Annotated in this window: 53 protein-coding genes and 1 tRNA gene (2 of these 54 only partly in view); 20 read left to right on the top strand and 34 right to left on the bottom strand. The window is 49.9% G+C overall.

Features of this window, described 5'->3' with window-relative positions; genetic code table 11:
• The 7 genes from ACTS9Y_RS06645 to ACTS9Y_RS06615 form a co-directional block, all read left to right on the top strand.
• Positions 1–141: the end of a DNA alkylation repair protein gene (locus tag ACTS9Y_RS06645; RefSeq protein ID WP_442585180.1), read on the top strand. The gene continues 708 nt to the left of window position 1, outside the view; 141 of the gene's 849 nt are visible here — the last part of the coding sequence; the start codon falls outside the window, past its left edge; it ends in the stop codon at positions 139–141.
• 2 nt (positions 142–143) lie between these two features.
• Entirely contained in the window at positions 144–986 is an 843-nt protein-coding gene (gene prmC / locus ACTS9Y_RS06640; RefSeq protein ID WP_442585179.1) for a peptide chain release factor N(5)-glutamine methyltransferase, read from the top strand.
• Positions 987–1031: 45 nt separating this feature from the next.
• Positions 1032–2165 (top strand): sterol desaturase family protein, encoded by a 1134-nt coding sequence (locus tag ACTS9Y_RS06635; RefSeq protein WP_442585178.1) that lies wholly within the window; start codon positions 1032–1034, stop codon positions 2163–2165.
• A 63-nt stretch (positions 2166–2228) separates the two neighbouring features.
• Positions 2229–3026 carry a TIGR01458 family HAD-type hydrolase gene (locus ACTS9Y_RS06630; protein ID WP_442585177.1) on the top strand — a complete coding sequence of 266 codons (798 nt, stop codon included), beginning with the start codon at positions 2229–2231 and terminating at the stop codon, positions 3024–3026.
• A 54-nt stretch (positions 3027–3080) separates the two neighbouring features.
• A complete protein-coding gene (gene metX / locus ACTS9Y_RS06625; RefSeq protein WP_442585176.1) occupies positions 3081–4208 on the top strand; it encodes a homoserine O-succinyltransferase MetX in 1128 nt (375 codons plus the stop codon).
• Positions 4205–4813 carry a methionine biosynthesis protein MetW gene (gene metW, locus ACTS9Y_RS06620; RefSeq protein WP_442585175.1) on the top strand — a complete coding sequence of 203 codons (609 nt, stop codon included), beginning with the start codon at positions 4205–4207 and terminating at the stop codon, positions 4811–4813. Before metX ends, metW begins: the two co-directional genes overlap by 4 nt.
• 310 nt (positions 4814–5123) lie before the next feature.
• Entirely contained in the window at positions 5124–5816 is a 693-nt protein-coding gene (locus ACTS9Y_RS06615; RefSeq protein WP_442585174.1) for a PEP-CTERM sorting domain-containing protein, read from the top strand.
• A 63-nt stretch (positions 5817–5879) separates the two neighbouring features.
• Here the strand turns inward: ACTS9Y_RS06615 and ACTS9Y_RS06610 are convergent, their stop codons facing one another.
• Positions 5880–7763, bottom strand: a complete 1884-nt coding sequence (locus ACTS9Y_RS06610) for a sigma-54-dependent Fis family transcriptional regulator (protein WP_442585173.1) — start codon at positions 7761–7763, stop codon at positions 5880–5882.
• Between the two features lie 269 nt (positions 7764–8032).
• Here ACTS9Y_RS06610 and ACTS9Y_RS06605 point away from each other — a divergent pair, with 269 nt between their 5' ends.
• The 4 genes from ACTS9Y_RS06605 to ACTS9Y_RS06590 all read left to right on the top strand — a co-directional run bounded on the left by ACTS9Y_RS06605 (position 8033) and on the right by ACTS9Y_RS06590 (position 12240).
• Positions 8033–9901, top strand: coding sequence for a methanol/ethanol family PQQ-dependent dehydrogenase (locus ACTS9Y_RS06605; RefSeq protein WP_442585172.1), 1869 nt, complete (start codon positions 8033–8035; stop codon positions 9899–9901).
• Positions 9902–9979: 78 nt separating this feature from the next.
• Positions 9980–10240: a c-type cytochrome gene (locus tag ACTS9Y_RS06600; RefSeq protein WP_442586913.1), complete on the top strand. Its 261-nt coding sequence runs from the start codon at positions 9980–9982 to the stop codon at positions 10238–10240.
• Positions 10241–10382: 142 nt separating this feature from the next.
• Positions 10383–11627 carry an AmpG family muropeptide MFS transporter gene (locus tag ACTS9Y_RS06595; RefSeq protein ID WP_442585171.1) on the top strand — a complete coding sequence of 415 codons (1245 nt, stop codon included), beginning with the start codon at positions 10383–10385 and terminating at the stop codon, positions 11625–11627.
• A 217-nt stretch (positions 11628–11844) separates the two neighbouring features.
• Entirely contained in the window at positions 11845–12240 is a 396-nt protein-coding gene (locus ACTS9Y_RS06590; RefSeq protein ID WP_442585170.1) for a YidB family protein, read from the top strand.
• A gap of 32 nt (positions 12241–12272) precedes the next feature.
• Here the strand turns inward: ACTS9Y_RS06590 and pyrE are convergent, their stop codons facing one another.
• Positions 12273–12920 carry an orotate phosphoribosyltransferase gene (gene pyrE / locus ACTS9Y_RS06585; RefSeq protein ID WP_442585169.1) on the bottom strand — a complete coding sequence of 216 codons (648 nt, stop codon included), beginning with the start codon at positions 12918–12920 and terminating at the stop codon, positions 12273–12275.
• A gap of 27 nt (positions 12921–12947) precedes the next feature.
• Between pyrE and ACTS9Y_RS06580 the strand changes: the two genes are divergently transcribed.
• Both ACTS9Y_RS06580 and ACTS9Y_RS06575 read left to right on the top strand, forming a co-directional pair.
• Entirely contained in the window at positions 12948–13721 is a 774-nt protein-coding gene (locus ACTS9Y_RS06580; RefSeq protein ID WP_442585168.1) for an exodeoxyribonuclease III, read from the top strand.
• Positions 13722–13749: 28 nt separating this feature from the next.
• Positions 13750–14952 carry an MFS transporter gene (locus ACTS9Y_RS06575; protein ID WP_442585167.1) on the top strand — a complete coding sequence of 401 codons (1203 nt, stop codon included), beginning with the start codon at positions 13750–13752 and terminating at the stop codon, positions 14950–14952.
• Positions 14953–15057: 105 nt separating this feature from the next.
• Here ACTS9Y_RS06575 and ACTS9Y_RS06570 read toward each other — a convergent pair whose 3' ends face one another.
• The 8 genes from ACTS9Y_RS06570 to ACTS9Y_RS06535 form a co-directional block, all read right to left on the bottom strand.
• Positions 15058–16173 (bottom strand): pseudouridine synthase, encoded by a 1116-nt coding sequence (locus ACTS9Y_RS06570; RefSeq protein WP_442585166.1) that lies wholly within the window; start codon positions 16171–16173, stop codon positions 15058–15060.
• 44 nt (positions 16174–16217) lie between these two features.
• Entirely contained in the window at positions 16218–17474 is a 1257-nt protein-coding gene (locus ACTS9Y_RS06565; protein ID WP_442585165.1) for a biosynthetic peptidoglycan transglycosylase, read from the bottom strand.
• An 11-nt stretch (positions 17475–17485) separates the two neighbouring features.
• Entirely contained in the window at positions 17486–17800 is a 315-nt protein-coding gene (locus tag ACTS9Y_RS06560) for a (2Fe-2S) ferredoxin domain-containing protein (RefSeq protein ID WP_442585164.1), read from the bottom strand.
• A gap of 86 nt (positions 17801–17886) precedes the next feature.
• Entirely contained in the window at positions 17887–18831 is a 945-nt protein-coding gene (locus ACTS9Y_RS06555) for an energy transducer TonB (protein ID WP_442585163.1), read from the bottom strand.
• Between the two features lie 18 nt (positions 18832–18849).
• Positions 18850–20220, bottom strand: coding sequence for a UDP-N-acetylmuramate:L-alanyl-gamma-D-glutamyl-meso-diaminopimelate ligase (gene mpl, locus ACTS9Y_RS06550; protein WP_442585162.1), 1371 nt, complete (start codon positions 20218–20220; stop codon positions 18850–18852).
• A 70-nt stretch (positions 20221–20290) separates the two neighbouring features.
• A complete protein-coding gene (gene thiE, locus ACTS9Y_RS06545) occupies positions 20291–20917 on the bottom strand; it encodes a thiamine phosphate synthase (RefSeq protein WP_442585161.1) in 627 nt (208 codons plus the stop codon).
• Positions 20901–21761, bottom strand: a complete 861-nt coding sequence (gene thiD / locus ACTS9Y_RS06540; RefSeq protein WP_442585160.1) for a bifunctional hydroxymethylpyrimidine kinase/phosphomethylpyrimidine kinase — start codon at positions 21759–21761, stop codon at positions 20901–20903. Before thiD ends, thiE begins: the two co-directional genes overlap by 17 nt.
• Positions 21762–21772: 11 nt before the next feature.
• Positions 21773–21846 (bottom strand) — tRNA-Gly (locus ACTS9Y_RS06535).
• Positions 21847–21941: 95 nt separating this feature from the next.
• Between ACTS9Y_RS06535 and ACTS9Y_RS06530 the strand changes: the two genes are divergently transcribed.
• The 3 genes from ACTS9Y_RS06530 to ACTS9Y_RS06520 all read left to right on the top strand — a co-directional run bounded on the left by ACTS9Y_RS06530 (position 21942) and on the right by ACTS9Y_RS06520 (position 25559).
• Positions 21942–23297, top strand: coding sequence for a site-specific integrase (locus ACTS9Y_RS06530; protein WP_442585159.1), 1356 nt, complete (start codon positions 21942–21944; stop codon positions 23295–23297).
• Positions 23298–23325: 28 nt separating this feature from the next.
• Positions 23326–24225: an OB-fold protein gene (locus ACTS9Y_RS06525; protein WP_442585158.1), complete on the top strand. Its 900-nt coding sequence runs from the start codon at positions 23326–23328 to the stop codon at positions 24223–24225.
• A gap of 311 nt (positions 24226–24536) precedes the next feature.
• On the top strand, positions 24537–25559 hold the full coding sequence (locus ACTS9Y_RS06520; RefSeq protein WP_442585157.1) for a plasmid recombination protein: 1023 nt from the start codon (positions 24537–24539) through the stop codon (positions 25557–25559).
• Between the two features lie 512 nt (positions 25560–26071).
• Here ACTS9Y_RS06520 and ACTS9Y_RS06515 read toward each other — a convergent pair.
• From ACTS9Y_RS06515 to ACTS9Y_RS06505, 3 genes are all read right to left on the bottom strand, one after another.
• Positions 26072–29410 (bottom strand): two-partner secretion domain-containing protein, encoded by a 3339-nt coding sequence (locus tag ACTS9Y_RS06515; RefSeq protein ID WP_442585156.1) that lies wholly within the window; start codon positions 29408–29410, stop codon positions 26072–26074.
• Between the two features lie 182 nt (positions 29411–29592).
• Positions 29593–31299: a ShlB/FhaC/HecB family hemolysin secretion/activation protein gene (locus ACTS9Y_RS06510; RefSeq protein WP_442585155.1), complete on the bottom strand. Its 1707-nt coding sequence runs from the start codon at positions 31297–31299 to the stop codon at positions 29593–29595.
• A gap of 143 nt (positions 31300–31442) precedes the next feature.
• A complete protein-coding gene (locus tag ACTS9Y_RS06505) occupies positions 31443–33707 on the bottom strand; it encodes a primosomal protein N' (RefSeq protein ID WP_442585154.1) in 2265 nt (754 codons plus the stop codon).
• A 59-nt stretch (positions 33708–33766) separates the two neighbouring features.
• Between ACTS9Y_RS06505 and argS the strand changes: the two genes are divergently transcribed.
• The 3 genes from argS (at position 33767) to ACTS9Y_RS06490 (ending at position 36939) form a co-directional block, all read left to right on the top strand.
• On the top strand, positions 33767–35425 hold the full coding sequence (argS, locus tag ACTS9Y_RS06500) for an arginine--tRNA ligase (RefSeq protein WP_442585153.1): 1659 nt from the start codon (positions 33767–33769) through the stop codon (positions 35423–35425).
• Positions 35426–35541: 116 nt separating this feature from the next.
• Positions 35542–36132 carry an SPOR domain-containing protein gene (locus ACTS9Y_RS06495; RefSeq protein ID WP_442585152.1) on the top strand — a complete coding sequence of 197 codons (591 nt, stop codon included), beginning with the start codon at positions 35542–35544 and terminating at the stop codon, positions 36130–36132.
• 168 nt (positions 36133–36300) lie between these two features.
• Entirely contained in the window at positions 36301–36939 is a 639-nt protein-coding gene (locus ACTS9Y_RS06490) for a thiol:disulfide interchange protein DsbA/DsbL (RefSeq protein WP_442585151.1), read from the top strand.
• A gap of 128 nt (positions 36940–37067) precedes the next feature.
• On the opposite strand, the gene ACTS9Y_RS06485 is transcribed toward ACTS9Y_RS06490, so the two are convergent.
• The 4 genes from ACTS9Y_RS06485 to ACTS9Y_RS06470 all read right to left on the bottom strand — a co-directional run bounded on the left by ACTS9Y_RS06485 (position 37068) and on the right by ACTS9Y_RS06470 (position 40262).
• Positions 37068–37427, bottom strand: coding sequence for a hypothetical protein (locus tag ACTS9Y_RS06485; RefSeq protein WP_442585150.1), 360 nt, complete (start codon positions 37425–37427; stop codon positions 37068–37070).
• Between the two features lie 24 nt (positions 37428–37451).
• Positions 37452–38027, bottom strand: a complete 576-nt coding sequence (locus ACTS9Y_RS06480; RefSeq protein ID WP_442585149.1) for a hypothetical protein — start codon at positions 38025–38027, stop codon at positions 37452–37454.
• A 158-nt stretch (positions 38028–38185) separates the two neighbouring features.
• Positions 38186–39874 (bottom strand): potassium channel family protein, encoded by a 1689-nt coding sequence (locus tag ACTS9Y_RS06475; RefSeq protein WP_442585148.1) that lies wholly within the window; start codon positions 39872–39874, stop codon positions 38186–38188.
• 13 nt (positions 39875–39887) lie between these two features.
• On the bottom strand, positions 39888–40262 hold the full coding sequence (locus ACTS9Y_RS06470; protein ID WP_442585147.1) for a DUF6394 family protein: 375 nt from the start codon (positions 40260–40262) through the stop codon (positions 39888–39890).
• Between the two features lie 60 nt (positions 40263–40322).
• On the opposite strand from ACTS9Y_RS06470, the gene ACTS9Y_RS06465 reads away from it, so the two are divergent.
• Positions 40323–41132 (top strand): SDR family oxidoreductase, encoded by an 810-nt coding sequence (locus ACTS9Y_RS06465; RefSeq protein ID WP_442585146.1) that lies wholly within the window; start codon positions 40323–40325, stop codon positions 41130–41132.
• Between the two features lie 17 nt (positions 41133–41149).
• Here ACTS9Y_RS06465 and ACTS9Y_RS06460 read toward each other — a convergent pair whose 3' ends face one another.
• The 17 genes from ACTS9Y_RS06460 to ACTS9Y_RS06380 form a co-directional block, all read right to left on the bottom strand.
• On the bottom strand, positions 41150–41485 hold the full coding sequence (locus ACTS9Y_RS06460; protein WP_442585145.1) for a YegP family protein: 336 nt from the start codon (positions 41483–41485) through the stop codon (positions 41150–41152).
• A 196-nt stretch (positions 41486–41681) separates the two neighbouring features.
• The gene (ettA, locus tag ACTS9Y_RS06455; protein ID WP_442585144.1) at positions 41682–43346 is read right to left on the bottom strand and encodes an energy-dependent translational throttle protein EttA; all 1665 of its coding nucleotides are present in this window, start codon (positions 43344–43346) and stop codon (positions 41682–41684) included.
• 145 nt (positions 43347–43491) lie between these two features.
• A complete protein-coding gene (locus ACTS9Y_RS06450; protein WP_442585143.1) occupies positions 43492–43956 on the bottom strand; it encodes an Hsp20 family protein in 465 nt (154 codons plus the stop codon).
• Positions 43957–44076: 120 nt separating this feature from the next.
• Positions 44077–45297: an EAL and HDOD domain-containing protein gene (locus tag ACTS9Y_RS06445; protein ID WP_442585142.1), complete on the bottom strand. Its 1221-nt coding sequence runs from the start codon at positions 45295–45297 to the stop codon at positions 44077–44079.
• A 115-nt stretch (positions 45298–45412) separates the two neighbouring features.
• Positions 45413–47248 (bottom strand): glutamine--fructose-6-phosphate transaminase (isomerizing), encoded by a 1836-nt coding sequence (glmS, locus tag ACTS9Y_RS06440; protein WP_442585141.1) that lies wholly within the window; start codon positions 47246–47248, stop codon positions 45413–45415.
• A gap of 4 nt (positions 47249–47252) precedes the next feature.
• Positions 47253–48623 carry a bifunctional UDP-N-acetylglucosamine diphosphorylase/glucosamine-1-phosphate N-acetyltransferase GlmU gene (gene glmU / locus ACTS9Y_RS06435; RefSeq protein ID WP_442585140.1) on the bottom strand — a complete coding sequence of 457 codons (1371 nt, stop codon included), beginning with the start codon at positions 48621–48623 and terminating at the stop codon, positions 47253–47255.
• Between the two features lie 95 nt (positions 48624–48718).
• A complete protein-coding gene (locus ACTS9Y_RS06430) occupies positions 48719–49144 on the bottom strand; it encodes a F0F1 ATP synthase subunit epsilon (protein WP_442585139.1) in 426 nt (141 codons plus the stop codon).
• 70 nt (positions 49145–49214) lie between these two features.
• The gene (atpD, locus tag ACTS9Y_RS06425; RefSeq protein ID WP_442585138.1) at positions 49215–50651 is read right to left on the bottom strand and encodes a F0F1 ATP synthase subunit beta; all 1437 of its coding nucleotides are present in this window, start codon (positions 50649–50651) and stop codon (positions 49215–49217) included.
• 66 nt (positions 50652–50717) lie between these two features.
• Complete coding sequence (gene atpG / locus ACTS9Y_RS06420; RefSeq protein ID WP_442585137.1) at positions 50718–51587, bottom strand: F0F1 ATP synthase subunit gamma; 870 nt, start codon at positions 51585–51587, stop codon at positions 50718–50720.
• Positions 51588–51616: 29 nt separating this feature from the next.
• Positions 51617–53158, bottom strand: coding sequence for a F0F1 ATP synthase subunit alpha (gene atpA, locus ACTS9Y_RS06415; protein WP_055830703.1), 1542 nt, complete (start codon positions 53156–53158; stop codon positions 51617–51619).
• A 16-nt stretch (positions 53159–53174) separates the two neighbouring features.
• Positions 53175–53711: a F0F1 ATP synthase subunit delta gene (locus ACTS9Y_RS06410; RefSeq protein WP_442585136.1), complete on the bottom strand. Its 537-nt coding sequence runs from the start codon at positions 53709–53711 to the stop codon at positions 53175–53177.
• Between the two features lie 9 nt (positions 53712–53720).
• The gene (locus ACTS9Y_RS06405) at positions 53721–54191 is read right to left on the bottom strand and encodes a F0F1 ATP synthase subunit B (RefSeq protein WP_442585135.1); all 471 of its coding nucleotides are present in this window, start codon (positions 54189–54191) and stop codon (positions 53721–53723) included.
• Between the two features lie 65 nt (positions 54192–54256).
• Entirely contained in the window at positions 54257–54523 is a 267-nt protein-coding gene (atpE, locus tag ACTS9Y_RS06400) for a F0F1 ATP synthase subunit C (RefSeq protein WP_055830697.1), read from the bottom strand.
• Positions 54524–54591: 68 nt separating this feature from the next.
• Positions 54592–55467: a F0F1 ATP synthase subunit A gene (gene atpB / locus ACTS9Y_RS06395; RefSeq protein ID WP_442585134.1), complete on the bottom strand. Its 876-nt coding sequence runs from the start codon at positions 55465–55467 to the stop codon at positions 54592–54594.
• A 30-nt stretch (positions 55468–55497) separates the two neighbouring features.
• The gene (locus tag ACTS9Y_RS06390; RefSeq protein ID WP_442585133.1) at positions 55498–55890 is read right to left on the bottom strand and encodes an ATP synthase subunit I; all 393 of its coding nucleotides are present in this window, start codon (positions 55888–55890) and stop codon (positions 55498–55500) included.
• A 159-nt stretch (positions 55891–56049) separates the two neighbouring features.
• On the bottom strand, positions 56050–56898 hold the full coding sequence (locus ACTS9Y_RS06385) for a ParB/RepB/Spo0J family partition protein (RefSeq protein ID WP_442585132.1): 849 nt from the start codon (positions 56896–56898) through the stop codon (positions 56050–56052).
• A gap of 48 nt (positions 56899–56946) precedes the next feature.
• Positions 56947–57671, bottom strand: the 3' portion of a protein-coding gene (locus tag ACTS9Y_RS06380; protein WP_442585131.1) for a ParA family protein. It continues 34 nt past the right edge of the window; the window shows 725 of its 759 coding nt (coding positions 35–759); the start codon falls outside the window, past its right edge; its stop codon occupies positions 56947–56949.

The following is a 57671-nucleotide window of genomic DNA, read 5'->3' as shown; positions in this document are numbered from 1 at the left end:
ATTGCCTTTGAACTGTGTGACCGCTGGTTAACTAGTGCCGATAAAGAGCTGAAATGGGTGATCCGCCATGCGGTGCGCCATCCGGCCAGGCAGGGTAGTGCCACGGCAATCGCTTTGCGTAAAGCCGCCGGGGGCAGGTAGCCATGTCACAAACAGTGCAACAATTGTTGCAAGCGGCGCGGCAACAGCTGGCACAACTGGTGCCTAGCAGCGAAGCCTCGATTGAAGCGCAGATACTGCTGATGCAGATACTGGATGTGAATCGTGCCTGGCTGCTGGCACATGCCACCGATGTGGTGCCTGACCAACCCGTACAGGACTACACCCACTTAGTACAACGCCGCCTGCTAGGCGAACCCATCGCCTATATTCTTGGCTATCGTGAATTTTTTGGCCTTAAACTCAAAGTCACTGCCGACACGCTGATTCCGCGCCCGGATACCGAAACCCTGGTTGAAGCCGCCCTGCAAAAAATCACGCAACCGTGGCAGATACTGGATTTAGGTACCGGCACCGGCGCCATCGCCCTGGCGCTTGCCCGGCATGCACCGCTCTCGCATGTCACTGCCGTGGATGCTTCAGAGGCGGCCTTGAAGGTGGCTGAAACCAACCGGCAAAACCTGCAGCTTGAGAATATCAGCTTGCTGCATAGCCATTGGTTTTCTCAGCTTGCTGATCAGCGATTCGACCTGATCGTCAGCAATCCGCCGTATATAGAAGCGGCCGATCAGCATCTAAGCCAGGGCGATTTACGCTTTGAGCCGCTGTCTGCACTGGCTGCAGGGGAGGATGGCCTGGCGGATATCCGGCAGATCATCGCGCAGGCGCCCGACTATTTAAATGATGGCGGCTGGCTGTTGCTGGAACATGGCTACAACCAGGGTGAAGCGGTGCAAGATCTTTATCAACTCGCCGGTTTCCGGCATATTCAAACGTTGCGCGATTTAGGTGACAATCCCAGGGTCACGCTGGCGCAGTGGCCATAAACACACTTACAACACACTAAAAATAATCAACAAAAAGGGGGAATTATGATCCATAAATTACGTCTGGCGATACGCAATGACCTGGAAGCGCCGGAAGAGTTAAGACGCTTTGGCTCGGGCTGGTTAAGCGGCGTTGCCGCACTGGTGCTTGGCATTGCCAGCCTGTGCCTGCTGCTCGGTGAACGCCTGCAAGGCGTGTTCTCCACCCAGATGCTGGCGCCTTTATATGCTTTGCCGCAATTCACGTTGATCATTCAGGGTTTGCTAGTGCTAAGTTTTCTGCTGGCCTGCACCAACCTGGTGTTACGCAGAAACCGTATTCTGGGTTTTAGCGCTATCCTGCTGGTGCTGGTCACCCTGACCATTGCACAAACACTGGCGGCGCAGGCAGCCCGCACCAGCAGCCTCGCGCTAAGCCTGGACTGGTTTGTGCTCAACATACTCCTGACCGGCTTTTTGTTTATTCCGCTGGAAAAACTGTTTGGCCGTTTGACCCAACAGGCATTGTTCCGGGATGAGTGGCGCGAAGACCTGTTTTATTTTTTGATCAGCAGCGTGTTTGTACAGACGTTGACGCTATTTACCCTGGCGCCTTCGATGACGGTGTTGCACTACACCGGCGACTGGGCAGCATTTAGAGATATCATCGCCAGCCAGCCGCTGTGGCTGCAAGTGATTGAAATCATGTTCCTGACTGATTTTGTCCAATACTGGTTTCATCGTGCGTTTCACCAGGTGCCGTTTTTGTGGGGCTTTCACGCCGTGCATCATTCGGCCAAAAAAATGGATTGGCTGGCCGGTTCGCGCATGCACATTGTGGAGATCATCGGCCTGCGCAGCATGACTGTGATCCCCATGTATGCGCTTGGGTTTGCTGAAGCGGCCTTGCATATCTATATTCTGCTGGTCTACCTGAATGCCACTTTTGTGCACGCCAATGTGCGTTTTAATGTCGAATGGCTGAAGCCGCTGATTGTGACGCCTCGTTTTCACCACTGGCACCATGGCATCGAAAAAGAAGCGATTGACGTGAATTTTGCCATCCACTTTCCGCTATTCGACAGATTATTCGGCACGTATTACATGCCAAAAAACCAGTGGCCTAGCGGTTATGGCATAGGCGGCCATCCAGTCCCCAACGGTTATTGGAAACAATTGCTCTACCCATTTAAAAAGTAATTCTGTGTTGCGCATGATTCTTGCTGCATCAGGTCTATCTGTTTGCAGCAAGAAAGGCCGTATATGTTTCATTTCAATGCAATAAAAGCTGTCCTGTTTGATCTGGATGGTGTCTTGTATATAGGCAATCAGCTGATCCCTGGCGCGCTGGCAGCGGTTGCACAGCTGCGCAAAGCCGGGATTGCGGTGCGCTTTGTCACCAACACCAGCACACTGTCGCTAGCCTCTTTGCAACAAAAGCTGAACCGGCTGGGCTTCAATACGGTGCCTGAAGAAATCATGAGTGCACCACAAGCGACCATCCAGTACTTGAACAAACAGCCTAACCCGGTCTGCAAATTGCTCCTGGCTGAAGACATCAAACAGGATTTTGCCTGTTTTGATCAATCAGAAACGGCTGCCAATTATGTGGTGATTGGTGATATCGGTGACCAATGGTCATATGAATTACTCAATGAAGTGTTTCATTGCCTGGTGAATGGGGCACAGCTGATCGCTATCCATAAAAACCGGTTCTGGCAGACAGAAACCGGTTTGCAAATGGATATTGGTGCGTTCGTCACCGGCCTGGAATATGCCAGCAATACCAAGGCCATGCTCATGGGTAAACCTTCACGGCATTTTTTCAATATTGCGGTGGATGCCTTGCGCCTGAAGCCCTCTGAAGTGATGATGGTTGGCGATGATATTGATGCCGATGTTGGTGGCGCGCAGGATGCCGGCTTACATGGCATTTTGGTGAAAACCGGCAAATACCGTGAAACGTATACGCGTCTTTCAGCGGTGGACCCGGATGCGGTGATCAACTCGGTGGCAGACCTGCCTGCCTTGCTCGGTTGCCTGTCTATAACGCCGCAATAAAAGCAGCAACGCCTCCACTCGCCGTTTATACATGCCACATAGTATAATCGCGGCATGTCTGAATCGAATTCCGTTGGTATTGTAAAAGCGCAGGTGGCGCATTTCAACAAGCCACTCACCTTGCAAAGTGGCGCCATGTTGCCACAATACCATCTTACGTATGAAACCTACGGCGAACTCAACGCGACCAAATCCAATGCGGTGCTGATCTGCCATGCGTTATCGGGCAATCACCATGTGGCCGGGCGTTATAGTGAAGATGATAAATACCCCGGCTGGTGGGATAACCTGATCGGCCCCGGCAGGCCGCTGGATACCAACAAGTTTTTTGTGATTGGCCTGAACAACCTCGGTGGCTGTCATGGCAGTAGCGGGCCTTCCAGCGTTGATCCGCTGACTGACAGGCCTTACAGCGCAACCTTTCCGGTAGTGACGGTGGAGGACTGGGTCGAATCGCAAGCGCGCCTGCTGGACCACCTCGGCATTGAGCAGTTAGCTGCCGTGATCGGCGGCAGCCTGGGCGGCATGCAAGCCCTGCAATGGAATATCGCCTTCCCCGAACGTGTGCGGCATGCGTTTGTGATCGCTTCTGCCCCTAACCTGACCGCGCAAAACATGGCGTTTAATGAAGTCGCGCGCCAGGCCATTATCACCGACCCGGAATTTTACGAAGGCGACTATTACAACCATGGCACGGTGCCGCGCCGTGGTTTGCGTATTGCACGCATGCTGGGCCACATCACTTATCTTTCTGACGATGTCATGGGTGAGAAATTCGGCCGCAAGTTACGCCACGGTGAACTCAAATACAGCTTCGACGTTGAGTTTGAAATGGAATCTTACCTGCGTTACCAGGGCGATAAGTTCGCTGGTGAGTTTGATGCCAATACCTATTTGCGCATGACGCGTGCCCTGGATTATTTTGACCCGGCCAAATCATACGGTGGCGATTTAAGCCAGGCGCTGAGCAAGGCACAAGCGAAATTTATCGTGATCTCATTTACGACCGATTGGCGTTTTTCACCCGGTCGCTCGCGTGAAATCGTGCAGGCATTGCTGGATAACGCCTTGCCGGTCAAATATGCCGAAGTCACCTCGGCGCATGGCCATGATGCATTTTTAATGCCGGACCCCCATTATCACGACATCATGCGTGCCTATTTAGAGCAGGTCAAAGTATGAAAAATGTAGATATTACAAATATTCGACCAGACTTTGCATTAATAACAAACTGGGTACGCTCAAAAACCAAGGTGCTGGACTTGGGTTGTGGCGATGGCACCCTGCTGACCCATTTGCATGAAACACTGGATACCACTGGTTATGGTGTGGAAAAAGACGATGCCAACTGGCTTGCAGCGCTGAAGAATGGCGTGGATGTGATCCAGATGAACCTGGAAGACGGCTTATCCGGCTTTGAAGACCAATCGTTTGATACCGTGATTTTGTCACAAACATTGCAAGCCATGCACAATACCGAAACCATCGTCGAGGAAATGTTGCGCGTGGGCCGCGAAGCGATCGTGACCTTCCCTAACTTTGGCTACTGGCGTAACCGGATGCAAATCACATTTGGCAATATGCCGGTTTCCAAAACACTGCCCTACCAGTGGTATGACACCCCCAATGTGCACTTATGTACCATTCACGATTTTGACCAGTTTTGCAGCGATCATCATATCCAGGTGATTGAACGCAAAGTCATCACCGGTGGCGAAGATGTGCATGTATTACCTAACCTGATGGGTAACCTGGCCATGTACAGACTGAAAAGTGCTGGCATCTAAGCTATAAGCTCCCATGCAGAGGCATTTTTCAAATGCCTCTGACTTAAACCTGACAAGGGCCGCATGATCATTACAGCGCCTTTGCCAGACTTGTTACTCCCTTTGTGTTTACTTAAGTTTTAATTTGCTAACAGTCCGCAGACATTGACATATTTTTTTATCTAATCATAATGATAATCATTCCTATTATCATTTAATCATAGGGATACATGGTTAAAGACGTTTGTGAGTAACGCTGCCAGTTAACAATTTTCTGGCACTTATTAAAGATGCCAGTCATTAATAATTACTCAAAAAGGAAGTTAGTCAAATGAAAGCTAAATATTTAAGCATCGCTATTGGTGCAACCCTGTTTGCAATTGCTGGTCTGGCACAAGCGAACACCACTTACAGCAGTTTTGTTGATGTTGCCAACTCGGTTTCCTTTGACGGCTGGAATCAGCTGAACCGTAACCGCGTGGATGATAATGGTGCCGCTAATCCATTGACAGCCGCTCAACTGGTCGCAGGCACTGCAGGTAACGTTGCAGGCTCTGGTGACGCGACATTGAAATTCCTGACCGGGTCCGGCTCTTATTACCCAGCGGGTGCTGGCTTGTATGGCGACGGAAAACTGACCTTCACAGACAACACCGTTTCCAGCAATATTACTTCTCTGGCATTCCAGGGTATCGTGAATGACTTCAATGCGGCATTTGGTGGTGCGCCATATTCTATTACGCTGGACTACAACGGCGGTAGCCAGGCCATCGCAGCTACATTGGTAAACTTTGTCAGTGCCGGCAATGTCGAAGATTACTACCACTACTCATGGGATTTGAGCGGCATTTCTTCACCGATCACTTCCTACACCTTGAATTTCAGCGCTGGCTTCTCACAAGCCCTGGCGTTCCAGGTGGATCAGGTCGCATCAGCATCTGCAGTGCCTGAAGCTGACAGCTATGCCATGATGTTGCTGGGCCTGGGTGTGATGGGTGCAGTGGTACGCCGTCGCAACAAGTAATTTTAAAAATAACGCCATGAAAAAAGCCCCGACCTGACGTCGGGGCTTTTTATTTGCGGGTGGTCAGGCCAGATCCAAGGTCTTTAAACGGCGATAAAGCGTATTTCTGCTCATGCCCAACTGGCGCGCCACCGCCGAAACATTGCCAGTATGCTGCTGCATTGCCAACCGTATCACTTCATCAGATTGCGCTTTTAAAGTGAGTGCCGGACGAGCAAGCAGCTCACTGCTGGTCACTTCAAGCTCCTCCAGGAAATCCTGCGTGAGATGTGACAAGCTGATGACGGCACCATCTGCCAGCGCGATGGCCGTGCGCAAGACATTATGCAATTGCCGTACGTTGCCAGGCCAGGGGTGGCGGGTAAACAAAGCCATCACTTCTGCGCTGATTTCAGTGTGCGGTGATTGCTCTACCTGCAAAATCAAGCTGATCAGGCGCGACAAATCCTGGCGCTGGCTTAAGGATGGCAACTGCACTGCCAGGCCATTGATGCGGTAATACAAATCACTGCGAAACGTACCGGCTGCGACTTTATCTTTCAATTTCTGGTTGGTGGCGCTGATCAGCATAAAGTTAACCGGAATAGATTTACTGGCACCTAACGGCGTCACGCAGCGCTCTTGCAACACGCGTAACAGGCGCGCCTGCAAAGACAGTGGCATATCGCCGATTTCATCCAGGAACAAAGTACCGCCATCCGCCTGCTGGATCTTGCCGTGGTTGCCTTTGCGCTTGGCACCGGTATAAGCACCTTCTTCATAGCCGAATAACTCCGCTTCAATGAGCCCCTCTGGCAAAGCGGCGCAATTGACTGCGATAAAAGGCTGATGACGGCGATTGCTGGCATCGTGAATGGCGCGCGAGAACAATTCTTTGCCAGCGCCGGTGTCGCCGAGCACCAGCATGGGGATGTCACGATTTAAGACTTGTCTGACCTGGGTGATGGCCTGTTTCAGTTGCGGGTCGCCGGTATCCAGCATTTCCAGGCTGGCAGCGGATTCGCGTGTTTGCGGCACACTGGGCCGCACAGGCGCATTATTTTTCACCGATGCGCGTGCAAACAGGCGGGCGCCGTTACGCAATTGCAATGGGAACAACACATCACTGCCCTGGCTGCGGTGCTTGAATGCGCTCCAGGATTCATCGAACACATCCTCAAAAAGCACACGACGATTGGCCAGCACATCCTCATCCAGCGGCAACCCGAACTGGAACTGGCCACTGCGGTTGATGGCTAGCAACTGGCCATCACTGCCAAATAGCGCCAGGCCTTCCCACAAGGTGCCGATAAACTCGGCACGCGCATGAAAGTGCACGCCGATATCGCCTTGTGCCGTGGCATGGAACAAGCGGTTCTCCACCATTTGTGCAGCCATTTTGACCAGGGCCAGCGTGTGTTGCTGTGGTTGGTTCAAGTCATTAGACACATCCAGCGTAGCCACCAGCTGATTATTAGCGGCAAAGATAGGCACTGCCGAACAACTGAGTGAATGGTGATAAGCCATAAAGTGTTCAGCCCCCTGCACGCTGATAGGCGCGCGCTCCACCAGCGCAGTGCCTATGGCGTTGGTGCCTCTGTGTTCTTCACTCCATGAGGCGCCGGGTAACAATGATGCCCGAATGTCGCCTTGCTCCACGCCTTCGCCCATGGTGCGCAAGATCACGCCATCGTTATCAGTCAGAATCACCAGGCTACGCGTATGCGCGATCTGCCCGCTCAGGGTCAGCATCTCGGGTTCGGCATGGGTGAGCAGCAAGCGGTTTTTCTCCAGCCGCTGCGTCAATTCCTGTGCCGTGATGATCTGGTCATGCGCGGGTGCTTGCTCATCCACCCCTTTGACCATACAACGCCGCCAGGAGCGTTCGATCGCTTCGGCAATCGCCAATTGATCATCGCGCATGGCTGGCAATGAAGTTTGCGAGGAGGCTGTAGAAAACTTGGACATGACCGTTGGCACACCTGTATCACGGGATTGAACAACTGTACCGATCTGGCACAACACTGAACAGTTTTCACTGTTGCAATGTGCAATGCCTAGCCTGGTACCAATAAATAACCGTTTGATTTTAATTCATTTTTTTCATTCACCCAAATAAAACGCATTGTTGGCACAGGCGTTGCAATCATTGCCCTGCGGGTAGCAAAAGAAGCTTTTGTTTACTGGCGTGCAAGTCACTTATTCCAGCTTCAAACACACCATTTTTGGAGGTATGTATGCAACACCAAATCAAGCTCGCCATCACTGCAATGATGCTAGCCGGCATAAGCACCAGCGCATGGGCCAATGCAGAGTTGGATGCTCTAATGAAGGACGATAACCAATGGGCCATGGCGCGTAAAGATTATGCGAATCAGGGCTATAGCAAATTGTCGCAGATTAATAAAAGCAATATCAAAAACCTGAAATACGCATGGTCTTTTGCCACTGGCGTGAACCGCGGGCATGAAGGTGCGCCGCTGGTGATCGGCAATACCATGTTTATCCACACGGCGTTTCCTAACAACGTGTATGCCCTGAACCTGGACGACAACCAGAAGATATTATGGTCTTATTTCCCCAAGCAGGATCCGGATGTGCAATCTGTCTTGTGTTGCGACAACGTGAACAAAGGCCTGGGTTACGGCGACGGCAAGATTTTCCTGCAACAGAATAACGGCGTGCTGGTAGCGCTGGATGCGAAAACCGGTGCCAAATTATGGGACGTCAAAGTTAACGACCCGAAAACGGGCGCGGCCAATACCAATGTGCCACACGTGTTTAAAGACAAAGTAGTGACCGGCTGTTCAGGCGGCGAATTCGGCGTGCGTTGCCATATTTCTGCCTACAGCATCAAGGATGGCAGCCTGTTGTGGAAAGCCTACAGCACCGGCCCGGACAGCGAAATGCTGATAGGCAAAGACTTTAACAAAGAGAACCCGCATTACAGCGCTTTGTCGGTTTATCAGGATGTGAACGGCGGTAATAAAGAGGGCGGTTCTTTCAAGCCGCTGGATAAATCACAATTGAAATACCCTGAAGCTGACCTCGGTGTACGCACCTGGCTGAAACCGCAACAGCAAAAAGATGGCTGGCAAAACGGTGGCGGCCCGACCTGGGGCTGGTATTCCTATGACCCGAAATTGAACCTGATGTATTACGGCACCGGCAACCCTGGTACCTGGAACCCGGATGTACGTCCTGGCGACAACAAGTGGTCAATGACGATTTTTGCTCGTGACCTCGATACTGGCATGGCGCGCTGGGCTTACCAGATGACTCCGCATGACGAGTGGGATTATGACGGCATGAACGAAATCATTCTGTGGGAAGCCAATGGCAAGCAACTGGCCTCACATTTTGACCGTAACGGCTTTGGCTATACCTTTGACCGCACCAACGGCAGCCTGCTGGTCGCAGAAAAAATGCATCCTTTCGTCAACTGGGCCAGCAAGATCGACCTCAAAACCGGCATCCCGGTCAAAGACGCCAAATATTCAACGCACCAGGATTACAACGCACATGGTATTTGCCCTTCTGCACTGGGTGTGAAAGATGAGCAACCGGCCGCTTACTCACCGAAAAACAAAATGTTCTACGTGCCGCTTAACCACGTATGCATGACCTATGAACCGGTTGAATCCAAATACGTGGCAGGCCAGCCCTGGGTAGGGGCGACCTTGACCATGTTTGCCGGACCTGACGGTGTGATGGGCGGCTTTATGGCGTGGGATGCATTAAAAGGCAAAGCACAGTGGTATAACAAAGAGAAATTCTCTGCCTGGGGCGGTGCGCTGGTGACAGCTTCTGACCTGGTGTTCTACGGCACGCTGGATCGCTGGGTAAAAGCACTCGACGCCAAAACCGGCAAAGAGCTCTGGAAATTCCAGGTCGGTTCCGGCGTGGTAGGCAACGTCATGACCTACGGCCATAAAGGCAAACAATACGTGGGGGTATTGTCAGGCATAGGTGGCTGGGCAGGGGTAGCGATGAACCTAGGCCTGACCAACGAAACTGATGGCCTCGGCGCTGCTGGCGGCTACAAAGAACTGACCAAGTACAACGCCGCACCTGGTGGCGGTGGCATGAACGTGTTCAGTTTATAAATAGATACTCAAGGAACCTCTATGACCAAATTAGAAATCTTAATCACAGGCGCTTTGCTTGCCACGGCGACGACAGCCATGGCCGCGCCGACCGCAGAAGCACTCGCGCAAAAAAGTAATTGTTTGATGTGCCACGGAGTGGATAAAAAAATCCTCGGGCCGGCTTATAAAGATGTCGCCGCGAAATATAAGGGTGATAAAACAGCGGAAGCAAAACTGATACAGAAAGTCAAAACTGGCGGTAGCGGGGCGTGGGGCGATATGCCTATGCCGCCAAACAGCCCGCAAGTGAAAGACGAGGACATTAAAACCCTGGTCCAGTGGATCTTAAGTTTGTAGTGCCCGTAAGTGATACCCGCTAATTAAACCCTTCGTTAAACCATTAGTGACACCGTTTGATCTCCGAGTGTGCCAACCCGCAAGGGTTGGCTTTTTTTTGCCCGGCCAGCGGTGGCCAAATAAAAGCGATTACAATGCTGGCATGACCATTGCAAAAACGCTATTCAACCGCCGCATGCTGATGTGTGTGGCGCTGGGCTTCAGTTCCGGCCTGCCACTTTATCTTTTATTGCAGCTATTACCGGCCTGGTTGCGTAGCGAGGGTCTCAACCTCAAAACCATCGCCGCTTTTGCTTTTATGCAACTGCCCTATACCTGGAAGTTCTTGTGGGCACCCCTGATGGACAGGTACACATTGCTGGCCAGATTTGGCCGCAGGCGCAGCTGGATACTGGCGACACAATTGGCGTTATTCTTCAGCATAGTGGGTCTAGGCATGTGCCAGCCGCAACTGGATATTTCCACCGTGGCCCTGCTCGCAACCCTGGTGGCCTTATTCTCCGCCAGCCAGGATATCGTCATTGATGCCTACCGCCGCGAAATACTCAGCGATGAAGAGCTGGGCCTGGGCAACAGCATACACGTCAACGCTTACCGCATCGCCGGATTGGTACCAGGCTCACTGGCACTGATCTTGGCTGACCATATGGCCTGGTCACAAGTATTTTTAATTGTTGGTTTATTCATGCTGCCAGGCATTGGCTTCACCTTATGGTCGCAAGAACCTGCCGCCCCCAGCATTCCCAAAACGTTACTGCAATCAGTGGTAGAGCCCTTTAAGGAATTCATGCAGCGCAATGGCTGGCAATACGCGCTATGGGTATTGCTGTTTATCCTGCTATACAAACTGGGCGACAGCATGGCTACCGCGCTGGCTACGCCGTTTTATATCGATATGGGCTTTAGCAAAACCGATATCGGCGCGATTGCCAAAGGCAGTGGCCTGGTCATGCAGATCGCCGGTGCCTTTGTCGGCGGCTTGTGGATGCTCAAACTGGGGATTAATCGTGGCTTATGGATCTTTGGCGTGGTACAGGCATTATCCATTTTGGGCTTTGCCTGGCTGGCGCACAGCGGCCCGTTTACCGAGATCGGCGCGGCTGAACGCAGCATGCTGGCCATTGTGATTGGCGCAGAAGCCTTTGGCATTGGTTTGGGCACCGCTGCTTACGTGGCATATATGGCGCGTGAAACCAACCCGGCCTATACCGCAACCCAACTGGCATTATTTACCAGCTTGTCTGCAGTCCCGCGCTCAATATTTAATGCGTTGACGGGTGGCATGGTGGAGAGCCTGGGCTGGGAACAGTTTTTTTATGTGTGTACCTTATTGGCGATCCCGGGGATGGTGTTGTTGTTTAAGGTGGCACCGTGGCGAGAGCGTTAACGGCTCTTGTTTGAATCAACAGCTGGCTTATGGGCAAAGGGCGAGCGCGACAACAAGCGCAAGCCAGGATGTCTTGTTCTTTGCTTTCCTGCTTGTGGGCAAGCGTCAGAAAGAGGGTCGCCTGGAGATGGAAAGAAACGTTACAATCTCTAAAAATTTACGCAAAAGATGCTTTAACCATGAGCACAAATAAAAATTTAACTGCATAGGAGCCACAATGGGATTATTCGACAATATAGCCGGTGCCATGATGAACAAAGTCATGGGCGACAAAGCCCCGATGGCAAAACTGGCGATGGAGCTGTTCCAGCAATACGGTGGTTTGCCCGGCATTCTGCAAACCCTGAAAAATGGTGGTTTGAGCGAGCAAGTCGATTCCTGGGTAGGTACCGGGGCAAATGCGCATGTCTCTGCCCAACAGATAGGTGCCGCATTGGGCACTAGCGTATTAACCGGCATCGCGGCCAAGCTGGAGATGAGCAATCAAGAGCTTACGGCCAAGATTGCGGAATATATCCCGGATGTCGTTGATCAATTGACGCCAAACGGTGCGGTGGAGAATAATCCGGCGCTGATCATGTCCAGATTAATGGGCATGCTTAAACAAAAATAGCGAGCCTCAGCCCGCTATTTGCACGGCAGCTTTTACACAATGCAGTACTGTGCGCGATACTGCTGGATGGCCGGGAAATATTGCGCCAGGCTCTCGTTGCCTTGCAGATACGCAAACAGATCAGCCAGTTTGGCAATGCTCACTACCGGCATCTGGTTGGTTTGCTCTACTTCCTGTACCGCCGATAATTCGCCCAGGCCTTTTTCCTGCCGGTCTAAAGCAATGCTGACGCCGCAAGGGATCGCGCCCGCCTGGCGTATCATTTCTACCGATTCACGGATAGAAGTTCCGGCAGAGATCACATCATCGATAATCAACACGCGGCCTTTGAGTGGCGCACCCACCAGCGTGCCGCCTTCACCGTGATCTTTGGCTTCTTTGCGGTTATAGGCATAGGGGAGATTCTGCCCCATGCGCGCAAACGCGATACTGATCGCCGACACCAGCGGAATGCCTTTATAGGCCGGGCCAAATAGCATATCGAATTGCAAGCCAGACTGTAGAATACTGTGTGCGTAGAATTCACCCAGTTTGAGCAGGCTTTCACCATCATCAAACAGGCCGGCATTAAAAAAATACGGGCTTAAACGACCGGCTTTGGTCTTGAATTCCCCAAAACGTAACACCTGTTTGTGGATGGAAAAAGTAATAAAATCGGCACTGATTGGTTTTGCAGTCATTTGAGAAAAACAGAAAGAATTTGAACAATGCGTATTATAACCTTGAACCTGAATGGCATACGGTCAGCCTGCAACAAAGGCTTTTTGCCATGGCTGGCGGCCAGCCAGGCTGATATCGTCTGTTTGCAGGAGCTCAAAGCCCAGGCGGCGGATATGCAGCCGGAAATGCTGCAACCGCCCGGCTATCACGGCTACTTTCACTATGCCGAAAAAAAGGGCTATAGCGGGGTCGGCATTTACAGCAAACAGCCAGCGGATAAAGTCATTATCGGCTTGGGCCATGCGCATATTGACGCTGAAGGCCGTTACCTGGAATGCCAGTATGGCAACCTGAGTGTGGTGTCTTTGTACCTGCCCAGCGGTTCCAGCGGAGAAGAACGTCAGCAATTCAAGTTTCAGGTGCTGGCGTTATTTCTGCCGCATCTGGAGCAGCTGGTTGCCGGAGGCCGCGAGGTGGTGATTTGTGGTGACTGGAATATCGCGCACCAGGAAATAGACCTGAAGAATTACAAAGGCAATCGCAAAAACTCCGGCTTTTTGCCTGAAGAACGTGCGTGGATGACTGATATCCTGAGTCGTGTCGGCTGGGTAGATGTGTATCGCACCTTACACCCGGAAACCACTGATGAATGTTATACCTGGTGGAGTAACCGCGGCCAGGCCTGGGCGAAAAATGTAGGCTGGCGTATCGATTACCAGCTTGCCACACAGGCATTGGCGCAGCGGGCAACGGCGGTAAGCGTCTATAAAGCAGAACGCTTCAGCGACCACGCGCCATTGATTGTCGATTACCAGGACTGACACCAGCTTGCTGGTTTAAAGAGTGACTATGCATAAACAGCAAAGCGTATGGCCTATCATTATCGCCGCCGCTGCCATCCTGGCAGTCACCATGGGTATACGCCAATCCTTAGGCCTGTTTGTCTCGCCACTCAACAGCAGCACCGGGCTGGGCATCGTCACCATCAGCTTTGCCATGGCCATTGCCCAGTTTGCCTGGGGCTTGGCGCAACCCTTATTCGGCATGCTGGCTGACCGGGTCGGCTCATTCAAAGTAATTGTGATCGGCACTCTGCTCATGGCCGCCGGGCTTGCCGTGACACCCTTTGTCAGCTCTGAATTCGGCCTGGTATTTTCTATCGGCATCCTGACGGCGGTGGGCGCAGGGGCAGGCAGCTTCTCTATCCTGATCGGCGCTGTAGCGGCGCGCTTGCCCGCCGAACGTCGTTCTTTTGCGGCCGGATTTATTAATGCCGGCGGCTCGTTCGGGCAATTTATATTTGCACCGATGGCGCAGGCACTCATTCATTCTTTTAACTGGATCAATGCGCTGCTGATCCTGGCATTCACCTCCTTAAGCAGTATTTTTCTGGCGCTACCGCTGCGAAAAAACCAGTCTGCTATTGCACCAAACGCTGCTAAGGCGCCAGAAACGATCACCCTCAGGCAACAAATACGCATCGCCTTTAAAGATCGCAGTTATCTTTGCCTGCATGCCGGATTTTTTACCTGCGGTTTCCATATTGCCTTCCTGGTCACGCATTTGCCCGGGGAAGTGAATATTTGTGGGCTGGCACCAGCAGTGGGCGCCACCTCACTGGCGATCATAGGCCTGGCCAATGTGGTGGGCAGTTTATACGCCGGATGGCTGGGGCAAACCAGGCGCATGAAAATGATCCTGTTCTGGATGTACGCATCGCGTGCCGTGGCGGTGGGCATCTATCTGGCAGCGCCAAAAACGGAATGGACGTTTTATGTGTTTGCGGCGGTGCTTGGGTTCACCTGGCTCTCTACAGTGCCGCCTACTGCGGGGCTCGTGGGTAAGCTATTTGGTCCGCGATATTTAGCCACTTTGTTTGGATTGACTTTACTGAGCCACCAGATCGGCGGCTTTTTTGGCGCCTGGTTGGGCGGGCTGGTGTTTTATGCCAATGGGGATTATCAATGGATGTGGGTGGGGGATATGGTGCTGGCTACACTGGCTGCCGTGGTTAACTTGCCAATCAGGGAGGCTAAGCCTGGTGCGGAATGAGGGTGCTTGAATGAGGGTTCTTGGATGAGAAGTGAACGAGTTTTTACGCAATGCTGTAGCGTTGCTTTTCGCCCCTTGCAAATCTCATCAGCAAGCCATCAGTCATCAAAACTTCTCATTCGCCGCTAAATACCGCCACTGCCCCGCCGGTAATTTCCCCAAATTAATCCGCCCGATACGAATGCGCTTCAAGCCTACCACCTTCAGCCCCACCAGCTCACACATCCTGCGGATCTGCCGTTTGCGCCCTTCGCGCAACACGAAGCGCAACTGATCCTCATTCTGCCAGGAGACTTTGGCCGGTTTGAGCTGTACACCATCCAGGCTCAGTCCATGATTCAATTTTGCCATACCATTGGCACTCAGCTCACCCTCAACTCGCACCAGGTATTCTTTTTCTGTGCTGGAATCATCCCCGATCAAGACGCGCGCAATACGCCCGTCTTGCGTCAGCACCAGCAAGCCGGTGGAATCGATATCCAGGCGTCCGGCAGGCGCCAGACCATGGAAAATACCGCGATGGAATGTTTTTTGGGTAGGGTCTTCTGACCACTGGTTTTCAGGTTTCACCAAAACCACTGCTGGCTCATAGCCGTCTTCCGCCTGGCCGCTGACATAGCCTACCGGCTTGTGCAGCAGGATGGTGACGTTTTCGGCCTGGTATTCTTTGGCGTAGGTGCTGATAATGATCTCGGCATCCACGTCTATGCGGGTGCCCAGGGTTTCGATAATCTCGCCATTGACCTTGACCCAGCCGTTGACGATCCAGTCGTCGGCTTCGCGGCGGGAACACAGGCCGCGGTCCGCCATCACCTTGGAGAGGCGCGGTTGCGCATCCGGATCCGTTGGCGCAATCGGGCGTCTTGGCGACGCATCATCACGCCGCACAGAACGATCGGCGCTATATTCTTTGTGAGTATCCTGCTGTGAGCCATAGCGAGAGTCGTTTCGTGGCTCTCTGCGTGGCTCATTGCGTGAGTCTTTACGCGCATAGGGTTTATCGCCTGGCTTGCCCTCATGCCTGCTGCGCTCCTGACGCGCAGGTTTTTCTGCGTAAGCTTTTTTGGCAGCTGCAGGCTCTTTCTCAACGACTTTAGGAGCTGGTTTAGGCGGCGGTTGTGTGCGGTCACGCAGCGTCGATGAGATGCGGCGCACCGGTTTGCTGCGTTTTGACGTTTCGTCACCGTCGGCAGGGGGTTTATTCAGTTTGATTGTACTCAAGATGCGGGTCCCGGCTTGATTGGGAAATAAAGTGCTATTGTAAGTTATCCAGCGACTTTCACCGGACGAAAATTCAAATTGCCGGGCTCTTTGCGTGCACTACGTGGCATAAACTGCATAATGCCTTGCGCTCTGGCCAAATCTGGCTGTTGCTGGATATACTGTTTTTTCCAGGCGCGATGCGGATTGCTGATAATGCCAGCCAGCCAGGCTGCCTGTATCGGGTTGAGTTTATGCGGTGGCACATTAAAGTAGTAGAGCGAGGCGGCATGTGCGCCACACAGGCTGGGGCCCAAGTCTACCGTATTCAGGTAAAGCTCCAGGATATCGGTTTTTGTCAGCGCAGATTCGAGTTGCACGGCATACAGCAACTCTTCTACTTTACGCTTCCAGGTGCGCTCGCCGTTGGTGAACATGTATTTCGCCAGTTGCTGGGTAATGGTACTGCCGCCTACCTGTTTATCTGCACTTTCCTTGCCTAGCAGATGCTGCATTTGTGCCATCACATAACCGGGATGATGTTTGAATTCGGCATCTTCGGCGATGATGGCAGCCACCGGCAGCCAGCGCCCCAGTTTGTCGTAAGGCACCCATTGCATGGTTTCGGGGTGTTTATGTTCGTCCAGTAACGGGCAATCATACTGTAAGGGCAACATGGTGGCAGCGCTGATGTTCAGGCCGGAAACCGCCATCGCACTCAACTGCGGTTGTGCACTCCACTCCTGCTTGGGCCAGCGCATGGTGCCCGAAGCGGTTAACGAACCGGAAACAATCGCTTCCCGTATCACCGGAGAATGCGGCTGCAACGGTTTAAGCAATGCCTGCAACGGCGTTTGCGGCAGTTCCCAGGTCAGCTTTAAGCTGCGCATGCTGACTTTGCCATTAAAATCTATTTTAAACAGCGGCTGGTTTTCGCCCACCGAAAGGTAACCGTGGATATGCTGCTGGTTCATTTGCAACCAGAGCTCTACCTTGGGAATGACGATGGGCTGGTCACTGACCGACTTGGCCTCTATCCAGCAATGGCGGCATCTCGCACGCAACCCATCTTCGTCATATAACTGGATATCGCCGTGATGTAAATTAAAGGCCTGCCGGTCTAACAGCCAGCGCCCGGGCGCAGAAGTCGCCAGCATCAATAGCGGCACTACCCGCACTTGCACCCCGCCAGCCACTGGCAACTTGACGCGCCAAGCCTGTGTGTCATACGGTTGCCAGATCCAGCCAATCAATGCCAATACTGTCACCAGCATGGCGACCAGCACCGTCAATACCAGCCTTTTAAGCCATATTAGCAGCATGCGTGTTTGCCCTAGACCAGCAGCCGCTCCACCACTTTTCCGTGCTGCAAATGGCTTGCTATGATCTCGTCGATATCTTCATTATCGACAAAGGTATACCACACGGCCTGCGGGTAGATGACCATGACCGGCCCCTCGCCGCAACGGTCCAGGCAGCCGGCGCGGTTAATACGGACTTTCCCCGTACCGGCCAGGCCCTGTTTCTTGACGCTTTTTTTCATGTAATCAAACGCTGCTTCCGCCCCTCGGTTCATGCAGCAGTCCTCGCCTTTTTCGCGCTGGTTGAGACAGAAAAATACATGATATTGAAAGTGACTTTGATTCATAAGGTTGCTTTCTGGTGCCGCTTATACACAATGATCAAGGAAAAATACCACAGAAAAAGACCTGCAATAGAAAAACATTAGACGCTTCATTCTGTTGAAAGTTGGTCTTCTTTACTAAATGTCCAGGTGCGGGTGATGCTCAGGACATCAGTATCTTTGCGGATATCTTCAGGAAACACCGGGAAAGGTGCGGCGAGTTGCACAATGCGCCGTGCGGACTCATCCAGCAAGCGCTTGCCCGAACTCTGCTGGATCTTAATATGTTCGATACTGCCATCGGCGCGGATAGCCACGGTCAATTGCAGTTTGCCGTACAGTTTTTGCGTACGCGCTGCTTCCGGGTAGTTGAGGTTACCCACCTGCTCGATCTTCTGCCGCCATTGATCCACATAATTCGCAAAACGGTACTCACGCGTGCGTGCCCCTATAAACTGACGCTTGGGGCGCATTTCGTAAATATCCTGCTGCTTGGCGATCAGGGCTTCGAGTTTGGCCATTTCCTGCATGGCCATGATCTCACGCTGCGTTTGCACCGGCTGGTTCAGGGCTTGTGGGGTGGGCTTTCTGGCCGCCGCCTGTGTTTGTGACAACGGTGGTGCCTGCACGCTGGTCACTGTCTGGCTGGCCTTGAGTTGCGTCATCAGCGCTTGCGCTTCCTGTTCCAGTTGCGCCACGCGCTGTTGATGACGTTGTAATTCTGCATCCTGCGGCGTGGCTGGCATGGCGGGTTGCATGGTCGCCTCAGCCGCTTGCGGCGTCGTCGACGGCATTTTCTGCACGCTGGGCAACGGGCTTTTCATCTGCCGCTTTTCGTCGGTATTGCCGCCACGGTCAAGGTTAGCTTGCGCCAGGGCATCGGCATTTTTAGGTGCTTGCTGGGTTTTGCTGTTCACCAGCATCACTTTCAGTGAAGGGATCTGGTCTTTGAGCGCTTTTAATTCAGGCTGAAAATGCAGCGTCAGCAGTACCGCATGCGCGATCAGCGAAAACCATAAAGCCCACACCAGAGGCGATCGTTCACGGAAGCGCATAGGGCATCTGCCGCCTGTTTAGCCCTGCAAAGCCTGCAATAATTGCTGATGGACACCGCCAAAGCCGCCGTTACTCATCACCAGCACATGGTCACCGGGTTGTGCCACGTGACTGACGGCTTGCACCAGCTGGGTTAAATCCTCAAATGTTTGTGCTTTGCTTTGCATGGGGGCGAGGGCAGCGGCTGCATCCCAGCCCAGGTTGTTGGCATAGCAAAATACAGCGTCTGCATCCCGCAGGCTTTCAGGCAATGCCTCTTTCATCACCCCCAGTTTCATGGTGTTGGAGCGCGGTTCCAGCACTGCCAGGATACGCGCTGTGCCGACCTTGGCACGCAAGCCTGCGACCGTAGTGGCGATAGCAGTGGGGTGATGGGCAAAGTCATCATAGACCGTGACGTTGTTGACGACACCTTTGACTTCCATGCGCCGTTTGACGTTTTTAAACTCGCTTAATGCTTCGATCGCGATACACGGCGCCACACCAATATGGCGGGCAGCGGCAATCACGGCCAGCGCATTGCTGCGGTTATGCTCACCCATGAGCTCCCAGCTCACATTGCCCTGGCGTTCGCCGTTAAAGAACACATCGAAGCGGCCTTGTGCATCGACATGTTGCACTTGCCAGCCTGCAGCACTATCTATGCGCTCCACTGCACTCCAGCAACCACGGGCCAGCACGCGGTCCAGACTTTGCTGCTGATTCGCAACCACCAAGCCTAGCTGCGGCACAGTGCGTACTAAGTGATGGAACTGTTTTTCAATCGCGGGCAGGTCTTCAAAAATATCGGCGTGGTCAAATTCCAGGTTGTTTAACACCGCCGTGCGCGGACGGTAATGCACAAACTTGGAACGCTTGTCGAAAAAGGCAGTGTCGTATTCGTCGGCCTCAATCACAAAGAAGGGCGAGAGCGATTTTGGGTCTTGCTTAGGTGTTTGTGGCAAACGGGCGGACACGCCAAAGTTCTCCGGCACGCCACCGATCAGGAAACCCGGCGCCAGACCGGCATATTCCAGCACCCACGCCAGCATGGAAGAAGTCGTTGTTTTGCCATGCGTCCCGGCGACTGCCAATACCCATTTGCCTTGCAGTACATGCTCGGCCAGCCATTGCGGGCCAGAGATATAAGGCAGGCCCTGATTGAGGATTTCTTCCATCAGGGGGTTCCCGCGTGTGACCACATTGCCTATCACATACATATCAGGTTTGAATGCGGTCTGGCTGGGGTCAAAGCCTTCTATCAGCTCTATGCCTTGCGCTTCCAGTTGCGTACTCATTGGTGGATACACATTGGCATCACACCCGGTGACACGGTGCCCTGCGGCTTTTGCCAGCACCGCAATGCCGCCCATAAACGTGCCGCAAATACCAAGGATGTGAATATGCATAGAATTTACCGAATCAATTTAACGAATGCATTTTACCAAACAACGTTTGATAAAGCGGTAGCGAAAAAACTCAATTTTTCGCGAACAGTGGCAGGTACTGGCGACAGCGCGCTGCAATATCTGTGGCCTGGAAAATATCTGTGATCACAGCCAGCGCATCTGCACCCGCGGCGACCAATGGTGGCGCGTTATCCAGGGTAATGCCGCCGATGCCGACCACAGGCAATGACAGCGATTGCTTCGCCCGACTGAACAACTCTGCGCTTGCGCGCGGCGCATCTGGCTTGGTAGGGGAGGGGTAGCAGGCACCAAACGCGATGTAATCTGCACCGGCTGCTTGCGCCTGTTGCGCGAGCTCAAAACGGTTATAGCAGGAGGCGCCTATGATTTTGCCTGCCCCTAGTTGCGCGCGTGCTGCTGCGATGGCTTGATCATGCTGGCCGATATGTACGCCGTCTGCGTCCAGCGTCACCGCCAGTGCCACATGGTCGTTAATCAGTAAAGGCACCCTGGCCTGGCGGCAAATAGTTAGCAGGGCACTGGCCTGTTCAATTCGCAATGCATCACTGGCTGTTTTATGACGGTATTGCACGATGGAAACACCGCCTTGCACTGCCTGCTTCACCTGCTCGCACAACAATGTGGTGTCATCGCAATCTGGCGTGACCAGGTACAGCCCTTTAATGCTGTAGCTCACTGGCTTTTTCCTGGACATCGGTCTCGCGCGCCCAGAAAAAACGATCCGGGATAAATTGCCCCATGCCAGGACGGAAAGCATGGCGCAACGTTTGCCAGGTGAATTCCTGCGCTTCATGCACGGCTTCTTCAATGGTCAGCCCATGCGCCAGGCAGGCAGTGATCGCGCTGGTGAGGGTACAGCCAGAGCCATGATAGCTGCCTGGCAAACGTTCCCAGTGATAATCCTTGATCAAGCCAGGCATATTGCTCAGCTGCATACCGTATAAGCTATTCACTACATCGATAGAACGCTCATGGGTGCCGGTGATCATGACGTATTCGCTGCCCATCTCCAGCAGCCGCAACGCGCACTCTTCCAGCGAGCTGTGTTTCACTTCATCACCCTCGTCGTAATAGGCGAGGCGGCGCGCCTCCAAACTATTAGGGGTGATCAGTGTGGCCTGCGGGAACAGTAATTCGCACATGGCGGCTTGCATTTCTTCATTGGAAAGCTCATCACCACGCCCTGAAGTGAGGATAGGATCAATAATCAGCGGCACATCCGGGTAATCGGCCACGATTTCGGCGATGATGGCGACATTTTCGACGCTGCCCAGCAAACCCAGTTTGAATGCGCTGACGGAGACGTCTTCAAGGATGGTACGTGCCTGGTCATTGATCCAGTCTGCGTCCAGCGGCATGACACTTTCTACACCCACGGTATCTTGCACCGTGATACCCGTGATCACTGAAAGTGGGTAGCAGCCGATACTGGCGAGCGCCATGATATCTGCCTGCACACCGGCACCACTGCTGGGGTCTGTTGCTGCAAATGTAAGAACGGTTGGGGGAGTGATAGCCATGAAAATTCCTTTGGAGCGGCTGACGGGAATCGAACCCGCGTATCAAGCTTGGGAAGCTGGCGTTCTACCATTGAACTACAGCCGCATTTTAAGTGCTTGTTTTTAAACAATATTTTTTTAGCACTTTTCTAAAATAGGGTCATTAATAAGTGTCATTTTATCATTAAATGAGACACTCACATGAAGCTATTCCTTGAAAAAAGAACCGATGGAACATTCTATTTTAGGCAAACTAAAATTGTGAATAACAAGCAAATAGCTAAAAGAATTAATTTAAAGACCAGATGTATCAAAACAGCTAGAATTTTAGCAATTCAAATACTAGCCAGATTACAAATGGACAAGTTTAAAAAATTCGATGCTGTATATGACAACCAAGGCAATCTTATCAAAGTAAATGTTGATACAAGCAATCCTGAAGATATGAAATCTTTTATGCTACTTCAACAACAGATTGAAGATAGCAGAGCTTTTAAGCATAAAAGAGAATTAGAAATGCTTAGAGCTGAAGCTGAACTGGCTGAATTGAAAAGAGACAAGTCTCAAGATGAATCTAATAAAGAATTATATGTAAAGCTCACTCAGCAGTATTCAGGTGAAACACTTGAGGTGCTAATCGATACATATTTTAAAAAACTGAAGGTAAAAAATGTTCAAACTCGATCTAAATATCTCAGAATAGTTACTAATTTTCATAAATATTGTCTTGAAAGAGGTATCAAATATTTAAATCAAATAGACAGAAAGAATGTAGTCCTGGTCTACATTGAATATTTAAAAGCAACTAAACAACCTCAGAAAAATATTAAAAACATAATGGGTGTATTAGGTACTTTTTTTAGGAAGCAAATCGCCAATGGTGAAACTACAAATTCTAATCCTTTCAATGGTCATGATTTTGATATTGAAGATGAAGAAGGTAGATTACCTTTTACTACTGAAGAGCTAGATAAAATTTTCAAAAGTGATTTCGTAAGAAGCAATCAGCAAAATAAATTCATTCTGTTATTACTCTTAACAACTGGAGCTAGACCTAATGAAATATGCCAATTAATGGCAGAGGATATCTATAAAGATATATCTGGTGATTTTCATATCTTAGATATTAATGATGATGGGTATGAGAAAACATTAAAGAATAGAGCTAGCAAAAGAAAAATCTATATACATCAGCTTTTAATTGATCATGGATTTCTTGATTACCTAGGCACAAGATCCAACAAAAGATTATTTGATTTAAAGAAACCAAAAGGTAAAAATTTCTCGGTTATTTTTAGTGAAGACTTTACCGAACTTCTTAGAAGTGAACTTGAAATTAAAGTAAAAGTTTTATATTGCTTCAGACACACTTGTATTAATAGACTGAAACAACATAAGATTAATGTTGAAATTAGAGAGGATTTGACAGGCCATACTCCTGAAGGAGTAAATGGTAAAACTTACTCTCAAAAATTTAGTGCTGAAATGTTGAGAAATGAAACCCAAGAAATTTTAAAATATAAAGAGATTGAAAGCTCATTTTTCGAGTTTGATTAAATAATATTAAAATAATTAAAGGAACTCTATGGATGGGTTGAAGAAATTTTTAAATGTGATATCAAAATTAGTCTTCATTGGTTTGATTATTACAATGGTGAGATGTTCTACAGATAATGGTTCGACTGCTAATGATGAGAGTAATAAAGAAAAAGCAGCTACAACTAAAAACAATACTTCTGTAGATGAAAAAGACAATACGATTTCAAATAATTCTAATAATCTAAGCAAAATAAAAGATATAAAAAAGCCAAAGATTACATTGAGTGAAAAAGAAAAGAAAATATTAGACTTCATACTACAAGAAAAAATTAACTCATTTAATTCAGGGCGAAATTCATCACTTAAAAATAAATTAATATTGACCTCATCTACTGATGTTGAATTGTCATATCAAGAGAATGGAGTTGCAGCCGATAAAAAATATAAGCATAACCTTCTTTATATAACCGGACAGGTCGCAAGTATTAACAGTGGAAGTGGGCAAGGACCGTTTCTTGAACTATATGGATACAATGAATATTCATACCCACAGTTAACATTTTATGAGCCAAATTTAGATAAAATCTCACAGATAAATAAAGGTGATTATGTTCATTTAGTTTGTATAGGAGCTGGTGAAATAATTGGTAGAGTAATTTTTAAACACTGTGTGTTTTCAGAAGATTATGCAAATAATATGATATCCGCAGAAAAACAACTTATTCAAAGATTTTTAGATAATGTGCAAACAAATAATTCTGAAGCTATTGAAGATTTAAAATCTGCGATATTTTATGCTAAAAACCTCCCAGCCGATTCAACTTGCTATACAGATAATATTGATTGTTCTAGTGAAATTCTTCAACTTTCAGACCAATTTAATAATAAAGTTTCATTAAAAATTGAAGGTGAGTTAAGGAAGAAATTAGGTCAAACTGATTATTAACCACCACAAAATAGAAAACCAGCTAAATGCTGGTTTTTTGTTTTTTGGTGGCACAGAGTTTGAGATGTAATCTCAAGGTTTAGAGAGATTCCATAAGAGAGATTTATCTCTCTTTGGCAGACTGAACGAAAAAGCGAAGCTTTGTAGTGTGGGTATCGTTAGATACCCCTAGTCTGTACCTAGACGTATCAAATCAAAGACAAAAACCAAAAAAAAGTAAAAAACCTATCTACATAAAACCACTGCGCTAGAGGTATGTTGACATTGAGAAATTTTCTGCGATAACTATATGAGAGCAGGAGATTTTTACAATGGCAAAAAAAGAACAAACAACAAGCCAATTTATGCATTTAGAGCTTTATAGCAGAAGTGGCAATGCCACTACTGGAAAAACAAGCACTGGTGGTGTGATTTGGGAAGCTACCAGGGTAGAGGGTTTCACAGACCATATTGTTGCTGATGGTTTTACTCCTGTAGCTCCAACTTATTTATATAGTCAAAACAATCTCACACTAGATGTTCATTACGAAAATATACTGGCACAAGTAGAAACTGAAAAAGATGGACTTGGCAGAAAAATAAAATCTGACAAAAATATTCTGCTTGCTGGTGTTGTTTCATTCCCAAAGCCAAGAGTTGCTGTTTGGTCTGATGATGATAAACAAGACTTCATCACTTTTAAAGAGCAATCAATTGAGTTCATGAAAAAACAATGGGGAGATAACTTGCTATGTGTTTTAGAGCATACAGATGAGCAATACCCTCATTTACATTTCTATGTAGTAAATAAAACCAGAATTGCCTCTACACCTGAGATGCATCCGGGATTTGCTGAAAATATAAGAATTGAGAAAGAAGCTAAAGCACTTAATCAACCAGTGAATAAAAAAGAGCAGGTCAAAGCTTATAAAGATGCCATGCGAAAATTTCAGGATGATTTTTATCAAACTGTTTCTGTATATTGTGGTTTAGATAGATTAGGTCCAAAAGCTCAACGATTGAACAGGAATGAGTGGAAAGAAAAGAAGAGAGCTACCAAGTTACTTGCCAAAGCATTCAAGAAAGTTAAAGAGCAAGCTGCTGACATTAATATTAAATCAAACACTCTAAATATTTCCATGCTGGAACTAGAGCAACAGATTGCCAATGTAATTGATATGCAGGTTCAAGTTGAAAAAGACCAACAAGCTATAGCAAAAGGTGTTGAAGATTTAGAGCTGGCTAAATTTGTTAAGGAAAATTACCCACAAATTGCTACCAATTTCAAAATGAAAAAAATTAGAAGAGATGCCACTGAACCTAATAGCAGTTTGATGAAAAGTAAAAAATTATGAGGTTATTAATACATATCAACAATAAAGAGATTGAAATTCAAGACATTAATAAGCTTAAAGAGCATATGCAATATTTAAGTGATTTAATTCATACATATGAAGACACACAAGAGGAAGTAATTTTTAATATGCCATCTAGCATAATTAAAAAGAACAAGCTGGATATTTAAAAAACTAAGAACCTGGGAAATGTGCCCATACGGGCGAAGAGCATTTGCCATTCGGCAAAATCAAGTTAGAATTAAGTGTCATTTACTAGTGTCATTATTTTAGTGTAGTTCGAAATTGAATTTAATAAAAAATCATTAGAATCAATTACTTAAAGTAGAAATTTTTCAGTATCATTTCTACCATTGAACTACAGCCGCGAATAGCCATTATTTTACTTGTATTTTACTTGCTTGGCTAAGCACCTAAATAAAATGTTATGCCACACAAAAGAAAAGCCGGGCGATTGCCCGGCTTTTTTCAAGCGCCTTTAAACCTGGCGCAAAAGAGTTAGCTGCTCTGAACTAGATACAATTGGAGCTGACACCATCCGGCAATTTCACACCAGAGTTCAATACAGGTGTACTACCCAGGCTATCTTCATTGACAGGACATGCTACCGCATCCAGATCTTCCTCATCACCCGCAGCAGGGTTCAATGAAACGATAGTCATGGTATTCAGTGCCGGGTTGTTAGGGATCAAACCACCCAAACCAGCATCATCCCTGGGGGAAGCGAAGCCCAACGCTGTGACTGGTGCAGGCAAAGCCACGATAGTCCCTGTCGCGTTTGAATTCGTTACGACGGTATAGCCATTAAACGAACCTGCGGTTGGGTTGAATATCTGCTTGCCTTCTCTGGTGGTAATGCTGGCCACATTGTATGTACTGTCGATAGGCTTGCCTGTACCAGCAGCGGCATTGTCATAAGTAGCAGCAGTGATCGGCGTTGGTGTGATGGTGACGATATCGCCATCCAGTGCACCTGAAGCGGTGACTGACAAACCACTCACATCAGTCACTACATTGTTACCATCGAAAGTCTTGGTTGCTGTACCGTTCAAAGTGGCGGTCACGGTGGGGCTGACTGCATGCACAAAGCCATTACCAGTGCCTAGCAACGCGCCACCAAACGTGGTGCCATATTGCTTGTAGTCATACGCAGCCAGCAAATTAGTGCCTTTAACATCGCCGGTCGGGTCGTTGCTGTAAATGGTCCAGTTTCCATCCGTACCGGTAGTGATAGTGGCATCTACATTATTTTTGAAATTGCCACCGGCCACCAGTTGCACCGCATCATCTGCTCTGCTGCTGGTCAGGATGTTGCCATTCAGGTTTAAATCACCACCGGCCTGGGCAAAGACAGTGGCTGCTTTACCGGCAGTCCCGAAGAATGATGCGGTACCAGCCAGGTTAGTCACCGCGCCCATATTCACAGTGCCATTGGCCGCGATCAACTCTACTTTACCAGCTGCACCGCCTGATGGATTCAGCAGGACGCCATTGCCGCCATTTGCAGTAATGGTGCCTACATCAATGTTGTCATTCGCATTCACCTTCACATTACCCGCGCTCATACCTTGTGTAAAGGCAGTGCTGGCGCCGGCACTGGTGTTGATAACCAGCGCCTTGACGCTACCGCCTTTGGCATCCAGCGTCACGCTACCGCCTATGCCATTGGTGCCGCCATTGCTGTTGATATTGCCAGCGTTAATGTCGCCATTACCAGTGTTGGTGATATTCACTGCGCCTGATAACCTGGAACTAGGTGCGCTGAAGCCTGCATTGCCTGAACTGGTGGTGATGTTACCCACAGTTGCGCCGTTCGCAGTAGTGATGGTGACCGCACCACCTTGACCGCCACCTAACACCGGGTTAAATGAAGCGCCACCGGTGGTATTGATATTACCTGTCATCGTCAAACTGTTGGCAGTGATTTTTACTTCGCCGCCTTTATCGCCACCAAAAAGCAGGCCGGTGCCGCCATTGGCATTGATGTTTGCGCTACCAAGGTTAGCGCTACCTGTGGTGTCAATTTTCACATCACCGGCGATACCCAGCACGCTACCTGTGGTATTGATATTACCAGCGGTGTGGGTAATCGTCGCGGCTGAAAGCGTCACGCCTGCAGACCCTGTGATATTCGCGCCGATGGCGATATTACCGCCACCGATGCCATCTGCGTCAGCTTTCAACGTCACCTTGCCAAAGGTGCCTGAAGTAATATTGGCATTCACATTGATATCGTTACCGGCTTCCAGGCGAACACTGCCTGTTGCCTTCGTCATTGTCAGCGCACTGCTCACAGTAATATTATTAGTCGCTTGCAGGAACAACTCATTAAAGCCTTTAACGCTATTCACGTTCACTGTCGTTGTTGTACCTGGGTTGCCAAAAGCGATATCAGGCGTGCCATTGGCAAGGTCAGGCAATGGCAGCTGAGGATTGGTGCTCAGGATGATATTGGTTGGGTCAAGCAGCACGGTACCACCTGCGCCATTCACAGCACCCACATCAACGCCACCATGGAAATCCAGGTCCTGCTTGCCTGAAACCTCAACGAAACCACCGTTGCCGCTAGCCGCACCACCTTGTGCAGAAATGTCACCGTAGTAACGTGTCAGCTGGTCTGCCCATACCACGACTGTACCGCCGTCACCTTGCTGGATGGCATCCGCTTTGATCGTTGCGCCAGCACCGACATAGGCAGTCTGAGCGTTATAAACAGCTTCATTCTTGCCTTGATAATCGCCGCCAACCAATACTTTACCGCCACCTTTATCGCCAGAAGCATCCAGCACGGCACCATTCAATAGCGCCACTTGTTCGCCGGTCACGGCAATCGTACCGCCAGTGGTGTTTTCACCTTTTGCGATGAGCTGGCCAGAAACCTGTACCTGGCCGTTATCTCCACCTTCCAGGCGGATCACACCATCCCGCTCAACCAGCTGGTTGGCTTCTACAATACCAGTGATGTTGATCGCAGCAGAACGGGCACTGGTCGCTAATTGCACCAGACCGCCATTGGCCTGGATCAGGCCACTGTTTTTTACCGCAGCCTCAAGGGCATCGCCAGATAACTTAACCCTAACCAAACCATTACCATAAAAATCCAGCGTGGCTTCTTGTGCGGAGCCAAGTACAACGCTTCCGTTATTAGCGACTAAAGTACCCGTGTTCTCAACCGTTTTGCCCAACAGAACAATAAAGCCTTCGTCTTTCGCTTTAATGACGCCGTGGTTGATCACAGAGCCCGTGTTGTTAGCACCAGTGAAGCGATAAGTTCCGTTTAAGAAATCGTCATCTTTCATTGATAATGGTGACACAACAATGCTGCCGACATTCACTTGCGCAGTATCAGAAAAATAAACACCGTTAGGGTTTATAAAGAAGAGCAGGCTGTCAACATTAAACTTACCAGCGATTTTGGAAGCATCATTGCCTGTAATAACGAACATGGCTCTAGCACCAGCGGCCTGGTTAAGATTCACTGTTTCATGTGCATCAATATTAAACTGCACAAAGGAAGCTTTTAGAATGGCTGTCGTTTGATTGATATCCAGTGTCGTATCATTGTTGCTTTTAACGAAATCAGCGTGACCATAATTCAAAACGCCATCTGAAGGTAACGCCTGTGCAATAGTTGGCATGTACAAAGCCGCCACACCTGAGGCGATGGCATACGCCCATTTGGCTGATTTGCTTAATCGCGCAGAAAACACATCATCGGAAACGGATGCGTTTGCGTTCACTGTGGTTGATTTTTTTCCTTTGGTGCGAGCAGTTTCGGCTACAACTGTCCAAGCATTCTGGACATGACTCCACACAAGGCGATAAACGTGATTTAGGGATGCTGCTTTCATGACACTTCTCCTAATAGGTACTCCCCTGATCCTCCAAGATCAGGGGGGTCTTCCATTACTTCTCTCAATTCCTGATTTATCAATAGTTTGATTCAGGAAGTTTTTTTTGTCTGTAGCCCAGTATGACTAACGGGCTACGATTTTTAATTTTGTTATTTGCTACTTTTTTGCTGCGTAATCAATTAGAAGTTCTTACGTAACTGGGCCCACAATTGGTATTGTGTATCGCTGGCAGCGCCATCCAGATCACGTTTTTGTTGTGAGTAGGTCGCTGTTAAAATCCATTGGCCTGGGAACTGGATATCCGTACCGACACCGACATGGTTTGACCGGACATGGTTATCACTGCCTAATGGCTCATGGTTCAGTTTGCCGCGACCTGCGTCATAAAAGGCAAATGGGGTCACTGATTGAATATAAGGCGTGACATCACCAGCCGTAGACACGAACGTTCTACGAATATCCGTGCCTACCATCCAGCCTTGATCAGCCTGGCTAGGGATCTCGGAGAACTGGCGCCAGCGGTTGATTGCACCGATACCAAATCTTTCAGCGATATCCAGGTTGCTGTTGGTGCCCTGGTAATCAGCACGCACAATCCAGTTGATGCCGTTCTCAAACACTTGGGTACGGCTGGAAGTCCAGTTCCATTTCAGGAAACTGCCCTGGGTATCCAGTAATGACCGGTCACTCGCTTTGGCGACATTATCTTTGTAAGAGACATTACCTTGCGTCAGAATCAGGCCCCATTGATAAGCGACATTACCGCCATCATTGATCCAGTCGCCGACCAGACCGAGTTCCAGGCTGGCGATATCGCGACGGTTATTGATCAGGAAGGCATCAACGTCATCATCCAAAATCTTGTAGTTAGTACCGACCTTGAATGCGATGCCTTTTTTAGTTTCGCGCAACAGCGGATGCTCAAGAGAACCATAGAAATAATGCGCATCACCGTGTGCATCAAACACTTTGAATTCTTTACCAAGCTTGTAATCAACATAGCTGTAAGCGACGTTCAAGATCGTGCCGGCATCACCCACAGGTGTGAAGTACAAGCTACTCAAAGAACGTTGCCCTTCATCATTGGATACTTTGCCAACCACAGCCAGCTGGTCACCGCGCCCATTCAGGTTATTCACAGCCAAGCCAAAGCCTACTGTTTCACGGTTGGTAAAACGGTTACCGTAATTGTTGGCGTTGATAAAGCCGCTGTATTTCGCTCTTGGCTCTACTGAAACAGCCACATCCGAACTACCAACCGCTTCGCCCGGGTTAAGCTGAGAAGTCACCTGTATGCCTGGCAAACCATTCATCACCATCAGGTTGCGCATTAAATTGCGCTCATTCAGCACCTCGCCCTTGTCCAGGCCATATTCTGAAAGTGACTGGAAGTAAGGCTGGTTAAGGCCTTCGCCCGCTTCGGTTTTAACGTCGCCCAGCGTACCTTCGAGGATAGAAAGCTCAACAACGGCATCCGCCGCACCGGTTTTTTGCAGATCTTGCGTGGGCAAATACACTTGTGTGAGCAGGTAGCCGCGTTGGCGGTAGTAATTACGGATGGTGCCTACGGCTTCATTGAGTTCACGCATGCCGATTTCATGGCCTGTCAGATGCGCCACTTGCGCAGCCAGCACTTCACTTGTGAATTGTTTGTTGCCCGAAAACTTGAATTCTTTGACGACGATCTGCAGGTTGGATTTTTTTTGTTTCTTTTCAGGGACTGGCGTCTCTTCTGGTACCTGGATGACAGGGTTAGGTTGTGGCAGGATAGGTCTGGGCAAATTTTGCTGAATATCGGGTAAAGACACACCGCCAGCAAACGCTTGCACTGTATAACCTACCGCCAATAAATTTACTACACTCCACCGGGTTATTTGTTTTTTCAAGATGATTCCTTATAACACCCTCAATATAAGGCCTCATCATATATCACTACAAATTATACTATATATGCATAATCAATTTGATAACAATTATTTACTATAATTAATTATTTGATACGTAAAATGTTGCGAAAACATTGCAAAAATCAATACTCAATCGCATCCACATCCACCACCCAGCGTATCTTCGCCTGCAGTGGATGCTGTCTCGCCCAGGCGACTGCTGCCTGCAAAAGTTGTTGCAATGCTCCGCGTTGAGCACATTGCAACATCACATACCCGCGTTCCATGCGATTGAGCCTGGCAATACCGGGTCGCACCGGGTCATAAATCATGGGTTTTTCCGGGAAATTTTGCGCGTGTTGCGCGACAAATTCGCGCGCAGAATGGGTCAAATCAGTCAAGAATTGCTCCACCAGCGCATAGTCAGCCGCTTCAGCTTTCATGACAGCAATATAAGCCGCCGGGGGAAACTGTAATGTGATGCGTTCCTGCAATAAAGTGTTGGCGAACTCGGCATAATTTTGCTGCTGCAAAGCGGCAAACAAAGGGTGCTGCGGAAAAGCCGTTTGTATCAACACTTCGCCCGGCTTATCGCCGCGGCCTGCGCGCCCGGCCACTTGCATCAACTGCGCAAATAGGCGCTCGCTGGCTCGGTAATCGGGGCTATACAGCGCACTGTCGGTATCCAGCACACCGACCAGGGTCAGATTGGCAAAATCGTGGCCTTTGGCCAGCATTTGCGTGCCAATCAGGATATCTATTTTTCCTGCATGTACGGCGGACAACAGCGCTGTGAGCGCATCCTTGCCCTGGATGGTATCCCTGTCTACCCGCGCCACCCGTGCCTGCGGAAACAATTGCTGCAGGGTTTCTTCCACACGCTGCGTGGCCTGACCGACCGGCCGTAGATCGGCATTGCCGCAACTCGGGCATTGCAGGGGAACCGGTTGCTCATCACCGCAGTGATGGCAGCGTAATAGCCGTTGCCGCAGGTGCAGCACCACTTTGGCAGAGCAGCGGCGGCAATCTGCCAGCCACTGGCAGGCGGAGCAATGCAATACCGGCGCATAGCCCCGGCGGTTGATAAACAATAAACTTTGTTCGCCGCGTTGCAGGCGTTTTTCTATCGCTTGTTTCAACTGTGGCGTTAAGCCAGCCTCAGGCGGCGAGTGTGTGGTATCCACACAAAATATGCGGGGTAATTGCGCCTGTGCCGCAGCGCGATTTTTCAGAGTCAGCAGACGGTAAGTCGGTTTTTTCGCAGGGTTATCCACCTGCCCGAGCGCGTTGTACCAGCTTTCGAGCGAGGGGGTGGCACTGCCCAGTACCACCGGAATCTGGCATTGTTTTGCGCGCACCAGAGCGACATCGCGCGCATGGTAGCGCATGCCATCCTGCTGCTTGTAGGAGCTGTCATGCTCCTCATCAAGGATCATCAGCTTGAGATGTGGCATGGGCGTAAAGACACTCAAGCGCGTGCCAATGACAATGCGCGCTTCGCCTGACTGCGCGGCCTGCCAGTGTTGCAAGCGCTCACTTTCACTTAAGTGGCTGTGCAAAGTCACCAGCGAGAACTGGCTTAAGCGGCTACGAAAACGGCCTTCCAGTTGCGGCGTGAGATTGATCTCCGGCACCATGATCAATACCTGAGATTGCGGCTCCGCCAGCACGGCTTGCAGCAGGCGGATATACACCTCTGTTTTCCCCGAGCCAGTCACCCCGAACAGCAGCCAGGGCTGAAACCGGTTCGAGGCATGCAAAATAGATTTGACGGCATGCGCCTGCTCGTCGTTTAGCGTTGGCTCATGGGCTGAGGCAGCTAGCGAAGGCCGTATCGCCAGCACTTCACGCCGGGAAACCAGCCCGCCCTCCAGCAGTGGCTGTATATTTTTTCGCCAGCTTGCAGACACCTCTGCCAACTGGGTTTCGCTGCATTCCGCGTGTTGCTGCAACAAAGCAATCAACCTGGAAAGTACAAGCTGGCGCTTGCCTATCAGGCCCTCCGGTATTGCTTGGACTAATGTATAGACCCACATTTTGCGCGACACCGCCGGTTTGATTTGCCGCAAGCGCAATGGCAGGCTGGAAAGCACAGTCTGGCCGAACGGGTAGTGATAATAATCTGCGCAAAAACGCAGCAATTTCAGGGTGGCGTCCTCAAATGGCACATCGTCAAAGGCCTGTATCACCGCTTTCAGTTTATTGGCAGGCACTTCACTTTCTGCTGGCAGCGCCATCACAATGGCGATCAATTGCCGCCCGGCAAAAGGCACGACCACACGATTGCCTACGTGTATATCCAGCCCAGGGTTGAGGTAATCAAATTGGCGATCCAATGGCACATCCAGCACTACGCGGACAATGCCGGTAGAAGTGATGGCCGGAGAGGAAAGGGCTGCTGAACACATGGGTGAAAGTGGTTTATTAGGTTAAAATGGCGGTTTGACTATTCAGCACCATTTTAACCTTGAAACAAACGATCACAGAATTGATTCTGCAAGCGGTGACCCCGCTGGTGGAAGACACCTCCAGCCTGAATATCATCCTTGAGCGGCCGAAATCGGCCGAGCATGGTGACTTTGCCTGCAATATTGCCATGCAGCTGGCCAAACCGCTCAAGCAGAATCCGCGTGCGATTGCACAAACCATCATTGATGGCTTGCCAGCCAATGATGTGATCAGCAAGGTAGAAATCGCCGGTGCCGGATTCATTAACTTCTTCCTCTCTGCGCAGAGCAAGCAGGATGTTGTCAAAAGCATTTTCCAGGCTGGCGCGACATTTGGCCGCAATACGGCTGGCCAGCGTGAAAAAGTACAGGTGGAGTTTGTATCGGCCAACCCGACCGGCCCACTGCATGTCGGCCACGGACGTGGTGCAGCAGTGGGTGACTGTTTATGCCGCTTGCTGGATGCGAATGGCTGGGATGTCACGCGCGAGTTTTATTACAATGACGCTGGCGCCCAGATCGATAACCTGACCAAATCGGTGCATGCACGGGCGCAGGGGATAGCGACTGATGATGCGCGTTTCCCCGAAGATGGCTACCGTGGTGAATATATCGCCGACATCGCTAAAGCTTATTTAGCGAAAGAAACCGTGACCGCGGATGATATGGCAGTGACCGCCAGCGGCGATATCAATGATGCAGAATCTATCCGCAAATTTGCCGTGGCTTATTTGCGCCATGAGCAAGACCTCGACTTGCAGGCTTTCCAGATTAAATTTGATGTGTTTTCGCTGGAAAGCGCTTTATATACCGAAGGCAAAGTAGACAACGCTGTGCAAGCACTCATCAGCAGCGGCCATACCTACGAGCTGGATGATGCCTTGTGGTTGCGCACCACCGACTTTGGCGACGACAAAGACCGTGTCATGCGCAAAAAAGAGGGTGGCTATACCTATTTTGTACCCGATGTGGCTTACCACAGAGAAAAATGGAACCGTGGTTTCAAACGCGTGATCAACGAGCAGGGCGCCGACCACCACAGCACCATCACCCGCGTGCGCGCTGGCTTACAGGCATTAAATACCGGCATCCCGCAAGGCTGGCCAGAATATGTGCTGCACCAGATGGTCACCGTGATGCGCGGTGGCGAAGAAGTCAAACTCTCGAAACGGGCCGGCAGTTATGTCACCTTGCGCGACCTGATCGAAGAAGTCGGTTGTGACGCGACGCGTTACTTTCTGGCCGCGCGTAGTGCAGATTCGCAACTGGTGTTCGATATTGACCTGGCCCGCGCACAAACCAATGACAACCCGGTTTATTACATTCAATATGCACATGCGCGCATTTGCAGCGTGCTTAACCAATGGGGCGGTGATAGTGCCAGCCTGGCAGATGCTGATCTGTCACCCTTGGCATCTGCGGCAGAAACCGCACTCATGCAGGCACTCAGCCAGTATCCGGAAGTCGTCACCACCGCCTGCCAGGCATTGGCGCCACATATGGTGGCCAATTACCTGAAAGAACTAGCCAGTGCCTTGCATAGTTATTACAATGACACCAAATTTTTGGTGGATGACGCGCAGCTCAAACAGGCCCGCCTGGCGCTGATCACCGCCACACGCACCGTGTTGCGTAACGGTTTGCAACTGCTAGGCGTGAGTGCACCGGAAAAAATGTAAGCGTTAATGGGCGTTTTGAAACAGAAGCTGCTTTGAAACATTGGTCGCGTAAGCACATGCGCTGAAACATAACGAGTTAGCAATAACTCACCGAAATGAATGGTTAAACACTACACATGAGTCGCGATTACAAACCCTCTCAAACAAAAGCCAAAGCTAAAAGCAGCGGCAGTTCGTTTTTTAACGGCCTGCTGGTAGGGCTTTTTTTGGGGGTCGCCCTGACAGTGGCCCTGATCATTTATATCAAAGGCGACCATAGCCCATTCTCCAGCGCCTTCAAAAAAGACGAGAGCCAGCAGGAAATACCGATTAAAAACACGGTGACAGAAGAAGAGGTCAAACCTGGCAGCGCTGCGATTGAAGACCCGAACAAGTTTGATTTCTACACTATCCTGCCGGATACCGAGAGCAAGATCAGTGAAGAACAGGTGAAAAAGAACCCCACCATCAAGCAGGAAAGCTATTTTGTGCAGGTGGGCGCTTTCGCTAAAGAAGATGATGCAAACAACCTGAAAACACGTTTGGCATTAGTCGGGTTTGAAGCCTTTGTGCAAACGGCTGAGATCCCAAACAAGGGCACCATGCACCGCGTACGTATCGGGCCGCTGCGCGATTTGGCCAAGATCAGTAAAATCAGCCATGATCTGGAAACCAATGGCTTCCAGGCCAATCTGATCAAGGTCAATATCGAATCCTCTGCCCATTAATCTCATGCATGCTATTGGGTTGTCATCGTGTTGTCACCCAGAGACGTTAAATCACTGTGCCATGAATTTTGGGTGTATTAAAAATCCGGGGATATTAAAAATCCAGGTGTATTACAAACCATAGATACGTTTAATCATTATTTTCCACCGAACAAGGAAACTCACTATATGAAAAAAATGTTGTTAAGTCTGATGCTATTGGCTGGGCTCACCTCCACGGCGGCATTGGCAGATCCACAAGCAGGTGATCAGTTTGACCAGGTCGCGCAACAAATCGCTACCGACCAGCCTGCCAAAATCGAAGTCATGGAAATCTTCTGGTACGGCTGTCCACATTGCTATCACATGGAACAGCCGCTGGAAGCATGGGTGAAAAAACTACCTGCCGATGTTTATTTCAAACGCGTACCCGCCTTGCCAAATGCTAGCTGGGCGCCAATGGCTAAAGCCTACTACGCCATGCAGGAGCTGGGTGTACTGGACAAACTGCATAGCCAGCTGTTTGATGCGATCCACAAAAGCAAAACATTAAATCCGGCGGATGAAGCAGCAGCGATAGACTGGGTGATCAAGCAGGGCGGCCTGGACAAAATCAAAGTTGAAAAGGCGTTCAAATCATTTGCCACCACCATGCAGATGAATAAAGCGATGCAAATTTTCAAATCATCGGGTGCCACAGGTGTGCCTAGCCTGGTGATTGATGGTAAATATATTACCGGCAGCTCTATGGCTGGCGGTAACGATGCAGCATTGCAAACGGCAGACTTTATCATTAACAACGTACGCAAAGACAAAGCCAAAAAATAAGCGTCGCTTGTAATGAAAAAGCCCTGCATCTGCAGGGCTTTTTTATGGTGCTGACCTGCAAATCAGTCAATGTCCGATGACTGTGGTCAGCAACACAACGCATTTTCCATGCAGCATCCTCTCACTGTCTATTCATCAGAGTGCAGTTTGTCTTCACGCGCATTTTTATTCCAGCGTTTGCCTGTGAACACCCAGCCGGCCAGGATCATTTCAACACATACCCTGAAAATCCTGCTGATTGAAGCTTTTGAGTCGCGCTTGATTGCTTGCGGTTGAGGCTGGATAAAATCAATTAATAATTCACGTGCGACTTCCTGAAACTCAGCGGGCACCATCACCGTCTGCGTATTGTAGTCTTTGATTTGCAGCCCAGGATAAAGCTTGCTGAAGGCGCCGCCACGGATGAAATATGGAATCTCGTAGGCGTCCAGCATGGACGAGATGACAGCGACTTCAGATTCCGTTTGCGGAGTATATATAGGGATCATTTGGCTTCTCTTTGCTCAATACCATTATTTGGATATATTTCTAATAAAGTGATCCCGTTCTTTTTCTACCGGCGTCTTTTCAAAATGATGGCCCACGAACCCCAGGTTTTGCACCGGGATCAAATTCGCAACGCTGATGACCAGATCAGCCGCTGCAGGATTTTCTGTTTCAATTTGCACAGTCCAGAGTTTTTTACCGCCCTTGGGGGTGAAGCTGGAGAGAGGCAAACTGCCGGTACCGTCATTGGTGATCAGTTCGACGACATTTCTCGCCCGATGGCCTAGTGAGATATAAGAGCGGATCGCACCGAAATACATCACCGGATACCGCCTCTTTTGCCTGCCACCAAAAAAAGTATAAGTAGTCACTTCGATCTGCTTGCTGGCTTTATTGATCAGGATCTGCTTTTTTGAAGCGATATACGCACGCCAAATCACATAAGTGGCCAGCATGAGCGTCACAAAAGACAGGGTTTGAGTGACCGCGTTGAAGCCTTTACCCAGATAATTTGCCATCGTGACAAACAGCAGGGTGACAAGCAATAAAACAGGTTGGGCTTTAAGTGCACCCTTGGCAGGGGTTATTATTAATTCGGTCATACAGCCCTAGCAAAAATTCAGGAACACATACCTCCCAGCTTAGATGTGAGAGCGGTACATTTGGCTGGTAGATATTATAGTGCGTGCTTTAGCAGGCACTTAATCATGCCAAAACTTCAGACTTACAAGTGTTAATAATTTGTGTATTTTTTGAAACTTCACTTTTTCAACCAGCGCCCGATCCAGGTTTCGGGCATCTCGTTACCGGTAACGATGTAATGCAGCGTTTTAATGTCGTGCATGACATAGCGCTGTATGGATTTTGCCTGATCCATGCCGCAACACAAGATCTTATCTCCCATGTGTAACGGCGTGGAAAGCTCGGGTAACATGGATTTTTGTTCACCACGCACCAGCATCAATGGCACGACAGGCATCTCATGCCGTTGCCCGGAAGGGCTCATCACCAGGTGCTTGAGGGTAGGTTGCAAACCCTGTTGCATCAGCGCACATACGGCAAACGCCATCTCGCCCTCAATCGTGATATCCCAGGTATCCGGAACCTGTTCCCCTAGTTTAGACACCAACTGCGCAATCACCGCATTAGCCCAGGCATTGGTTTGATGCCTGGCGTTCGCCAGGAATTCCGCCAGCATGGGTGACACCATATAAGACAAACAGGTATGCGCAATCACATCACTTGGCTGCATGGTGATATCGGCATTAAAGTGGTCAAACAGCGGGTCGTTATGGCGCTTGTTTTTGCGGATGATCACAAACAGTTCGGGATTCACCTCCAGCGCCGTCATCACGATCGACAGGTTATTAATGTCATTATCAGTGCCGGCGACGATACCAATTGCCTGCTCTATGCCGGCTTGTTGCAATATATGTGACTCCACGCCACTGCCGACAATACAGTTTTTACATTGCGTGCCTTCCGGATCTGCTTCAATAATGGTCACATCCACGGCACCATTTTGCAGGCTGCTCACCACCGATTTGCCAAACCGGCCAAAGCCGCAGGCGATCCACTTGCCCTTGGGGATAGCTGCCGGTGGCGCAATCGCATCCCCCGGCGCCATGGTCAGCCATTCATGTAACAAGTAAGTTCCCAGCGCATTCAGCCGCATGGCCAAATGCTCCCCAAAAATCTTGTAAGGATTAATGATATGGTCAGTGCCGAAAGACGCCATATTGGCGGCGACCACATCATTTTCCACCCTGGCCAGCACGGGCAGTTCCGGCTTGATCAGCTTGATGGCGACCGAAATGGCGAGGTTGGCATGGTCATCATCCGTAAGCGCTGCCACACCACGGCACATGGGATTTTTGATGCCGGCAAACAGCAGCACTTCAGACAGTTTGGCATCGGCGCACAAATGCGGCACATAAAACTGGTAATCGGTCATTTCCAGTTCATTAATACGTTCCGGTGAAATCTCCAGCACCACCACACGCAATTCATTTCTATCAAGGGCACGCACCAACTCGCTACCAGTTTCGCCATAACCACAGATCAGGTAAAACGGTTCCATCAGGTTACACACATCGCGCTTAAACCTGGCTGTTTTAATCGCCTGCTTGAGGGTAGCCTCCTGAAACAGGGCAATGATTGCCCCTATGGCATAGAACCAGGCGATCACCGTGAAATAAATCGAGAAGGTCATCCACATGCGTTGATGGCCGGTAAACGGATAGGGGATCTCGCCAAACCCGATAGTGGTCGCGGTATAACTCAGGATATAAAACGCATCGAAAAAACTGAGGTGATATGCCTGGCCATGATCATCCGCGCCGGGGATCAGCACAAAACCGATCAGCGCGATGGCATAACTGATAATCACCATCAGCAGCGGCGCGCGCATGCGCCGCAGAATCAGGAAAATGATCTGATTGAGGTTCATTGCTGGGATATCACTAGCGGCGCAGGGTGACGGTTTCGTAAATCAGCAGGATCACCGAGGTCACATTGGCAAGAAAAGCCCCGCCAGACAGCGACACTATGCCGACAATCACTTCTGCCTCGGTAGATTGTGTACCCGCAGCAGTCCAGATAATAGCCGCGGCGATCAATTGCAGATCGGCCACCAGGCTAGTAGCCAGATGAATCGCGCCTATCTGGGTACGATCGCCAAATTTCAGCACGGTCGCAATCAGGTTCACCACAATCGCCGCATATAACTCATAATGCAAATGGTGTTTGGGATTATCAATTTGCCCGACAAAAAAACCAAAGTTGAGCGTCATGGCCAAAATAATAAAAAAGCCAAAGATCACTTTTTCCAGATTCATGATTGTTTCCCCGTGTTGTTTTATGGCATTCTAACCCAACCATTTTCTCCTGTAACTTTTATGCAACAAGCAACGCCCGCTCATCTTCGTATCGTCATCACCGGCGCCTCCAGCGGCATCGGCCAGGCGCTGGCCAAAGCCTATGCCCGCCGCTACGGCGCGCACTGCACACTGGCTTTGCTAGCCCGTAACCAGCAAGCGCTCACCACCCTGCAACAGGAGATCACGGCCGCCTATGGCAGCCAGGTGCATTGCCATGTGGCCGATGTGCGTGATGTTGCCCGTATGCAGGCGATTGCACACACCTTTCTTGCCGAGGTTGGCATCCCGCATGTCGTCATCGGCAATGCCGGGGTCAGCCGCGGCACCCTAACGGAATACCAGGAGGATATCGCCGCCTTCCAGGCCGTATTTGATACCAATGTCATGGGCCTGGTACACACCTTCCAGCCGTTTATTGCGGCCATGAAAGCAGGGGCAGAGCAAGGTGAGTTTGCGCAGCTGGTCGGCATCGCCAGCGTGGCGGGCATACGCGGCCTGCCGGGCTCCGGGGCTTACAGCGCCAGCAAGGCCGCAGCCATCACCTATCTGGAAAGCCTGCGCGTCGAAATGCAATTGCATCATATCGGCGTCACCACCATTTCTCCAGGTTACATCCGCACGCCGATGACAGATATCAACACCTACGCTATGCCATTTTTAATGGAAGTAGATGAATTTGCCGACAAAGCGCTGCTGGCAATAGCCAAACGTAAGCGCTATACAGTGATCCCCTGGCAAATGGGCATCGTCGCGCGCCTGCTACGGCTGTTCCCGGCCTGGTTATGGGATTACATGACGAAAAAAGCCCCGCACAAAGCGAGGCTTTAAATCCGTGTCACTATTGATCAGGTCAAATCTTTAATTGTTGCGCTGCTGCCATTGTTTTTGACTGAAGCAATGCCATTGTCACGCGCTGCCTCTGAGGAATACATCTGGCTGGTGCCAATGATCTGGCTATTGCCCGCCAGTAAATTGAAATAAGGACGGCCATCTTTGGCGACCAATCTTTGATAACGGTCATCCAGGGGACTGTTTTTCTGCACGGATTCTATGCCATTCTGTGCCGCAGCTTTAGTCGTATACTGCTCGCTTTTAAGAATCTGCTCCGCATTACCGGCCTTCAGCGCAAAACTGAACTGACCATTCGCTGCACTTTTTGAGAGTTCAAACCAACCTGCCATCGCTCGCTCCTTTTATTTGGTGAATAAAGAAATTCCTACAAATAATGCATGCTCATCATGAACAATGTTGTTTTATTTGTAAACAATCCCTTTCTAAAAAGGGCGCGCTTACTTTCACTTGTATGATTTAAATCATATTGATAGTGATGATTGCTGGTTGCAAAAAAAATCCCATTCAGTGAATGGGATTTTTGTTTTAACGTGCAATCGGTTTATAGCGGATACGTTTGGGTTTGGCGCCTTCTTCACCCAGGCGTTTTTTCTTGTCGGCTTCATATTCCTGATAGTTGCCGTTGAAGAACGTCCATTGTGAATCACCTTCTGCCGCCAGGATATGCGTTGCGATCCGGTCCAGGAACCAGCGGTCATGCGAGGTCACCAGTACGCAGCCGGAGAACTCCAGCAAGGCGTCTTCCAGCGCGCGCAGGGTTTCCACATCGAGGTCGTTTGAAGGTTCATCCAGCAGCAAGACGTTAGCGCCTGAAATCAGGGTTTTTGCCAGGTGCAGGCGGCCGCGTTCACCACCTGACAGTTGACCGACGATTTTCTGCTGGTCACCGCCTTTAAAGTTAAAACGGCCGATGTAGGCACGGCTAGGCATTTCAAATTTGCCCACCGTCAATATATCCAGGCCACCCGAAATGGCTTCGAATACGGTTTTGTCGTTGTCGAGACCTTCACGGCTCTGGTCAACCGCAGCCAGCTGCACGGTTGGGCCAGTGATGATTTCACCGCTATCTGGCTGCTCTTTGCCTTGCAACATGCGGAACAGGGTAGATTTACCGGCACCGTTAGGGCCGATGACACCTACGATCGCACCCGGCGGGATGCTGAAGGACAAATTATCGATCAACAGGCGCTCACCAAAGCCTTTGGAGACATTGTTGAATTCAATCACCTGGTTACCCAGACGCTCACCTGGCGGAATAAAGATTTCCTGGGTTTCGTTGCGGCGCTGGTATTCGACACCGGACATTTCCTCATAGCGGGCCAGACGTGCCTTGCTCTTGGATTGACGAGCTTTTGCACCCTGACGCACCCATTCCAGTTCTTGCTTCATGGCCTTGCGGTGGGCATCTTCCTGCTTGTGTTCCTGGGCCAGGCGCTCTTCTTTCTGCTCCAGCCAGTTGGAGTAATTGCCTTTCCATGGAATGCCTTCGCCGCGGTCCAGTTCCAGTATCCACTCGGCAGCATTATCGAGGAAGTAGCGGTCATGCGTCACAGCAACAACGGTACCGGGGAAGCGCACCAGGAACTGCTCCAGCCAATCGACAGATTCTGCATCGAGGTGGTTGGTGGGTTCGTCCAGCAACAGCATGTCAGGCCGGGAGAGCAATAGTTTGCACAGGGCAACACGGCGCTTTTCACCGCCAGACAATGGGCCTATCTTGGCATCCCAAGGTGGCAGGCGTAGCGCATCAGCGGCGATTTCCAGCTGTTGCTCGACATCGCTGCCACTGGCTGTGAGGATATTTTCATACTTGGCTTGCTCCTCGGCCAGCTTATCGAAATCGGCATCCGGCTCGGCATAGGCGGCGTAGATTTCTTCCAGCTTTTGCTTGGCTTCCATCACTGCACCCAGACCGGCTTCGACTTCCTGGCGCACGGTTTTTTCCGCATCCAGCTCAGGTTCCTGTGGCAGGTAACCGATGGAGATATTCGGTTGCCATTGCACTTCGCCTTCATAATCTTTGTCGGCGCCGGCCATGATACGCAATACGGTCGATTTACCGGAGCCGTTCAGGCCCAGCAGGCCGATTTTGGCGCCCGGGAAGAATGACAGGGAAATGTTTTTAATGATCTGCCGTTTAGGCGGCACGATTTTGCTCACGCGGAGCATGGACATCACATATTGGGCCATAGGATTTGCAAGCCTTCAAAAATTCTAAAAAACGTATTTTAATACGCATCACTCAACTGCGCTTGGTTAAACGCGAAACGAATGGCGTATTCAGCAAGCACATATGAAAAAAGGGCCAGATCGGCCCTTTTGCATAGCAGGTGAATTAAGCCGCTTTTTGCGCGATGAATGAGGAAACATTCGATTGCGCCTGCGTGCCGATTTCAATCTTGCGCGGTTTAAGCGCTTCAGGGATTTCACGCACCAGGGCGATACTCAATAAACCGTTTTCCAGATTGGCACCGGTGACTTTTACGTGGTCAGCCAATTGGAATTTGTGTTCAAAATCACGGTTGGCGATGCCACGGTGCAGGAAAGTATTTTCCTGCTCTTTTTTGGCTTTGCGGCCGGTGACGCGCAAGGTCTGGTGTTCGGTTTCTATGTCCAGTTCGTTTAACTGGAATCCGGCGATGGCCATGACGATTTTGTAGGCGTTTTCATCGACTAACTCGATGTTGTATGGCGGGTAGCTGGTTTCGTTTTCACTGCGCTGGCCGTCGTTGAGCATTTTTGCCAAACGATCAAAACCAATGGCGGTGCGGTAAAGTGGGGTTAAGTCATAAGTACGCATACGTTTATCCTTTTAAAATGAAGCGATTCACATGTTTCACAGACCTCGAACTGCAAGCATCTGTGATTTGAATATGGGAATCCGCCTGATTTTTTCAAGTGGATAAATGCGCGCGTTTTTCTAAACGCCTAACTTTTCTGTCCAGGCCAGAGCTTCCATATGGCACTGGTTTACTTTCTCCGGATTGAGTTGCAACATCTCGGCCAGGTGCAGGATTTGATCGCTATTTGCGTCTTCACAGGCTTCAGTCAACTTGAGGAAAGGCCCAAAGATCCCTGAGCGTTCTGTCAGGGCATCCACAATCTGCTCCGGCAATTGCAGCTTGTCCAGAATATCTTCCATCGGCACTTTCAGCATCACATCCAACAGAGAAAACACGCCGACCACAAACAGGTTGTCGCGGTCTTTTTTGTCAAAGAAAGGCTCGCCGAGCAACTCGGTCAGGCGTCCGCGCGTGATCGATGTTTTCATCAATGCAGGGGAGGTGCTGTTATTGCCGGCCGTGACCATCAGCAAAGTCAGCCAACGGTAGAGCTGGTTACGGCCAAGGATGGTCAGGGCGTGGCCGATGGATTGCACCTCGCACGACAAGCCAAAACCGACAGAATTAATGTAGCGTAATAGTTTGTAGCTGAGTGTGGTGTCGCGTTTGAAACCGTTCTCAATATCGCGGTTGTCGGCTTCCTGGCTGACCAGGTTCAGTAAATTCAATACACCTTCAAAACTGGGGTTGATGACCTTGGCATTCAGGTTTTCCGGCCTGGCATAAAAATAGCCCTGAAATTGCTGGTAGCCTGCTTCTTGCAAACTTTTGAACTGCGCGTTTTGCTCTACTTTTTCTGCGATCAGTTTGCAGTTTGGCTTTTGATATTTTTTCAGCCACGTCTTGGCTTCTTCAAGTGCGATATCGCGCATGTCCAACTTGATGTAATCGGCGATGCTCACTAGTGCTTCCAGCTGCGGGTAGCGTTGCGGGTTATCCAGCGCGATCCTGAATTTGGCCGCTTTCAGCGTCTGGCAGCGCGCAATGATTTCAGGCGTCACTTCCACCTGGCGCACAATCTCCAGCACGGTTTTTTCGGCTGGCATCAACTCCAGAAACTCGCTGTTGAGCATGACCTGATCGACATTGATAAATGCCAGCTGCTGGCCCAGCAGCCAGCTTTCATGCATTTCATCAATGGTGGTGGAGAGGATTTTGGCGCAGGTCTGGATATCTTCTGCAAACGGCGTGTCACTGCCATCGGCTTCTTTCCGGAAAAAGAATTCATAGCCAATGATCTCCTGCTTGTCATTAACAATAGGCTGGCGCCCGATAATACTCTGATGTGATGTGGTCATGACTACATTCCTAATTAGCACCGCTTTTCAGTGCTCGGTGACAAGTCTAATTGAAAGCAATCTACTTCTTAATTGCAAAAAAGCCCCAATTGCTGGGGCTTTTCTAGGTTTGCAGTTACTCTACGGTGACGCTCTTGGCCAGGTTACGTGGTTTATCTACATCTGTACCTTTGAGCAGGGCGGCGTGATACGCCAGCAGCTGCACCGGGATCACATGCAGGATAGGTGACAACACGCCTACGTGTCTGGGTGTACGGATGACGTGTACGCCTTCAGACGCATTAAAGTGGCTGTCAGCATCCGCAAATACGAACAACTCACCGCCGCGTGCTTTCACTTCCTGCATATTCGATTTCACTTTTTCCAGCAGCGCATCGTTAGGCGCAATCACCACCACCGGCATATTGCTGTCTACCAATGCCAGCGGGCCATGTTTCAACTCGCCTGCGGGATAAGCTTCGGCGTGGATGTAAGAGATCTCCTTGAGCTTAAGCGCGCCTTCCATCGCGATAGGGAAGTGCACGCCACGGCCCAGGAATAGCGCATGTTCTTTATCGCCAAAGCGGGCAGCCCATTCGCGGATCTGCGGCTCCAGGTTAAGCGCGATTTGTACGCTACTGGTGAGCTGGCGCAAATCGGTTAAATAGGCTTGTTCCTGTTCTGGCGCTAATAAACCACGCTCTTTCGCCAAGGTCACTGAAAGCACAAATAGTGCGATCAACTGCGTGGTAAACGCCTTGGTACTGGCAACGCCGATCTCAGCGCCGGCGCGCGTGTAGAAAATCAGTGAAGAGGCCCGTGGAATAGCGCTTTCCTGCACATTGCAAATCGCCAGGCTGTAGGGATGCCCCAGTTTTTGCGCATGTTTGAGCGCTTCCATAGTATCGAGGGTTTCGCCAGATTGCGAGATAGTGACCACTAACTGCTTAGGGTTAGGCACCGAGTCGCGATAGCGGTATTCGCTGGCAATCTCTACTGAAGTCGGGATTCTGGCGATGCTTTCCAGCCAGTATTTGGCCGTGAGGCCGGCGTAATAACTGGTGCCAGCCGCCAGGATAAGCACGCTATCAATTTGCTGGAAGATATCGGCAGCAGCAGTGCCAAACAATTCACTTCTAAACGCACCATCATCTATCAGTGCCTCTATCGTATCGCTGATGGCGCGTGGCTGTTCGTGGATCTCTTTCTGCATAAAGTGGCTGTAAGGGCCAAGCTCCAGCGACGCCAGTGATACATCACTCATATGCACTTTACGTTGCACGGTTTCGCCTTGCCTGTCATAAATGACCACGGCATCGGTACTTAAAGTAGCAACATCGCCATCTTCCAGGTAAATCACTTTACGAGTGGCAGACAGCACTGCGGAGACATCAGAGGCAACAAAATTCTCCTGCTCACCCAGGCCGATCAGCAAGGGGCAACCCAGGCGGGCAACCACTAATTGTCTGGGGTTATCCAGTACTACCGCGCTGATGGCATAAGCGCCGGTCAGTTCAGTGATCGCCTGTTGCACCGCTTGCAACAGATCTTTGGTCTGCTGGTAATAATAGTGCACCAGATGGGCAATGACTTCAGTATCAGTCTGCGAATAGAACTGGTAGCCCAATGCCGTCAGGCGGTCACGCTGCTCGTCGTGGTTTTCGATAATGCCGTTATGTACCACTGCGATCTGTGCATTGTCCTGCGCTGGCGAGACATGCGGGTGCGCATTCTGCTCGGTCACGCCTCCATGGGTGGCCCAACGCGTATGGCCGATGCCGATATGGCTTTGCAAGCCCTGTGCTTTGCTCTCAAGCTCAGCCACACGGCCAACCGAACGCACACGCTCGATCTGCTGGTTGAGCACGGCGATCCCTGCTGAGTCATAGCCCCTATACTCAAGGCGGCTTAAGCCCTCTATGAGTAATGGAACGATATTTCTGTTTGCTACCGCACCGACAATGCCACACATACGCTTATTTTTTCACCTTTTGTGGACGTTTCCATCCTTGAATTGAACGTTGCTCACGGGCACGACACAGGGTCAGTGAGTCAGCCGGGACATGTTTAGTAATGGTTGAACCTGCCGCAATGGTGGCGCCTTTGCCAACGGTGACAGGTGCTACCAGTTGCGTATCAGAACCGACAAACACATCATCTTCAATGATGGTCTTATGTTTGTTCGCGCCATCATAATTACAAGTGATCACGCCCGCGCCGATATTGACATTGGCACCTACGCTGGCATCGCCGACATAGCTCAAGTGATTGACCTTGCTGCCCAGGCCTACCGTGGCGTTTTTAATTTCAACGAAATTGCCGATATGGGTTTTCTCGGATAGTTTTGTGCCAGGGCGCAAACGTGCAAACGGGCCTATGCTGCTTCCTGCACCTACAGTTGCATCGTCAATATGCGTGAACGCGGCCAGTTTACTCCCCTTGGCGATCACTGCATTTTTAATGACGCAATGAGGGCCGATCTGCACACCATCTTCAAGCGTGACATCCCCTTCAAACACGCAATTCACATCAATGATGACATCCCGGCCACAATTGAGGTTTCCACGGATATCAATACGGAGCGCATCAAATAATGTCACACCTTGTGTCATCAATGCTGTAGCTTTACGTGCCTGAAATTCGCGCTCTATGTCTTGCAAATCCAGCTTGGAATTAATGCCCGTCACCGACCAGGCGTCTGCCACCACTTGGGGCAAAACGGCACGGCCTTCGTTGACGGATAATGCGATGATATCGGTTAAGTAATATTCTTGTTGCGCGTTATCGTTTTTAATCTGTGCCAGCCAGCTTTTCAGTTGTGCATTCGGCAAGGCCATAATGCCGGTATTCACTTCCTGGATAGACCGTTGCGCCTCAGTGGCATCTTTATGCTCAACGATTGCCACCACTTCATTGTTGCCATTGCGGACGATACGGCCATACCCAGTCGGGTCTGGTTTGATAAATGTTTGTACCACCAGGTGCTGGTTCGCCTGCTGCAGCATTTCCTGACAGGCCGCGACATCTACAAGCGGCACATCGCCTAATAGGATCAATGTTGCGCCACGATCGTCGAGTAAGGGCAGGGCTTGTTGCACTGCATGCCCGGTGCCCAGCTGCTCGGCTTGTAATACCCATTGCAGCTCTTCACCTGATATTTGCTGCTGCACCTGTTCGCCACCAAAGCCATAGACGACTATGATTTTTTGCGGGTTGAGCTGTCTTGCGGCATCAATCACATGTTGCAGAATCGGTTTGCCACCCACGGCATGCAATACTTTAGGCAGGTCTGAACGCATACGCGTACCTTTACCGGCCGCCAGGATAATAATATTCAGGTCACTCATACCGTTATTTTAGCTTAGAAATAATAGGGATGGCAGTTTAGCTCAGCAACAAAAAAGGCGACTCGAGAGCCGCCTGTTTTTTGTTTTGCACGTTGTTAGTGTACAGATTTACGCAATTTCTGGATTGCCTGAATCTGTGCCACTGCTTCGGCCAGTTCAGCTTGCGCAGCCGCATAATCAATTTCAGAAGAACGATTTTTTAAAGCTTCTTCTGCAGCTTCTTTAGCAGCAATGGCTTTGACTTCGTCCAGATCCTGGCCGCGAATGGCTGTATCTGCCAACACCGTGATCACGCCTGGTTGTACTTCCAGCATGCCGCCAGAAATATAAATCAGGGTTTCTTCTTTGTCAGCAGCCTGCTTGATACGCAAAGCACCTGGCTTGATGGTCGTGATCATAGGTGCATGGTTAGGGTAGATACCCACTTCACCAGCACCCGCTGGCGCCACGACAAATTCAGCTTCGCCGGAGAAGATCGATTCTTCCGCGCTTACTACATCGATATGCACAGTATTTGCCATAATGTTCTCTTTTCTATTTCACTGAAAGAAACAAGCAGGGATAAAAATCACCTGCTTGTATTCACATACATTAGTTCAGTGTTTTAGCTTTCTCAACAGCTTCTTCGATACCACCCACCATGTAGAACGCTTGCTCAGGCAAGTGATCGTATTCGCCGGCAACAATTGCTTTGAAGCCTTTGATAGTTTCTTTCAATGGTACGTATTTGCCTGGCGCGCCAGTAAATACTTCAGCCACGTGGAAAGGTTGTGACAGGAAACGCTGGATCTTACGTGCACGGCCTACAGACAGTTTGTCTTCTGGAGACAATTCATCCATACCCAGAATGGCGATAATGTCGCGCAATTCTTTATAGCGTTGCAATGTTTGCTGAACGCTACGTGCTACGTTGTAGTGCTCTTCACCAACGACCAGTGGATCCAGCTGACGTGATGTTGAGTCCAGTGGATCAACCGCTGGGTAGATACCCAGGGAGGCAATGTCACGTGACAACACAACGGTGGAGTCCAAGTGCTGGAAAGTCGTCGCTGGTGATGGGTCAGTCAAGTCATCCGCAGGTACGTAAACCGCTTGGATAGAAGTAATAGAACCCACTTTAGTAGAAGTAATACGCTCTTGCAGACGGCCCATTTCATCCGCCAGGGTAGGTTGGTAACCTACCGCTGAAGGCATACGGCCCAGCAGCGCAGATACTTCAGTACCGGCCAGTGTGTAACGGTAGATGTTATCCACGAAGAACAATACGTCACGTCCTTCATCACGGAATTTTTCAGCCATGGTCAAACCTGACAAAGCGACGCGCAGACGGTTGCCTGGAGGCTCGTTCATCTGACCGAACACCATCGCTACTTTCGATTCTTTCATGTTATCCAGTTTGATAACGCCAGCATCTGCCATCTCGTGGTAGAAGTCGTTACCTTCACGGGTACGCTCACCTACACCGGCAAACACGGATAAACCGGAGTGCTGTTTAGCGATGTTGTTGATCAGTTCCAGCATGTTCACTGTTTTACCTACACCGGCACCACCGAACAGGCCCACTTTACCGCCTTTAGCGAACGGGCAAACCAGGTCGATCACCTTGATGCCTGTTTCTAACAGGTCAACAGATGGAGACAGTTCTTCAAAAGCCGGGGCTTTCTGGTGGATAGAACGGAACTCTGTAGAGTCGATTGGACCGACTTCGTCGATCGGGCGACCCAATACGTCCATGATACGGCCCAGTGTGCCTTCACCCACTGGTACAGAGATCGCTGAACCTGTGTTTTTGAATGCAGTACCACGTGCCAGGCCATCTGAGGAACCCATGGCAATGGTACGCACCACGCCGTCACCCAGCTGTTGTTGCACTTCCAGTGTCAAACCGGCTTCTGCATTGGAGTTTTTGTCATCAATGATCAATGCATCGAATACTTTAGGCATTTGATCGCGTGGAAATTCCACGTCAACCACAGCGCCAATACACTGCACTACTTTACCTGTTACTACTTGATTTGCCTTTGCCATTTTCTTTTCCTAACTGTATGAGTCAGATCTAATTGAATTCTTTCACTTGCGCTTAATGCGCGCGCCTTAGGACGAAACTGCTGCTGCACCGCCGACGATTTCTGAAATCTCTTTGGTAATCGCAGCCTGACGGGCTTTGTTGTACACCAGTTTCAGTTCGCCGATTACGCTCTTCGCGTTATCGGATGCAGACTTCATCGCCACCATACGTGCAGATTGTTCTGACGCCATGTTTTCGGCCACTGCGTTGTAGATCAGTGATTCGATATAACGTGTCATCAACTCATCCACCACTGGTTTCGCTTCCGGCTCATAGATGTAATCCCAATGGCCGTTAGGGCTGCCCAGTTGCTCACCAGACAGTGGCAGCAGTTGCTGCATGGTCGGCTCTTGCTTCATGGTATTGATGAATTTGGTATAGCAGATGTAAAGCTGATCAATTTCACCGGCAATATAAGCATCCAGCATCACTTTAATGCTGCCGATCAGTTTTTCCAGATGCGGTGTATCGCCCAGACCGGTGATATGTGATTTCACCTGTGCGCCGATACGGTTCATAAAGCCATAGCCCTTGTTACCGATCGCGCTGACGCTGATGCCTTTGCCTTCAGCTTCCCAGGCTTTCATCTGGTTCAGTGACAAACGCAATACGTTGGTATTCAAACCACCGCACAGGCCTTTGTCTGAACTGACCACAATCAGACCGATATTTTTCACCACATCGCGCTTGATCAGAAACGGATGTCTATACTCGGATTGCGCAAAGGAGAGGTGAGCAGCCACATTACGGATCTTATCCGCATAAGGGCGCGAAGCACGCATTCTGTCCTGCGCTTTACGCATTTTAGAAGCGGCCACCATCTCCATCGCCTTGGTGATCTTGCGTGTATTTTCTACACTCTTGATCTTGGTTCTAATCTCTTTACTACCTGCCATGTTAGGTTCCTAAGTCGAAGTGTCAGAGATTAATAAGCGTTGGTTGCTTTGAAATCTTGAATCGCAGCTTCCAATGCTTTCTCGTTGTCGCCACTCAGATCTTTGCTGGAATCGATCGCGTCAATGATGTTCTTGTACTTGGAGTTCAAGAAACCATGCAATGCGTTTTCAAATGCCAGCACCTTGTTGGTTGGTACGTCGTCAAAGTAACCTTTGTTTGCTGCAAACAGGCTCACGCCCATCGCTGCAACGCTCAATGGTGAGTACTGTGCCTGTTTCATCAACTCGGTAAACATACGACCGCGGTCCAGCTGTTTACGGGTTGCTTCATCCAGGTCAGACGCAAACTGCGCAAACGCAGCCAGTTCACGATACTGTGCCAATGCCAGACGCACACCGCCACCCAGTTTCTTGATGATCTTGGTTTGTGCAGCACCACCTACGCGGGATACGGAAATACCGGCGTTGATCGCTGGACGCACACCTGCGTTGAACAAGTCTGTTTCCAGGAAAATCTGGCCATCGGTAATGGAAATCACGTTGGTTGGTACGAATGCTGATACGTCACCGGCCTGGGTTTCAATCACTGGCAATGCAGTCAATGAACCTGTTTTACCTTTGACTTTGCCTTCTGTGAATTTCTCTACGTACTCTTCGTTCACGCGTGCAGCACGCTCTAACAAACGTGAGTGGATGTAGAACACGTCACCCGGGTAAGCTTCACGGCCTGGTGGGCGGCGCAGCAACAGGGAGATCTGACGGTAAGCAACCGCTTGTTTGGACAAGTCATCGTAAACGATCAGTGCATCTTCACCACGGTCACGGAAGTATTCGCCCATGGTACAACCGGCGTAAGGTGCCAGGAATTGCAATGCAGCAGAGTCAGAAGCAGAAGCAGCCACGATAATGGTGTAAGCCATTGCGCCGTGCTCTTCCAGTTTACGTACCACGTTAGCAATGGTAGAAGCTTTCTGACCGATCGCTACGTAGATACAGGTCATGTTCTGACCCTTCTGGTTGATGATCGCATCAACAGCAACCGCTGTTTTACCAGTCTGACGGTCACCAATGATCAACTCACGTTGGCCACGGCCTACCGGCACCATGGAGTCGATAGACTTCAGGCCAGTCTGTACTGGTTGTGACACTGATTTACGTGCAATCACGCCTGGCGCGATTTTTTCAATCTTGTCAGTCAGTTTGGTTTTAACCGGACCCTTGCCATCAATAGGCTGACCCAGTGAGTTCACCACACGGCCGATCAGTTCCGGACCAACTGGCACTTCCAGAATACGACCTGTACATTTACATACGTCGCCTTCGGTGATGTGCTCGTAATCACCCAGTACCACGGCACCTACGGAGTCACGCTCCAGGTTCAGTGCCAGACCGAATGTATTGCCTGGAAACTCAATCATCTCGCCAGCCATGACGTTGGACAAGCCGTGAATACGCACAATGCCGTCTGTCACAGAAATCACAGTACCCTGGGTACGCGCTTCAGCGGTAGTAGAGAAGTTTTCCAAACGGCTCTTGATGAGCTCGCTAATCTCTGATGTTGATAACTGCATTTAAATCTCCTATGCCTTATGCTGTTAGCGTATAGGCTAAATTTTGTAACTGACCTTGGACAGACGCGTCGATGACGGTGTCGCCAACAATAATTTTGATGCCGCCGATGATTTCCGGATCTACGGAAACGCTTGCTTCAATTTTCTTGCCGAACTTGGCTTCCAGACGTTTGACCAAATCTTTAGACTGCGCAGCTGTCAGTTTTGCAGCAGCAATAATTTGAGCGTCCAGCGTGCCTTCATCTTGCGCTTTCAAAGCCTCAAAAGCTTCAGCAATGGCAGGCAATAAGGATAAACGGCCGTATTCAACCAAAACCTTGATTAAATTTTGCCCATGATCATCCAGATTGTCGCCGCTCACTTTGAGGAACGCCGCTTCAATATCGGCAGCATTCAGGGTCGGGCTATCAATCAGGGCTTTCATGTGTGCATCGGTAGCAACTGCCGCAGCAAATGCCAGCATTTCGGACCATTTTGCCAATGCCTTTTTTTCTTTGCCTAACTTGTAGGCGGCAACGGCATAAGGCCTTGCAATGGTTGAGAGTTCAGCCATGTTTTATCCTTATAGTTCCGCAGCAAGTTTAGACAACATCTCGCTATGTGCTTTGGCGTCGATCTCTTTACGCAGGATTTTTTCTGCACCGGCCACAGCCAGTGTAGAAACTTGAGCGCGCAGGCCTTCTTTAGCGCGGTTCACTTCCTGATCAATCTCGGCTTTGGCACCAGCAATGATGCGATCACCTTCAGCTTTGGCATTACCCTTAGCTTCATCGATGATTTGCGCAGCGCGTTTTTCAGCTTGCCCAATAATCTCACTTGCTTTTTGTTTTGCTTCGTTCAGTGTGGTCTCAGATTTCTTAGCCGCTACTTCCAAGGCACTTCTACCTTCTTGAGCAGCAGCCAAACCATCCGCGATCTCCTTTTGGCGCGTTTCGATCGCTTTTAACAGCGGCGGCCAAACGAATTTCACTGTGAACCAAATCAACACTGCAAATGCGATAGCTTGCGCGATGAGTGTGAAATTAATATTCATTTTTGATCCATCTTACTGGGTTGTTGAAAGGTTTAAGTCACTACCTAAACCCTACCTGGCGTTAATTACTGTGCAACAACGCTCAACAATGGGTTTGCAAATGCAAACATCATGGCCAAACCAACACCAATAATGAAGGACGCGTCGATCAAACCCAACAGCAGGAATACTTTACCTTGCAGAGCTGGGATCATTTCTGGTTGACGTGCAGCACCTTCTAGGAAACTTGCACACATAATACCAATACCGATACAGGCACCTGCAGCGCCCAAACCGATGATCAAACCGATACCAATGCCTGTGTAGGCCTGAATCAATGCTAAAGCTTCCATTATGTATTACCCTCTCTTATATTAAGAAATAAAAACAACTACAAAATTAATAACCAAAAAACTTGAAACTAGTGCGACTCATGCGCCATGGCAAGATAGACCACAGTCAGCATCATGAAAATAAAGGCTTGCAGGGCCACAATCAGGATGTGGAAAATAGACCAGCCAGCACCCAGCACTGCACCAGCGATTGTCCCGGTGATGCCAGTGGCTGCCCACAGACCCAATAACAGGAAAATCACTTCGCCGGCATACATGTTGCCGAACAAACGCAATGAGTGGGAAAGTGGTTTTGAAACGTATTCGATGAGGTTAAAAGCGAAGTTTGCGACGAACAACAAAGGGCTTAAAACGAGACCAATAAAGCCAAGAAAGCTTTTTGGTTTGAAGAATTTTGCAGAACCGAACGGGGCACAGAATAATTCGTGGATCCAGCCGCCCAGGCCTTTGGCTTTAATTGAGAAGAAAATCATCAGGAACCAGACTGCCAGCGCCAAAGCGAATGTAGTGTTGATATCTGAGGTTGGTACTGCACGCCAGTGGTCAAAACCCAGGGCATGAATAAATTTGGCGAAAATATCAACCGGCAGGAAGTCCATGGCATTCATGGCAAACACCCACAGGAAAACGGTTAATGCGGTTGGTGCGATAAAACTGTGACGGTCACCGTGGAAAATGTTTTTCACCTGGTCGTCAATAAAACCAAACACTAATTCAACAAAAGCCTGGCGCTTGCTTGGCACGCCGGAAGTTGCACCACGTGCGACCCACCAGACCAGACCCATCACGACCAAACCCAGGATCACTGACATCGCCAGCGTATCCACATGCAATGTCCAGAAACTGGTATCACCAACCGACTGGGCATTAAAACCCAGGTGATGCTGAATATAACTGGAAGGGGTCAACGCGTGTTCTGTTTGTTGTGTGTGTTCGGTTGTCATAATCTCAAACTATTTTTTAAATAAACGTGTCTACACAGGGGTTTGCGATTTTGCCAGCGCAGCGCCCGAGAAGAGGGCCGCGGCTGCCAGACCTGCAATCAGTGCAAACGGCACCAACGATTGATACAACTTGAATACCGCCAGTAAGATAATGGCGATAATCAGAATTTTTACTGCTTCAGCCTTGAGCAAATTCAACAGTACATCTGTTGCTTGCGTTTTCGACTGGCTTCTTGCTGCGATTCTTGCGGCAAACCAGGCACCGACGATGACCGCTACGCCACCAAACAATGCTGAAATACCTGCGGGCAATCCGGAAATCAAACCCGCTGCGATTGTCACAACAGCCGTTGCCATCACTTGCCAACGCAGCATATTGCGATACATTTGTGCGTCGGAGAGGCTGGTTTCCGGTGTGGTCATGGGGTTTAACTGCAAAAAATCAAGGCAAATTGCTACAAAGACGCGAGATTTTGAATTATTCACCGGGTTAAGTCAAGCTTTCAACACGAGTTAACTGCCTGAATGTGCTGGAAAAATCCTATACCAGTCTAAAATTTTGCTTTTTGCCGAAACTTTTGCTTATTTGCCCGTGAGTTTTGCTATCCAATCATCCAGCTGGTCTAAATTCGCATAGCTCAGTTTCAGTACGCCGGAACCATTGGTTTTTGCACTGATATTCACGCCTGCGCCCAACTGCTCGCTTAATTGGGTTTGCAGGCTTGCGATATCCGGCTGTTCGCTTTCCTTTGCTTTCTTTTTCCCGCCCGGTGCCTGCTGCATCAAACGTTCGACTTCACGCACAGACAAGCCATCCTGTACCACTTTATTGGCTAACAGTATCTGCTGCGCCGGCTCCACACCTACCAGCGCCCTGGCGTGACCCATATCGATCTGGTTATCCAGCAGCATATCCTGCACCATGGGCGTCAGTGTCAGCAAACGTAATAAGTTGGATACAGCCACCCGCGAACGGCCGACCGCTTCAGCAGCTTTTTCATGCGTCATGTCGAATTCATCGATCAGGCGCTTGATGCCCATGGCTTCTTCGAGCGGGTTCAGATTTTCGCGCTGGATGTTTTCGATCAATGCCATCGCCAGTGCGGCTTCATCGGCAATCTCGCGCACCAATACCGGCACTTCAGTCAGCCCGGCTTTTTGTGACGCACGCCAGCGGCGTTCACCGGCGATGATCTCGAATTTGTCTTCGGCGATCTCACGCACTAGGATAGGTTGCATGATGCCCTGCGTGCGTATGGAATCGGCCAGTGTTTGCAAAGCCTCTTCGTTCATGTATGAACGCGGCTGATATTTGCCCGGCTGGAGCTGGCTCACATGCAGTGTACGCAAGGTGTCCGATTGCGCGATGGTTTCTACATCACCGGATAACAATGCATCAAGTCCACGTCCGAGTCCTTTGAGTTTAACCATACTGCTGATTCCTTGTGTTAAATGTCTGTGAAAAGTGTAGGTAAAAAATTAATTCTTCTGGATCAGTTCTTGCGCTAGTTCCAGGTAGGCCTGCGCACCTTTGGAGGCTCGGTCGTATAACAACACCGGCATGCCATAACTAGGCGCTTCTGCCAGGCGCACATTACGCGGGATAATGGTCTGATAGACTTTTTTGCCGAAATGGCTAACCAGTTGTGCCGACACCTGTTGCGCCAACATATTGCGGTTATCAAACATGGTACGCAGCAGGCCTTCGATTTCCAGTATCGGGTTTAAGTGAGCGCGCACTTTCTTGATGGTATTGACCAGGTCTGACAATCCTTCCAGTGCATAGTACTCGCATTGCATGGGAATCATGACCGAATGAGCCGCCGTCAACGCGTTTACCGTCACCAGATTGAGCGAAGGCGGGCAGTCTAGCAAAGCATAATCATAGCTGTCGCCCAGCTTGAGCAGGGCGTTTTTTAATCGTGTCTCGCGCGCCATTTCATTGACCAGCTCCACCTCGGCACCTGCCAGATCGCGATTCGATGGTGCGACATCAAACTTTGCCGCTTCCGCATGCAGGATCACCTCTTGCAAAGTTTTATTGCCGATCAGCACCTGGTAAATACTATCTTTTAAATGCGCTTTATCTATGCCACTACCGGTACTGGCATTGCCTTGCGGATCCAGATCGACCAACAGCACTTTTTTACCGTGCTCCGCCAGGCTGGCTGCCAGATTGACACAGGTAGTGGTTTTGCCAACGC

Source organism: Methylophilus sp. (assembly GCF_052173275.1).
Taxonomy (GTDB): Bacteria; Pseudomonadota; Gammaproteobacteria; order Burkholderiales; family Methylophilaceae; genus Methylophilus.
The sequence above is the reverse complement of the archived record's forward strand: the minus strand, read 5'-3'. Positions and strand labels throughout refer to the sequence as shown.

Coding starts and splice junctions, on each gene's coding strand:
- prmC (WP_442585179.1), top strand. CDS start 144: ATGTCACAAACAGTGCAACAATTGTTGCAAGCGGCGCGGCAACAGCTG.
- ACTS9Y_RS06635 (WP_442585178.1), top strand. CDS start 1,032: ATGATCCATAAATTACGTCTGGCGATACGCAATGACCTGGAAGCGCCG.
- ACTS9Y_RS06630 (WP_442585177.1), top strand. CDS start 2,229: ATGTTTCATTTCAATGCAATAAAAGCTGTCCTGTTTGATCTGGATGGT.
- metX (WP_442585176.1), top strand. CDS start 3,081: ATGTCTGAATCGAATTCCGTTGGTATTGTAAAAGCGCAGGTGGCGCAT.
- metW (WP_442585175.1), top strand. CDS start 4,205: ATGAAAAATGTAGATATTACAAATATTCGACCAGACTTTGCATTAATA.
- ACTS9Y_RS06615 (WP_442585174.1), top strand. CDS start 5,124: ATGAAAGCTAAATATTTAAGCATCGCTATTGGTGCAACCCTGTTTGCA.
- ACTS9Y_RS06610 (WP_442585173.1), bottom strand. CDS start 7,763: ATGTCCAAGTTTTCTACAGCCTCCTCGCAAACTTCATTGCCAGCCATG.
- ACTS9Y_RS06605 (WP_442585172.1), top strand. CDS start 8,033: ATGCAACACCAAATCAAGCTCGCCATCACTGCAATGATGCTAGCCGGC.
- ACTS9Y_RS06600 (WP_442586913.1), top strand. CDS start 9,980: ATGGCCGCGCCGACCGCAGAAGCACTCGCGCAAAAAAGTAATTGTTTG.
- ACTS9Y_RS06595 (WP_442585171.1), top strand. CDS start 10,383: ATGACCATTGCAAAAACGCTATTCAACCGCCGCATGCTGATGTGTGTG.
- ACTS9Y_RS06590 (WP_442585170.1), top strand. CDS start 11,845: ATGGGATTATTCGACAATATAGCCGGTGCCATGATGAACAAAGTCATG.
- pyrE (WP_442585169.1), bottom strand. CDS start 12,920: ATGACTGCAAAACCAATCAGTGCCGATTTTATTACTTTTTCCATCCAC.
- ACTS9Y_RS06580 (WP_442585168.1), top strand. CDS start 12,948: ATGCGTATTATAACCTTGAACCTGAATGGCATACGGTCAGCCTGCAAC.
- ACTS9Y_RS06575 (WP_442585167.1), top strand. CDS start 13,750: ATGCATAAACAGCAAAGCGTATGGCCTATCATTATCGCCGCCGCTGCC.
- ACTS9Y_RS06565 (WP_442585165.1), bottom strand. CDS start 17,474: ATGCTGCTAATATGGCTTAAAAGGCTGGTATTGACGGTGCTGGTCGCC.
- ACTS9Y_RS06560 (WP_442585164.1), bottom strand. CDS start 17,800: ATGAATCAAAGTCACTTTCAATATCATGTATTTTTCTGTCTCAACCAG.
- ACTS9Y_RS06555 (WP_442585163.1), bottom strand. CDS start 18,831: ATGCGCTTCCGTGAACGATCGCCTCTGGTGTGGGCTTTATGGTTTTCG.
- mpl (WP_442585162.1), bottom strand. CDS start 20,220: ATGCATATTCACATCCTTGGTATTTGCGGCACGTTTATGGGCGGCATT.
- thiD (WP_442585160.1), bottom strand. CDS start 21,761: ATGGCTATCACTCCCCCAACCGTTCTTACATTTGCAGCAACAGACCCC.
- ACTS9Y_RS06530 (WP_442585159.1), top strand. CDS start 21,942: ATGAAGCTATTCCTTGAAAAAAGAACCGATGGAACATTCTATTTTAGG.
- ACTS9Y_RS06525 (WP_442585158.1), top strand. CDS start 23,326: ATGGATGGGTTGAAGAAATTTTTAAATGTGATATCAAAATTAGTCTTC.
- ACTS9Y_RS06520 (WP_442585157.1), top strand. CDS start 24,537: ATGGCAAAAAAAGAACAAACAACAAGCCAATTTATGCATTTAGAGCTT.
- ACTS9Y_RS06515 (WP_442585156.1), bottom strand. CDS start 29,410: ATGAAAGCAGCATCCCTAAATCACGTTTATCGCCTTGTGTGGAGTCAT.
- ACTS9Y_RS06505 (WP_442585154.1), bottom strand. CDS start 33,707: ATGTGTTCAGCAGCCCTTTCCTCTCCGGCCATCACTTCTACCGGCATT.
- ACTS9Y_RS06495 (WP_442585152.1), top strand. CDS start 35,542: ATGAGTCGCGATTACAAACCCTCTCAAACAAAAGCCAAAGCTAAAAGC.
- ACTS9Y_RS06490 (WP_442585151.1), top strand. CDS start 36,301: ATGAAAAAAATGTTGTTAAGTCTGATGCTATTGGCTGGGCTCACCTCC.
- ACTS9Y_RS06485 (WP_442585150.1), bottom strand. CDS start 37,427: ATGATCCCTATATATACTCCGCAAACGGAATCTGAAGTCGCTGTCATC.
- ACTS9Y_RS06480 (WP_442585149.1), bottom strand. CDS start 38,027: ATGACCGAATTAATAATAACCCCTGCCAAGGGTGCACTTAAAGCCCAA.
- ACTS9Y_RS06475 (WP_442585148.1), bottom strand. CDS start 39,874: ATGAACCTCAATCAGATCATTTTCCTGATTCTGCGGCGCATGCGCGCG.
- ACTS9Y_RS06470 (WP_442585147.1), bottom strand. CDS start 40,262: ATGAATCTGGAAAAAGTGATCTTTGGCTTTTTTATTATTTTGGCCATG.
- ACTS9Y_RS06465 (WP_442585146.1), top strand. CDS start 40,323: ATGCAACAAGCAACGCCCGCTCATCTTCGTATCGTCATCACCGGCGCC.
- ACTS9Y_RS06460 (WP_442585145.1), bottom strand. CDS start 41,485: ATGGCAGGTTGGTTTGAACTCTCAAAAAGTGCAGCGAATGGTCAGTTC.
- ettA (WP_442585144.1), bottom strand. CDS start 43,346: ATGGCCCAATATGTGATGTCCATGCTCCGCGTGAGCAAAATCGTGCCG.
- ACTS9Y_RS06450 (WP_442585143.1), bottom strand. CDS start 43,956: ATGCGTACTTATGACTTAACCCCACTTTACCGCACCGCCATTGGTTTT.
- ACTS9Y_RS06445 (WP_442585142.1), bottom strand. CDS start 45,297: ATGACCACATCACATCAGAGTATTATCGGGCGCCAGCCTATTGTTAAT.
- glmS (WP_442585141.1), bottom strand. CDS start 47,248: ATGTGTGGCATTGTCGGTGCGGTAGCAAACAGAAATATCGTTCCATTA.
- glmU (WP_442585140.1), bottom strand. CDS start 48,623: ATGAGTGACCTGAATATTATTATCCTGGCGGCCGGTAAAGGTACGCGT.
- ACTS9Y_RS06430 (WP_442585139.1), bottom strand. CDS start 49,144: ATGGCAAATACTGTGCATATCGATGTAGTAAGCGCGGAAGAATCGATC.
- atpD (WP_442585138.1), bottom strand. CDS start 50,651: ATGGCAAAGGCAAATCAAGTAGTAACAGGTAAAGTAGTGCAGTGTATT.
- atpG (WP_442585137.1), bottom strand. CDS start 51,587: ATGGCAGGTAGTAAAGAGATTAGAACCAAGATCAAGAGTGTAGAAAAT.
- atpA (WP_055830703.1), bottom strand. CDS start 53,158: ATGCAGTTATCAACATCAGAGATTAGCGAGCTCATCAAGAGCCGTTTG.
- ACTS9Y_RS06410 (WP_442585136.1), bottom strand. CDS start 53,711: ATGGCTGAACTCTCAACCATTGCAAGGCCTTATGCCGTTGCCGCCTAC.
- ACTS9Y_RS06405 (WP_442585135.1), bottom strand. CDS start 54,191: ATGAATATTAATTTCACACTCATCGCGCAAGCTATCGCATTTGCAGTG.
- atpE (WP_055830697.1), bottom strand. CDS start 54,523: ATGGAAGCTTTAGCATTGATTCAGGCCTACACAGGCATTGGTATCGGT.
- atpB (WP_442585134.1), bottom strand. CDS start 55,467: ATGACAACCGAACACACACAACAAACAGAACACGCGTTGACCCCTTCC.
- ACTS9Y_RS06390 (WP_442585133.1), bottom strand. CDS start 55,890: ATGACCACACCGGAAACCAGCCTCTCCGACGCACAAATGTATCGCAAT.
- ACTS9Y_RS06385 (WP_442585132.1), bottom strand. CDS start 56,898: ATGGTTAAACTCAAAGGACTCGGACGTGGACTTGATGCATTGTTATCC.